The organism is Acinetobacter sp. NIPH 298, from assembly GCF_000369505.1.
In the GTDB taxonomy this organism is placed as follows: domain Bacteria; phylum Pseudomonadota; class Gammaproteobacteria; order Pseudomonadales; family Moraxellaceae; genus Acinetobacter.
Genome location: NZ_KB850055.1, coordinates 749,730 through 807,400, shown reverse-complemented (window position 1 = coordinate 807,400; position 57,671 = coordinate 749,730). Strand labels below are relative to the sequence as shown.

General features: G+C 36.7%; 52 protein-coding genes, 1 tRNA gene and 2 pseudogenes (1 of these 55 only partly in view). 18 read left to right on the top strand and 37 right to left on the bottom strand.

Annotated features, from left to right (window positions below; all coding sequences use genetic code 11):
• Positions 1 to 416, bottom strand: partial view of a hypothetical protein gene (locus F903_RS08895; RefSeq protein ID WP_005089484.1) — the beginning only. Its footprint begins 481 nt before the window's first position; only the first 416 of its 897 coding nucleotides appear in the window; its start codon is at positions 414 to 416; its stop codon lies beyond the left edge, outside the window.
• A 192-nt stretch (positions 417 to 608) separates the two neighbouring features.
• Here F903_RS08895 and F903_RS08890 point away from each other — a divergent pair, with 192 nt between their 5' ends.
• Positions 609 to 875 (top strand): helix-turn-helix transcriptional regulator, encoded by a 267-nt coding sequence (locus F903_RS08890; RefSeq protein ID WP_005089483.1) that lies wholly within the window; start codon positions 609 to 611, stop codon positions 873 to 875.
• Positions 876 to 937: 62 nt separating this feature from the next.
• On the opposite strand, the gene F903_RS08885 is transcribed toward F903_RS08890, so the two are convergent.
• Complete coding sequence (locus F903_RS08885; RefSeq protein WP_005089481.1) at positions 938 to 1,708, bottom strand: hypothetical protein; 771 nt, start codon at positions 1,706 to 1,708, stop codon at positions 938 to 940.
• Positions 1,709 to 1,717: 9 nt separating this feature from the next.
• Complete coding sequence (locus F903_RS08880; protein WP_005089480.1) at positions 1,718 to 2,929, bottom strand: tyrosine-type recombinase/integrase; 1,212 nt, start codon at positions 2,927 to 2,929, stop codon at positions 1,718 to 1,720.
• Positions 2,930 to 3,262: 333 nt separating this feature from the next.
• On the opposite strand from F903_RS08880, the gene F903_RS08875 reads away from it, so the two are divergent.
• Positions 3,263 to 4,531: a tyrosine-type recombinase/integrase gene (locus F903_RS08875; RefSeq protein WP_005196401.1), complete on the top strand. Its 1,269-nt coding sequence runs from the start codon at positions 3,263 to 3,265 to the stop codon at positions 4,529 to 4,531.
• A 90-nt stretch (positions 4,532 to 4,621) separates the two neighbouring features.
• On the opposite strand, the gene F903_RS08870 is transcribed toward F903_RS08875, so the two are convergent.
• From F903_RS08870 to F903_RS16410, 4 genes and pseudogenes are all read right to left on the bottom strand, one after another.
• A complete protein-coding gene (locus F903_RS08870; RefSeq protein WP_005196399.1) occupies positions 4,622 to 5,170 on the bottom strand; it encodes a TIR domain-containing protein in 549 nt (182 codons plus the stop codon).
• Between the two features lie 24 nt (positions 5,171 to 5,194).
• Positions 5,195 to 6,418, bottom strand: coding sequence for a tetratricopeptide repeat-containing protein (locus F903_RS08865; RefSeq protein WP_005196398.1), 1,224 nt, complete (start codon positions 6,416 to 6,418; stop codon positions 5,195 to 5,197).
• Positions 6,419 to 6,438: 20 nt separating this feature from the next.
• On the bottom strand, positions 6,439 to 6,837 hold the full coding sequence (locus tag F903_RS08860) for a TIR domain-containing protein (RefSeq protein ID WP_005196393.1): 399 nt from the start codon (positions 6,835 to 6,837) through the stop codon (positions 6,439 to 6,441).
• Between the two features lie 104 nt (positions 6,838 to 6,941).
• Positions 6,942 to 8,085: pseudogene (locus F903_RS16410) on the bottom strand (IS3 family transposase).
• A 47-nt stretch (positions 8,086 to 8,132) separates the two neighbouring features.
• Between F903_RS16410 and F903_RS16955 the strand changes: the two are divergent.
• Positions 8,133 to 8,300, top strand: coding sequence for a hypothetical protein (locus tag F903_RS16955; RefSeq protein ID WP_005196389.1), 168 nt, complete (start codon positions 8,133 to 8,135; stop codon positions 8,298 to 8,300).
• Positions 8,301 to 8,388: 88 nt separating this feature from the next.
• On the opposite strand, the gene F903_RS08845 is transcribed toward F903_RS16955, so the two are convergent.
• From F903_RS08845 to F903_RS08815, 7 genes and pseudogenes are all read right to left on the bottom strand, one after another.
• Entirely contained in the window at positions 8,389 to 10,947 is a 2,559-nt protein-coding gene (locus F903_RS08845; protein WP_005196388.1) for a TIR domain-containing protein, read from the bottom strand.
• 225 nt (positions 10,948 to 11,172) lie between these two features.
• Positions 11,173 to 12,092 (bottom strand): annotated as a pseudogene (locus F903_RS08840) (IS5 family transposase).
• A 91-nt stretch (positions 12,093 to 12,183) separates the two neighbouring features.
• Positions 12,184 to 16,473, bottom strand: coding sequence for an NACHT domain-containing protein (locus tag F903_RS08835; RefSeq protein ID WP_005196386.1), 4,290 nt, complete (start codon positions 16,471 to 16,473; stop codon positions 12,184 to 12,186).
• Positions 16,474 to 16,687: 214 nt separating this feature from the next.
• Positions 16,688 to 16,873 carry a helix-turn-helix transcriptional regulator gene (locus F903_RS08830; protein WP_005196385.1) on the bottom strand — a complete coding sequence of 62 codons (186 nt, stop codon included), beginning with the start codon at positions 16,871 to 16,873 and terminating at the stop codon, positions 16,688 to 16,690.
• Between the two features lie 76 nt (positions 16,874 to 16,949).
• A complete protein-coding gene (locus F903_RS08825) occupies positions 16,950 to 17,852 on the bottom strand; it encodes a recombination directionality factor (RefSeq protein ID WP_005196384.1) in 903 nt (300 codons plus the stop codon).
• Between the two features lie 171 nt (positions 17,853 to 18,023).
• A complete protein-coding gene (locus F903_RS08820; RefSeq protein WP_005196382.1) occupies positions 18,024 to 19,151 on the bottom strand; it encodes a YqaJ viral recombinase family nuclease in 1,128 nt (375 codons plus the stop codon).
• 122 nt (positions 19,152 to 19,273) lie between these two features.
• Positions 19,274 to 20,320, bottom strand: coding sequence for a DUF932 domain-containing protein (locus F903_RS08815; RefSeq protein ID WP_005196379.1), 1,047 nt, complete (start codon positions 20,318 to 20,320; stop codon positions 19,274 to 19,276).
• 646 nt (positions 20,321 to 20,966) lie between these two features.
• Between F903_RS08815 and F903_RS08810 the strand changes: the two genes are divergently transcribed.
• From F903_RS08810 to F903_RS08795, 4 genes are read left to right on the top strand one after another with little or no spacing between them, the layout of a single operon-like run.
• Complete coding sequence (locus F903_RS08810; protein ID WP_005196372.1) at positions 20,967 to 21,320, top strand: hypothetical protein; 354 nt, start codon at positions 20,967 to 20,969, stop codon at positions 21,318 to 21,320.
• Positions 21,321 to 21,357: 37 nt separating this feature from the next.
• Entirely contained in the window at positions 21,358 to 21,993 is a 636-nt protein-coding gene (locus F903_RS08805) for a DUF805 domain-containing protein (RefSeq protein ID WP_005196371.1), read from the top strand.
• Between the two features lie 60 nt (positions 21,994 to 22,053).
• Entirely contained in the window at positions 22,054 to 22,800 is a 747-nt protein-coding gene (locus tag F903_RS08800; RefSeq protein WP_005196370.1) for a hypothetical protein, read from the top strand.
• Between the two features lie 58 nt (positions 22,801 to 22,858).
• A complete protein-coding gene (locus F903_RS08795; RefSeq protein ID WP_005196369.1) occupies positions 22,859 to 23,602 on the top strand; it encodes a lipoprotein in 744 nt (247 codons plus the stop codon).
• A 67-nt stretch (positions 23,603 to 23,669) separates the two neighbouring features.
• Here the strand turns inward: F903_RS08795 and F903_RS08790 are convergent, their stop codons facing one another.
• The 7 genes from F903_RS08790 to F903_RS08760 form a co-directional block, all read right to left on the bottom strand.
• Positions 23,670 to 23,942: a hypothetical protein gene (locus F903_RS08790; protein WP_005196368.1), complete on the bottom strand. Its 273-nt coding sequence runs from the start codon at positions 23,940 to 23,942 to the stop codon at positions 23,670 to 23,672.
• 101 nt (positions 23,943 to 24,043) lie between these two features.
• The gene (locus tag F903_RS08785) at positions 24,044 to 24,958 is read right to left on the bottom strand and encodes a YagK/YfjJ domain-containing protein (protein WP_005196367.1); all 915 of its coding nucleotides are present in this window, start codon (positions 24,956 to 24,958) and stop codon (positions 24,044 to 24,046) included.
• 543 nt (positions 24,959 to 25,501) lie between these two features.
• On the bottom strand, positions 25,502 to 25,729 hold the full coding sequence (locus F903_RS08780) for a helix-turn-helix transcriptional regulator (protein WP_005196366.1): 228 nt from the start codon (positions 25,727 to 25,729) through the stop codon (positions 25,502 to 25,504).
• A 127-nt stretch (positions 25,730 to 25,856) separates the two neighbouring features.
• The gene (locus F903_RS08775; protein ID WP_034594995.1) at positions 25,857 to 28,616 is read right to left on the bottom strand and encodes a hypothetical protein; all 2,760 of its coding nucleotides are present in this window, start codon (positions 28,614 to 28,616) and stop codon (positions 25,857 to 25,859) included.
• A gap of 642 nt (positions 28,617 to 29,258) precedes the next feature.
• Positions 29,259 to 29,348: transfer RNA gene (locus F903_RS08770), tRNA-Ser, on the bottom strand.
• A gap of 86 nt (positions 29,349 to 29,434) precedes the next feature.
• Positions 29,435 to 31,465, bottom strand: a complete 2,031-nt coding sequence (locus F903_RS08765) for an NADPH-dependent 2,4-dienoyl-CoA reductase (protein WP_005196364.1) — start codon at positions 31,463 to 31,465, stop codon at positions 29,435 to 29,437.
• 359 nt (positions 31,466 to 31,824) lie between these two features.
• On the bottom strand, positions 31,825 to 32,724 hold the full coding sequence (locus F903_RS08760) for a DMT family transporter (RefSeq protein WP_005196363.1): 900 nt from the start codon (positions 32,722 to 32,724) through the stop codon (positions 31,825 to 31,827).
• Positions 32,725 to 32,985: 261 nt separating this feature from the next.
• Between F903_RS08760 and F903_RS08755 the strand changes: the two genes are divergently transcribed.
• The 4 genes from F903_RS08755 (at position 32,986) to F903_RS08740 (ending at position 36,730) form a co-directional block, all read left to right on the top strand.
• Complete coding sequence (locus F903_RS08755) at positions 32,986 to 33,837, top strand: LysR family transcriptional regulator (protein ID WP_005196361.1); 852 nt, start codon at positions 32,986 to 32,988, stop codon at positions 33,835 to 33,837.
• Between the two features lie 28 nt (positions 33,838 to 33,865).
• Entirely contained in the window at positions 33,866 to 34,255 is a 390-nt protein-coding gene (locus F903_RS08750) for a hypothetical protein (protein WP_005196360.1), read from the top strand.
• A 246-nt stretch (positions 34,256 to 34,501) separates the two neighbouring features.
• On the top strand, positions 34,502 to 35,851 hold the full coding sequence (argG, locus tag F903_RS08745; protein ID WP_005196359.1) for an argininosuccinate synthase: 1,350 nt from the start codon (positions 34,502 to 34,504) through the stop codon (positions 35,849 to 35,851).
• A 195-nt stretch (positions 35,852 to 36,046) separates the two neighbouring features.
• Entirely contained in the window at positions 36,047 to 36,730 is a 684-nt protein-coding gene (locus tag F903_RS08740; RefSeq protein WP_005196358.1) for a pirin family protein, read from the top strand.
• A 536-nt stretch (positions 36,731 to 37,266) separates the two neighbouring features.
• Here F903_RS08740 and F903_RS08735 read toward each other — a convergent pair.
• Positions 37,267 to 38,064 carry a BRO-N domain-containing protein gene (locus F903_RS08735; RefSeq protein ID WP_005196356.1) on the bottom strand — a complete coding sequence of 266 codons (798 nt, stop codon included), beginning with the start codon at positions 38,062 to 38,064 and terminating at the stop codon, positions 37,267 to 37,269.
• Positions 38,065 to 38,208: 144 nt separating this feature from the next.
• Here F903_RS08735 and F903_RS08730 point away from each other — a divergent pair, with 144 nt between their 5' ends.
• Positions 38,209 to 38,583 (top strand): hypothetical protein, encoded by a 375-nt coding sequence (locus F903_RS08730; RefSeq protein ID WP_005196355.1) that lies wholly within the window; start codon positions 38,209 to 38,211, stop codon positions 38,581 to 38,583.
• 281 nt (positions 38,584 to 38,864) lie between these two features.
• On the opposite strand, the gene F903_RS08725 is transcribed toward F903_RS08730, so the two are convergent.
• Together F903_RS08725 and F903_RS08720 are read right to left on the bottom strand one after the other, a co-directional pair.
• Entirely contained in the window at positions 38,865 to 39,443 is a 579-nt protein-coding gene (locus F903_RS08725) for a hypothetical protein (protein WP_005196352.1), read from the bottom strand.
• 6 nt (positions 39,444 to 39,449) lie between these two features.
• A complete protein-coding gene (locus F903_RS08720; RefSeq protein ID WP_005196351.1) occupies positions 39,450 to 40,358 on the bottom strand; it encodes a DUF4747 family protein in 909 nt (302 codons plus the stop codon).
• A gap of 113 nt (positions 40,359 to 40,471) precedes the next feature.
• On the opposite strand from F903_RS08720, the gene F903_RS16405 reads away from it, so the two are divergent.
• The 6 genes from F903_RS16405 (at position 40,472) to F903_RS16745 (ending at position 43,688) form a co-directional block, all read left to right on the top strand.
• Positions 40,472 to 40,630 (top strand): excalibur calcium-binding domain-containing protein, encoded by a 159-nt coding sequence (locus tag F903_RS16405; RefSeq protein WP_005196350.1) that lies wholly within the window; start codon positions 40,472 to 40,474, stop codon positions 40,628 to 40,630.
• Positions 40,627 to 41,259 (top strand): hypothetical protein, encoded by a 633-nt coding sequence (locus F903_RS08710; RefSeq protein ID WP_005196349.1) that lies wholly within the window; start codon positions 40,627 to 40,629, stop codon positions 41,257 to 41,259. The genes F903_RS16405 and F903_RS08710 overlap by 4 nt, the downstream gene beginning before the upstream one ends.
• A 19-nt stretch (positions 41,260 to 41,278) precedes the next feature.
• Positions 41,279 to 41,527 (top strand): CPCC family cysteine-rich protein, encoded by a 249-nt coding sequence (locus F903_RS08705; RefSeq protein ID WP_005196348.1) that lies wholly within the window; start codon positions 41,279 to 41,281, stop codon positions 41,525 to 41,527.
• A gap of 256 nt (positions 41,528 to 41,783) precedes the next feature.
• On the top strand, positions 41,784 to 42,662 hold the full coding sequence (locus F903_RS08700) for a lipocalin-like domain-containing protein (RefSeq protein ID WP_005196347.1): 879 nt from the start codon (positions 41,784 to 41,786) through the stop codon (positions 42,660 to 42,662).
• Positions 42,663 to 42,893: 231 nt separating this feature from the next.
• Positions 42,894 to 43,142 carry a CPCC family cysteine-rich protein gene (locus tag F903_RS08695; protein WP_005196346.1) on the top strand — a complete coding sequence of 83 codons (249 nt, stop codon included), beginning with the start codon at positions 42,894 to 42,896 and terminating at the stop codon, positions 43,140 to 43,142.
• A 312-nt stretch (positions 43,143 to 43,454) separates the two neighbouring features.
• Positions 43,455 to 43,688 (top strand): hypothetical protein, encoded by a 234-nt coding sequence (locus F903_RS16745; RefSeq protein WP_005196344.1) that lies wholly within the window; start codon positions 43,455 to 43,457, stop codon positions 43,686 to 43,688.
• Positions 43,689 to 43,848: 160 nt separating this feature from the next.
• Here F903_RS16745 and F903_RS08685 read toward each other — a convergent pair whose 3' ends face one another.
• From F903_RS08685 to F903_RS16240, 13 genes are all read right to left on the bottom strand, one after another.
• On the bottom strand, positions 43,849 to 44,391 hold the full coding sequence (locus tag F903_RS08685) for a glycoside hydrolase family 108 protein (protein ID WP_005196343.1): 543 nt from the start codon (positions 44,389 to 44,391) through the stop codon (positions 43,849 to 43,851).
• A gap of 59 nt (positions 44,392 to 44,450) precedes the next feature.
• Positions 44,451 to 44,600, bottom strand: a complete 150-nt coding sequence (locus F903_RS16665; protein WP_005196342.1) for a hypothetical protein — start codon at positions 44,598 to 44,600, stop codon at positions 44,451 to 44,453.
• Positions 44,601 to 45,051: 451 nt separating this feature from the next.
• A complete protein-coding gene (locus tag F903_RS08680; protein ID WP_005196341.1) occupies positions 45,052 to 45,447 on the bottom strand; it encodes a hypothetical protein in 396 nt (131 codons plus the stop codon).
• Between the two features lie 48 nt (positions 45,448 to 45,495).
• Entirely contained in the window at positions 45,496 to 48,282 is a 2,787-nt protein-coding gene (locus tag F903_RS08675) for a host specificity factor TipJ family phage tail protein (protein WP_005196340.1), read from the bottom strand.
• Positions 48,283 to 48,659: 377 nt separating this feature from the next.
• A complete protein-coding gene (locus F903_RS08665) occupies positions 48,660 to 48,866 on the bottom strand; it encodes a hypothetical protein (RefSeq protein ID WP_005196338.1) in 207 nt (68 codons plus the stop codon).
• 12 nt (positions 48,867 to 48,878) lie between these two features.
• Positions 48,879 to 49,370, bottom strand: a complete 492-nt coding sequence (locus F903_RS08660; protein WP_005196337.1) for a hypothetical protein — start codon at positions 49,368 to 49,370, stop codon at positions 48,879 to 48,881.
• Positions 49,357 to 50,373, bottom strand: coding sequence for a hypothetical protein (locus tag F903_RS16260; protein WP_005196329.1), 1,017 nt, complete (start codon positions 50,371 to 50,373; stop codon positions 49,357 to 49,359). Before F903_RS16260 ends, F903_RS08660 begins: the two co-directional genes overlap by 14 nt.
• The gene (locus F903_RS08650; RefSeq protein WP_005196327.1) at positions 50,370 to 51,308 is read right to left on the bottom strand and encodes a hypothetical protein; all 939 of its coding nucleotides are present in this window, start codon (positions 51,306 to 51,308) and stop codon (positions 50,370 to 50,372) included. Before F903_RS08650 ends, F903_RS16260 begins: the two co-directional genes overlap by 4 nt.
• A 1-nt stretch (position 51,309) precedes the next feature.
• The gene (locus F903_RS08645) at positions 51,310 to 52,065 is read right to left on the bottom strand and encodes a hypothetical protein (protein WP_005196326.1); all 756 of its coding nucleotides are present in this window, start codon (positions 52,063 to 52,065) and stop codon (positions 51,310 to 51,312) included.
• Positions 52,062 to 55,436 (bottom strand): tape measure protein, encoded by a 3,375-nt coding sequence (locus tag F903_RS16255; protein ID WP_005196325.1) that lies wholly within the window; start codon positions 55,434 to 55,436, stop codon positions 52,062 to 52,064. The genes F903_RS08645 and F903_RS16255 overlap by 4 nt, the downstream gene beginning before the upstream one ends.
• A gap of 59 nt (positions 55,437 to 55,495) precedes the next feature.
• A complete protein-coding gene (locus F903_RS16250) occupies positions 55,496 to 56,023 on the bottom strand; it encodes a hypothetical protein (protein WP_005196324.1) in 528 nt (175 codons plus the stop codon).
• Positions 56,023 to 56,703 carry a hypothetical protein gene (locus F903_RS16245; RefSeq protein ID WP_005196323.1) on the bottom strand — a complete coding sequence of 227 codons (681 nt, stop codon included), beginning with the start codon at positions 56,701 to 56,703 and terminating at the stop codon, positions 56,023 to 56,025. Before F903_RS16245 ends, F903_RS16250 begins: the two co-directional genes overlap by 1 nt.
• A gap of 106 nt (positions 56,704 to 56,809) precedes the next feature.
• Positions 56,810 to 57,583, bottom strand: a complete 774-nt coding sequence (locus F903_RS16240) for a phage antirepressor N-terminal domain-containing protein (RefSeq protein ID WP_005196322.1) — start codon at positions 57,581 to 57,583, stop codon at positions 56,810 to 56,812.
• Between the last annotated feature and the right edge of the window lie 88 nt (positions 57,584 to 57,671).

Below are 57,671 nucleotides of genomic sequence, written 5' to 3'. Positions count from 1 at the left end.
GCTCCACGCACTCCTCTTATTCTAGTATGAATTTTCTTGCTAAAAAGAATATCTACATCCATCTCAGCATACTGACTAATTATTTCTTTATACGCTTTTTTTATCTCTTTATCTGAGAGCTCATCAAACTGTTCTATCAGTTCTAAAATGAGCCTTAAAACTTCTAGGAAGTCGTGACTTGAATACATTTTACCATTTCTTTTGACAGAAATAGGCTGTTCCATAAGCTCAACAATTCGTTGTGATTCTTCTTCGTTAAAATTTCTCCGGATATCTTGCAAATAAGCTAGATTCAAATCATCTCTGTTAGGTGCTTCGACATCATGCTCATATGTAGATTTCGTACAGTAGTTAAGAAACCCTTGGTATACCTCAAAAACAAATACAAATAATTCATTTCTATTTACATAAGCCATAAAACCTCCATTTCAATTATTCTTTATTTATCATATATATTTTATATCACTATAGTACAGTAAATCTTTACTTAACTAGAATTATTAAAATCATGGACATGGATCGATATGATTGCGGCATAGCAAGTTAGAAAGGATCTAGCCAATTAGATTCATAACTTAAATGTCAATTTATTACTGGAATCATATACTATGCTAGAGCATCGTTATCGTGTTAGAGATTTGGTCAACTATCCTGAACGTCCAGCAAAGGACTATGTGGATCGTAGTGGTCGCAGACGTCGGCTGTCTCATAAGCCTGCAACCAAAGGCTTACTCAATGTTGCGGAATCGACTTTCTGGAAGATGATTCGTCGTGGTGATTTTCCTGAACCGACATACTTAACCGCCAGTATGCCAACGTGGACGGAAAACCAGATCAATGCTTGGCTTGAACAGAAAATATCTAAAGCTGCATAAATTGAAATAGCTTGTCTCATAACAGGCTATTTTTTATTCACAATAATACTTTTATAAGGCTCTTAATCATCCATTTTTTTTACAATAACTTTAAGATTCTGACCACTTCCTTCCATAGTTGAAACAAAGCCATTTTCATGTAATTTAATTTTCATATCTTTATCAACTTGAGGATAATTATGAAGCTGTTGATAATCTGCTAGATAAGCAATATATCTAATAATAGGATAAGTTAATGATTGATTTTTAACAATAAATTCAAATATTCCAATCAAGAATAAACTAGTAATTCCCCAAGCAAAAAAATGTAAAATAAGCTTATGATCTTTCTTTGCAATAAAATTAACTTCCTTCAAGCCAAATATTACTAAAAAAGGATGAATGAAGCTATTCAATAGCTCAATTAACATTTTAAACATTAGTAATATTGCAATTAAAAAGTAAACCAAGAAAAATGCTAGAATTGTAAAAACTATTGCTGATGGGATATAACAAATAAGCACTAATAAATGAAGTGTAAGAGTAAAATCCTCTGCTGGTAAGCCCAAGCTCTTTACAATCAACTCATGTGCATAAACATTTGAAAACCATAGAATAAAAAGATTTACAATACCAAAAGAAAAAGTATAAAAAGGCTTACCTTTTATTTTGTTTACATAAAACTGAACAGCCCATGAAACAAAACCGACCTCAATAACTAGAACCCCAAGTAAAAGAAGTATTTCCGAATAAATCAGCCTATGAAATAAGGCATATACAACCAATAATATAATCCCCACGACATAGGCCTTCGAATACATTTCTTCGTTTAATTTTTTTAAAGAAAAGCTCACATATACCTCTTATTTACAGTTGATTAAAGAATCTAAATAATCAGCCCATTCTTGCATCATCTCTTGGCGTTTATTCAAAAACTTGGTTCGGTTGTAAGCTGTACCATTATTGTCTTTTACCTTATGGGCTAACTGGTGTTCAATAAAGTCCACACGCTGCTCTAGAATCTCATCCAACATGGTACGTGCAGTTGCCCTAAAGCCATGTGCTGTTTGTTCACCACCATAACCCAAGCGTTTTAAAGCGGAGTTGATGGTATTGTCAGAAATAAAGGTTTTACCATCCCGCCCCACAAAGATGTATTCGCTGTATGGATGCAGATCAATAATTGACTCTATCAAGCCAAAGGCTTGATCTGACAATGGCACAATATGAAGTTGCTTAGTTTTACTGGCTGTAAATTTAAAGCATCTCTCATCACGATAGAAATACTCTTTTTTCAGCTTGCGGATCTCCCCAGGTCGCTGAAATGTCAGCACAGAGATTTTTAACGCCACCTGCGTGGTCAGCAAACAGCGTGTATAAAGTTTGGAGTAGTTCCAAATTTTATTTAACATTGGAGCTAGGTCTTGCTCTTCTGTCACGGCTGCAAAGTTTCCACCCTGTGGTTTTGGCAGTTCAATATCTTCAATGGGATTATACTGGATCAGCTTTTTCTTACGTGCTGATTTAAATATCTGATTGAGGTCCGACTTAAGGCGTTTGGCAACAGACAATGCACCACGCTCGATAATGCGCTTAAATACCTTAATCTCAAGAATTTCTAAGGTAAGCTGTGGAAAGGTTAAATCACCAATGTAGGGATAAGCATCATGCTTTAAACGACGGATCGTCTCTTCATCCTGTTTTTGCTCTAGCTCACGTTTATACAACCATGCTTCAGCGACGATACGAAAGGTGTTTTCTGCTTCTTTCTGTTTCTGAGACTTGGTTTCAATCCGCTCCATTGCTGGATCAATACCCTGCTTGATGAGTTTTTTATATTCATCACGAATCGTACGGGCATCATCCAAGGAAACTTCAGGGTAAGTACCTAAAGATAAATCATTACGCTTGCCTAGGAACGGACGTGTGTAATTGAATATCCAGTACTTGCTACCACTTTGATCAATACGTAGATAAAGATTTCCACCATCTGACAGCTTATACATCTTGTCAGGATCAGGTTTAGCTTTTTTAACTTGTAAAGCACTAAGCTTATTGATTCCACGAGTTGCCATAGTTCAGAAATAAAAAAATGCAGTAAGATATAATCTTACTGCATTTTTTACTACTTTATAACACCCGATTGGCGTAGTGCGTCACGGCTTGTCATATTGTAAATTTCCAACTTTAACCTTATAAATCATAAACTTATATCGTGTTAAACAGTGTCAGAAACTTGAATTTGGCGGAAGCGGTGTCCGTATAACAAGGGTCTCACGTCGTCTAATTCAATATTATAAAAATATATTTTTCAATAACTTAAAATAATAGCAGTCTAACCACGTCTTGTCTAATCTATCTATTTCCAGTATTTTAAGAGGGGTAGGTTGTGGGGTAAATAAAAGATCATGCCAAAGAAAGCTAAAGAACTATCTGCTCTCAGTGTAGCAAAAATCAAAGAGACTGGTCGCCATTCTGTAGGGGGTGTTGATGGCCTTTGCTTAAATATCGAAGGCAATTCACGTGTCTGGATTTTGCGTGCGGTAGTTGGTAAACGCCTTGATAAGGATGGTAAGCAAAAATCGCATCGCCGTGATATCGGCATTGGCCCCTATCCTGAAGTTTCTTTAGCTGAAGCTCGTGCCAAAGCCACCGAACTAAGGTTACAAATACGAAATGGTATTGATCCTATTGCATACAAACAAGAACAGCTTGAAAAGCTTCATGTTCAGCAACTACGGAATAAAACATTCCTTGAGTGTGCAAAAGTCGTTATTGCCAATAAAACCCGTGAACTCAAAAATGAAAAGCATATTGGTCAATGGTCATCAACACTAGAAACCTATATCTATCCAACGCTGGGTAATCTTAGTATTAGCAATATTACCAAAGTCGATATAGCTGCTGTACTAGAACCTATATGGATTGAAAAAAATGAAACGGCCAAACGAATTCGTGGTCGTATAGAGACCATTTTTGATTATGCCAAGGCTATGGGATATTTTGAGGGGGATAATCCTGCCGAATGGAAAGGTAATCTTGAACCTATATTAGGTAACTTAAAGCAGGAATCACGCCCACATCCATCATTACCTTATGAACAGGTTGCTGAGTTCATCTATCATCTAAGACAGAAAAAGGGAATTTCACCAAAAGCACTTGAATTCACAATTTTAACTGCATGTCGTTCTGGTGAGATTTTCGGGGCAAAATGGCAGGAAATTGATTTTAAGAATAAAGTTTGGATCATTCCTAAAGAACGAATGAAAGCGGAAAAGGAACATCGTGTTCCTCTATCCCAAGAATCGATTGCTTTGCTTGAATCAATCCGAGATCATACTCAAGTACAAGATTTCATCTTCCCTGCGCCACGAAGTGGTGAAATGCTTTCTGATATGTCATTAACCACATTAATCAAACGGCTGCATGAACAAAAGCTTAAAGAAAATGGCTTAGGCTATATTGATCCTAAACAAAATCGAGTGATTACCACACATGGTTTCCGCTCTACGTTCCGTGATTGGTCAGCCGATAAAACTGAATATCCAAGAGAAGTCTGTGAGCATGTACTTGCGCATAAATTACCAGATGAAGTTGAAGCTGCTTACCTACGTGGAGCTTATCTAGAAAAACGTAAAGGTCTAATGGCTGATTGGGCTGAATTTTGTGTTACATAAAGAATACATCGCATAAACTCCATGCTTCAGCCATCAAGACTGAAGCATTTCAAAGAGAATTACACAAAATAATTTACAGGTTCAATTTTTCTAGTCTTCCCACTTATCACTAGATCTATTATTCCCAAATAAAGTTCTAGAATTTACAGGAAGTACTTCATCTCTACGAAGAAATGCTTCATGAATGATTTTATGAATAAAATCAGGATTCGTACTCCAATTGTATATTTTAGCATAACCACATTTCTGATTATCATACAACCTTGGTGGAATCGTATTTCTTGTAAATCCTTCGGACTTAAAATCAGCGCGACTAGGTAAGAGTAAACCTATTAAACCCGATCTAGAGCTATACTTGGTTTTCCTTATACTTGAAGCTATTTCCCAGTCAACATGTTTTCTCTTCCATGTTTCTGTTCCAATTAGCACCACTGTAACAGTAGAATCTCTTAAATAATCATCTCTAATGATACGTTGTACATTGTCTGCTGGTTCATTCTCGGCAATATCACCATCTTGCACAGATTTTGATATAAGCAAATCGTAAGTATCATGAAAAAGTTTTTCAAACGTATCTCTGTACTCACGATCATTTTTATCATGATAACTAATGAATACATTATGGCGATTTTTATACAATTAAAATGACTCCTGAAAATTATTTTAGTTTTCTAAAAATTTAGAAAAGACGTCTTTAGACTCTAGATAACTACTTAATTCCCACTCATCAGCTAATTCTTCAAAACTTTTTTCATAAGCTAAATGGTCTTCTTTCAAGAAGAAAGAAAGCTTAGCTGTAGTTGCTAATATCCACTTATAATCACTTCGTTGGCTTGAAGAAGTTATTTCCAACATTCTTTTAACAGTCTGCAACACATCTTTTGCTACTTTATAAGCTTCAACTAGGTGATACGTTTCAATATTAGATCCTTTAACTTGCTGTTCACTCATTAATAAGTTACATAAAGTCAAATTTTCACCGTTATAGTAGTCTCGTTTAAGTATAAATCCTCTTTTATAAGCAACGATAGCTTCTTCCAAGAAATGAATACTCATTGTTTCATTCCAAAGCCTTTTATTAATAGCACCTGCTAAACCCGTTGTTTCTGGATCATTTGAGTTTTTAAAATCTAGCTTTGTAAGTATTTGCATAGCCTCCATCAATGCTCCAACTTTGTTGGGTTGTTCATCCTTATATGTTGCCAATGTAAGTCTTTGAGTCAAATAACTATCATTGGGATTTAATTTTAGAGCTTCTTCAAAATTTACTTTAGCTTTTCCAAATTCTGAATTTCTTATATAACGTTCAGCATCTCCAAGAAGTGTGCTCCATGTATTATCTATTGTTTGAGCTTCTTCAATAATTGCTTCTATTTCTTCGGAATCTAATACAGGCATCCTTAACTTTGGTAATAATGTATAAACTGGACTATCTGGATCCTGTCTAACAGTTGCATCTCGAATCACATGAGTTAGTCTAGTAATCATCCTTTGACTTTCAGTCGTAGTAATATCATCACCACTATGTTCATATTGAATTGTAGCAATGTGATTTAGATCAAAGTGAAGAGGTGTTTTATCCTCACTTAAAATAACTGTTGTCTTATTTTTTAATGCATGCCTAATGCCCAATTCATAAAGAGCATTCGCATTCGTAGTGGAAATATCAGCAATAACTAAATCAGCAATAAGTAACATTCGATACATATGCAAATCAATCATGCCACTATGATTGATATCATCCGCACGAATACATCTGTATCCTGCTTGTTCTACGGCTGGCTTAATAATATGCTCATATGTAGCATCTAGATTTAATACCCTCCCTGTAGCAAAATCAGTTTTTTTTCCAAATCCCATTACAACAAAACAAATTTTTTCTGACATGATTTTTACTACTCGTATTTTTATGCTTTATTTAGTGCTTCAATAATTTTATCTTTGGTAAAACTAGTTGCCCAAGATGTACCACAACCTAGTAAATTTGTAGGGCTTGAATAAGTGCTATTGATTTTTACAGCTGCTATTTTCAAACCTAATTCTTTAGCTTTATTAATTTCCCACTCAATCCAACTACTGGTATAGCTCTTTGCACCAACAATCACCAAAAGATGTGAGGCATTTTGCATCTTTTTAGTAATTGCTGTTTTAATTGCTGGAGCATATGTACTATTAATTGGTTGACGAACACTGTGATTTTCAAATTGAAAATCAAAATTACTATTAGCATCCCAAGCCTCGAGTAAACGTTTATAGTGAACATCTTCAGAATGATCATAACTAATAAAAACAGCATGATTTGCCATAAAAATTTTCTCTGTATAAAAAAAAATATATTGGTTTATTTTTCTATTTTTCAAGGTGTATTCAATAATTAGTTATTGATAAAAGCGTTTAATTCCCTATGATCCTAGACAGAATTGTGGACAGTAGATCCCTCTAAAGCTCTAAAATATTTCTGCTCAAAAGTTTCTGGACTTAACCAGCCATTTGCAGTGTGTCGCTTCATTCGATTGTAGTAAATCTCAATATACTCGAACAGTACCACTTTAGCCTCTTGCCGTGTAGCAAAGTTGCTGTCATGAATAACATGTCATTTTAACGTGTTAAAGAAGCTTATAGTATTATCCCAATAGTTTCCCCTGAGAGACATTCTCTGAATACACTCATTCGTCAATAGTATCGCTTTAAAATCACGACTACAGTACTGTGAGCCTTGATCCGAATGCACCATCACACTCTTTGGGTAACTGACGAGCCAATGCATAATTAAATGCATAACATACCAATTAACGGTCTATTCTATGGCTAGCTTTCCAACCCAAAATACGACGTCTAAATAGATACAACATCACACATAAATACAACATCCTTGCTTGGCACGGATATAGGTTATATCTGTTGTCCAAACTTTGTTAGGTTAAAGGACTGTAAACTGGCGATTCAACAAATTTGGAGCTGTAGGCAACGATGATTTGAATCGATCGTATGTTTATATTTACGTGAAATCTTACTGCGTAATCCGAAATGCTTGAGCATTCTTCCTACCGTACGTTCACTCATACTGTAGCCAAGGTCACGAATGTCATAAACCACTGACGGTGCCCCCAAACGAGCATGATGTTGCCAATACACCGTTTTGAGATCATGGTACTTCTGCTCGGTCTTTACTTGCCTGCCGCACCAAGCATGATAACCAGATCTACTTGCATCAAGACTTTTATAAGCAACAATACCACTTGTACCTTTCAAACTTAAGTCGCGTATTAACGTGTACTTCTTTTGACTTGTTCGGCTGGCAGAAAGTACATGGGCGCCTTTTTTAGAATGTCATTGGTTTGCTTGAGTTGTCTGTTTTCCTTATCAAGTTCAACAATACGTTGTTGTTCTGGCGTAAGTTGTCATTTGCTAGTTACACCCAGATTCGTTTTGCGTACCCATTTATCAATAACCCATACTCAATTTCTGGCTATGGCCGCTAATGGTTCATGTGAGTTTGCCAGTGCATACTCTATAGCTTGTTGTTTAAATTCAGGACTAAAGTGTTTAGCCATTTCTTGTATCTCCAAGGTTAATATTACGTTACCTTTAGAGGGACTATATGTCCATTATTTTGACTAGGATCATCTTAACATGTATGCAAGCAAAAAGATTTTCGGAGTTAGCTGCATCATATGCTTTAGCTGCTCACGAAATTAGTACCATAAAGAGCCAATCAAAGAATATTCTAACCGAAAATGATTTTTCATCATTTGTCAGTGATGCATAAAATGCCTTTTCTAGTGAACATACCCAATGGATCGCAAGAAAAGACATAAAAAAGATCCTGTTAAAAAATAACAAGATCTTTTTTATATTTAAGCTAAAGTTTTCTGTTTTTTCCCAATTAAGTTTTGTTTTTGTACTGGAAGTTTAAGCAACTCAGATAATTGCTGCTTTTCTTTATAGTCGGTAGGAAACATATATATATGCTGAACTATTAATTCCTTCAATATCCGAAAACAAACAGGATTTGATTTTAATTTTTCAGCTGTCCCTTCAACTTTCACAATATCAATTTTTTTATTAAAATGTAAATTAATACATTGAGTTAATAGAATTAATGCAGGTGTTTCATTTTCATTTTTAATAACTTCATAAACTTGCATAGCATCTCTAGAACCAATTGATGCTGCAATTTTCCTTATAACTCCTTGCATTACATTGTAAGTTAAATGTACATATGCATTTTCTGCCAACTTTTCTACTTCTCTATCTGTAAGAGAAGGATTTTCAGCTAACTGTAAAGCTATTACTTGTACTATTTCTTTCTTCGCAATATCCGTAATAGTAATAAAATATTGTAAAAATCTTAAACCTGATTTAATACTTTCAGTAGCCAATTCTTGTAAGGCTGATCGCTTCAATGATGCATGTCGGTTTCTAATAATCTGTCCTGAAATTTCCATTCCTTTAAAAGTTTTATTAATATTAGCAAGTATATCTTTTGATATCTCTTCACTTTCAAAATCTCTTGAGTTTTCGTTAGATCTCTCAACTAAATCTAATTTGTCATTATACTTATCCCGCTCAATTTGAACTCCTCTTTGTTCAATAATTAATTCAGGTATTTGTTTCATAAACTCATCCATAAAGACAAGTTGATTCTTTTCTAAAGAGGCCTCATCATTAGAGTTAAATAATGACTTCATAACCATATTAATTTTTTCCAACACCCATGCATCTTTTGTATGATGTGTAATGAATATTAAAATATTAGCAAAGTCCTCTCGATGCATATTTTCGATTAGAAAATCAACTTTAAGTTTTGAGTTGTCATCTTCAGAAAAGGACTCTGCAATCTTCTTCCCTACAAAGAAGTAAAATATATATGGATACTTAAAACCAGTAAGAAACCCATTTTTAACTAATATTGAATGTTTTTTTAATTTTTCTAAAATAGTATCATGATCTATGTTTAAAAATTCTACGGCATAATTTATAAAAAATTCATCTAATTGATGTTCATTTAAATCACTATCTTTTAAGAAAATTGTCCAAGCCAACTCAGTTAAAACATTTAAATACTTATCAAACTCTCTTTCATTAATTTTTGCATTTTCAAATGATTGATAGATTAATTGTTGATAACAATGTCCATGTGATGATAGCTCTAGATTAAGCTTAGAATGTGCCTCAAACATTTGTAATATCATTAATATATAAATAGGTTTAGGAGGGACAATATTCCTTTTTACAACTGTATTTACTCTTTCCTTAAGATCATCACATTTTTCGTATAACTCCTTATCACATATTGTCTCCTCTACACCTAAGGATATCCATTTTTGAATTAATTGCTCCCTTTTTTTATGACCTAAGCCAATAATTTCAGTTTTTCTAAATCCAAATAATGGTTCTATATCGTTAGCAACTAAAAGATAAGCAATAGGTCCTGTATAAATTTTCTTAGAAAACAATTCATTACATTCATTAAGAAATAAATCTCTAAATTTATTATTTAATCCAATTTGGTCAACATTATCTAAAAATAGTATAGTTTTTCCTGAATTAAAATAATCATCATATGTTAAATTAACATATTGTTTCTTAATTTCTTTTGAAACCACCTCTTTAAGATTAGCTTTTTTAACATCAGGACCGTTCAAGTATAGTGGCAAACAACCTTGTTTCAAAAGGCTTTTATAATAGTATTTTAGAAGTGAAGTTTTACCTTGTTGCTCCTCACCAACCATTAAAATTTCACTGTATTTTTCTAAAACTTCACTTGCATCATAATAGGTTTTAATTTCATCTTTCTTTTTTTCTTGTTTAACTTCAACATCTGGCGTAATAAAAATTTGCTCTAAATTTATTTTACTAACATTCCTATGTGTCAAAGTAATTTCAGTATCATTTAACCAATCTTTAATTTGTGTTGTTGGACCTATTTCGTTATCAATGTCACTATTTATTATTTTGTTCATAATTGTAACTGGCTTAAAATTAGTGATGGACCTATTCAAACCTTGTATTACATCTAGCCAAGCTTCATCTTCATTCTCCCATGTTGCTACAGCCTTAGCATCTTTAGGTAAAGCCTGTAATTTATAGAATTCAGAATGCTCCCAATAAATAGGGCGAATAACTATTGGAATCAATAAAGCTCTGCCTTCAGAATGCATTTCTAAGGCTGTTTTTGCTTCTATTTCTATACAATAATCTGAATCTAAGAAACTCGCACTAATTAAAAAGAGAATGATTGTTGCACTTTGTAAATTATCAGATATCTCATTTTTCCAGTTTTTCCCCGCTTCAATTTTTCTATCGTTCCATTCTTCGATCAATCCCGATCTTTTAAGTGAGGACATGTGCTCAATTAGAGAGTTTTTGAACTCTTCATCTTTATGAGCATAACTAATGAAAACCTTAGCCATGTACTGCACCCCCTTTTTATAAATTTGTTTTATCAAAGTCTGTTACTATACAATAATGTTACCGTTCAAAGTATAAATTTCTCTATTAAGCACAGTCACTTATAAATAATAAGTAAAAAATAATTTAGTTTTTACACTTATAGTTATTTTTAAACTTTAACGGCTTTGTTGCACAAACCTTTTAAAGGCTGATTTCACCAAGTCCTACCAAATTCAAGGCACAACTTAGGTGTTAGGTCTGCCTAATTCCGTAAATTTATTTAATACTGCCACACGTGCATGAATCTCATTCACTTGACTTTGAAAGTTCCTAGCATTGAGTTTATCGCCCAATAATTTGATGCAATGCATCTTAGTTTCAACCAAACTGCGCCGATGATAGCCAGACCACTTTTTCCAAAGTGACCTACCTAACCGTTTGACTGTTTTCAATAGTTCATTTCTTTCTAAAGATCCCCATTTCTTATCTTTCCATGGCCTTGCATTTTTCTTGGAGGAATTACGGCATGTGCATGACGATCTGAAATCACTTGTCTTCACAATTTCGTGTCATAGGCTCCATCGGTATAGACAGAGTCAATGAGTTCATCAGATGGGATTTGATTTAGCAGATCACCCAAGACTTGTGAATCACTGAAATTATTTGTTGTGAGCTGCACAGCTCGTATTTGCAAGGTTTTAGCATCTATACCAATATGCAGTTTACGCCATTGCCGACGATATTCAGGCTGATGTTTCTTGCGTTTCCATTCGCATTCGCCTAAAAACTTTAAGCCAGTTGAGTCTACCAATAGATGTAGTCCTTCACGACTTTTCTGATAGCTTATCGTAATATCAATATGCTTTTGTCGTCTACAGAGGGTGGAGTAATCTGGTGCTGTCCAATTCAAACCACAGAGTTTAATCAAGCTTTGAGCAAAGCCAGTGACCATACGTAAAGAAAGACGGAATAGAGATTTGATCATTAAACAGCATTGAATCGCTGTATCGGAATAAGTTTGATTTCGTCCATGCTTGCCTTGTGGCTGTGCATACCATTGGGTCTTGGGATCAAACCAGATTGAAATATTTCCTCGCTTGATTAAAGCTTGGTTATACGAGGACCAATTGGTTGTACGGTAGATTTTAGGTGCAGGCTTCTTCATCTGGAAATTATATTGCTGAAGAAACCTTCAAGAATAGCTTTGTGCAACAAAGCCGTTTGTAGATCAAATTTGAGCTAGTAGATTTGAAGAACTATGTAGTTGCAACTAATTTTCTTTTACTTAAATCAATGACGACAACTTTGATAGAATCTATTCCAATCCACTCATGAGCAATACTATACCAATACTCTTGAAGGACTGACTCTAACTCATTCAAGCCAACATTCTTACCACTAATTTCCCACGTCTTATCTGTGTCTTGGGCAACTAATAAAAATATTCCACAACCAGCAGTTGACTCACGTAAATAATCCCCCACTAATTGATTTCTCAGTCTTTCACATAGTTTTTGCCCACTCCAACCTTTATCTAGAATTTTCAATTCAATTGGTACTGGACTGTTTACTGTAGGGTTATCAAACCTAATATCAGTTCGTTGGCTATTTGCTAATTCATTCTCTTGAGAAATTGAATATTTAGATTGTGCTTTTTTTCTTAACTCTCCAGCAATTAGATTTCTCATCTCTGTTTCTTGCTCAACTCTTTGCCAAGTAAGCCAAGGGCTATCATCACCATTTTCGAGCCAATCTCGTAATTCAGTTATTCTGAGCAGAGCTAAAGCAAATAATTCTTTATGTGACTTTGGATTGATACTACCTGATGCTTCAAATTGTAATACTTGCTCAATATTCCAAGGTTCTAAATCACCACATGTCAAGGCAATATTGTGAGCAGTCTTTTCCAACCAAATGCGTCTATTTTCACTTGGATACTCTTTTAATAAATCTTTAATTGCATAATAACTTTCAGCACTAGGAACCTCTTTCAAATATGTAAAAATCAAATCTCTAGCATCTTGTGCATCATCCCTAAGACCAGGTGAATATACTCCTAAATTAGCTCTCTCTATATCATCATCTAGCTTTATATATTTATGCATTAAAGAATATAATTTCTTTAAATACTTAACCTCTTTAAACTTATTATTTCCTGCTTTTCCATTTATTGAATCTCTTTTACCCATCAACTGACAAATAAAAACTTGAGATGCCTGTATAGCATCTTCAATAGCTAATGATTCCAACCAAGTAGTTAAGGATAATATTCCCTCTTCTGGGTCGCAATCTACATAAAGTGCATACCACCATGCCTTATGCTCAGGTAAACTTAATTCGTTAATTTTTTGTTGAGCCAGTAAACTAAAATCTGACTCTTGAATGTCAGAATTTAATAAAATTTGTACTGCATATCTGTAAGTGTCTTTATGAAGTAATTTTGAATTTTCTTTTAACCATTCAAAAATTTTATGTGCTATATCCGTATGTATCCAAGGCGCATGATAAATAAGGTCATGCAAGACATGATTATAGTTTTGGTCAGCTTCAGGATCTGATGATCCTAGTTCCCATACTACCTCTTTGTTTATAGCTTCAACAACTTCATTTGGAAAAACTTTATAAAATTTTTCTAGCCATGACGGAAAACCATTTAACTCCCATGAAAAATACCTTAAGGCATTTGTGATTTCATCTGAATTTAATCTGTTATAAAATTCAGGATCCTTTTTATACTCAAGTTCCAACCCTATTAAACCAAATATTAGATCGCAAGGTGTACTGTGTTTTTTTAAAGCTTCTTCTGAATGCAATTTAGGTTTATAAACTCGCCAAAATTGTATAGCTGAATCACGATAGGCTTGTGCTACTTCTTGTCCAAACTCAGGAGTTAGGTCTTCCCAATTCTGATATCCATAGCGGTCTGTAGATATTCCACCATAATCAAGTTCACGCATCAACCAAAGATGATTGTTTGTTAATTCACCATTTAAAATATGAGGTGAATTCGTAAGTTGCTCAGGATTATTTTTTAATCTTTGAATCCAATCTAATTTTTCTTTTTTTTCTCTTAATTCTTTTTTCTTACGCTTAGCCTTTTGCTTTATTACATCTTCTTCGATTTTTTTTTGCATATCACTTTTTTGAACGGGTACAGGTATTAATAGACTTGTTAACTGATCTATAAGTTGAGAATGGCTTTTACATGCCTCTTGTATTTTGGTTAACATTTCAAATGGTTTATTCTGTTGAGAATACATTATAAATGCTCGATTTAAGCAGACTAACTTATCATCCACACAATCTTTAATATCAATATAACTTAACAATCTATCAAAACTATCATTATTAAACTCCCAAAAGTGCCATAGACATGAAACAACCCAATCATCAGTTAATCTATTCTTTTCTTCTTGGAGTAAATATTGGCGTGCTATTTCAATTGAATTCCAATATAACTTATCATTAAGCTCCGACCATGTAGGTATAATTTCTCTCAGTCTATTCTTTTCATTAAAATCATCAAAATCACCTTGATGCTCTAGAGCTGTAGCATTAATTAGTATTTCTATTATCCTATCCTCAAGTACTAAAGGATTACGCTCTCTAATTAATTTTTCAATAATTTGAAAAGCTATTTTTAAAATCCAAGCATATTCTTTCGATATTTTGTATTCTCTTGTATTAAAAAAAGGTTCTGAAGTTAACAGTTCAGCTATACCAATAAGCAACTCACATCCTAATATAGCGTCAAGATTCTGTACAAATTTCTCTAAGACCGCAGTTAACCCACTATGTTCAAATCTTTTATATAAAGTTGCATTTCTTAAAGACTCTATGAGTAAACTGATAAACTCTTGATCAGGATCAATTTCATCGACAAGTTCTACAATTAACTGTCTATCTAGTTTTTTCCCGCCTTGATTTAAATTAGTCCAAAGATTGACTTTTTGTTCTCGTTCCCCACATGCCATAATTGCGCGAATCGATACTCTCCTAGAGTACATATTTCTTTTAGCATCAAGCGCAATGGATGTAAGTAAAGAAAGACATTTAGTAAACTTTCCTTGCCAGACCATTCGTCCTAAGAAGAAAATAACATCTTCATTATCATAATAAATTTTTATTAGTGATAAAACTTCATCTTCTAAATCAAAATCAGTAATTTTTGCAATAGAGTCATTATCTCTAATTGTTCGATCATCTTGATTCTTTGCAATTCTTTCTACAAACTGTGAAAAAAGCTTTCTACGTACATGTAATGATAAATGTGCAGGGTCACCATTTTCAAAAGCAATTTCTGGTTGGAGTTTCATTACATCTTGACAAATTTTTTCATCCAACAATATTAGCCAAGGAAGTATTGATCGAAGTGAAGTTACTACAATTTTTTCACCAAATTGCTCTCTAAAAAAAAGTCTTTCTGTTGAAAGTCTATCATCCCCACTTAATAAATTTGAAAACCACTGAGCTGCAAGAAACTCTCGAATATCTCTATGTCTAAAACGAACTGCTTCGTATACGATATCATTAAAAATAGCGCAACTTAATAAAGCAAATATTTCTTCATCAGTCCAATCAGGAAGGACTTTAGTAGCATCTAAGTTTTTAGTATTGAGATTGGAGGAGCGTACATTAATACTAGCTTTACGGGTTAATATAACCGCAGCTGCTAGACGTTGGGCTCCTTGGGCAAGTTTATCTGGACTTATATTGATATTACGTCTATTAGAGTCATGTCTATCTGCTAATCTTTGATTAATATTATATTTAATAATTTCTAATCTAGAACCCAATGCCCCCTCATTTCTCCACTTATCAACAATACTTTCTAAATCAAAAGGCCGTTCAGCAAATTCTAGCAGATCATATCTTTCGATTTGATTAAGTAAAACTGGAATATTTTCTACCGATCTAGTTTCACAAAATTTTTTTATATCTTCGACAGTTAAAGGAGAAAGAGTAAAAATTTTAAGTCCACTTTTTAGTTTCTCATTCTTATCGGATTTATATTTTTCCTCCTTGATCCCATAAAACAGTTCCGTATTAAGAATTTCTTCATCACTTTCAAACCCCCAACTATAAGGGCGACTTGAAATATAAATATGACATCTTTGAGTAGCAATCTTTATCTTTTTTGCAAATTTTTTTATAGCTTTATGAAATTGTTTTGGATTTACTAAGCGGGCTTCATCTACTGAGTCTAAAAAGAACCATGCAGGATCTGTAGAGGCTAGCCATTCATTGAATTGATCTTCATCACCAACTTCAAACTCATCGACAAAATCAGTATCAATATCTTCTATTCGAATGAAAAAAGCGTATTTATTATCTGCTTGAATTCTTTTAGCGCACTCTTCAAATTCTTTAGTTTTTCCTGCACCAGCTTCAGCCAAAATCACACATCTATATTCAGTTAACAAATCGTCCCAACTATTTTTTTCTCCGTACTTCATATTTAGTGAATAATCTAAATTAGACACATCAAAATTTTGATCTGACAATACTGGTGAGAATCTACGATTTAATTGAATATAGTTACCCATAATCCATTGATAAAATTATTTAAAGTTCTTCTCAGTATAACCATAATTCCCAAAAAAATGTGAGCCTATCTATTCTGGAATTTATTTTCCAATCTTTGTGATTGAACTCTAATTTATATTTTTATCAAAAAAATAATTCAATTGAAAAAAATAGGGAGCAGAAGCTCTCCTACTCACGATTAGCTAACTTAGCTTCAATCCATTGATGAATTTCCTAAGCTGACCTAGCAATACGTTTTTGCGAGATCGTGATTTTCTTAGGAAACGTTGGATCATAGTAAGGCGAGTTTTCATCCATCATTTCATATATCGTCGAATGACTTACACCTGTAAACTCTATAACGTTTTTAATACTAATAAGTTGATTCCTCTGAAAAGTTTGACCTGTGAACGCATTCATGATGTTTTTCTCCTAATCAATGAAGCGAGCGCATTTCGCTCAAACAATAGGTCAATTCCGTAAGAAATTATTTTTACTAGTTCAAAGCCTGCACTGACTGCTGTAACCCTTTCTGGATATCCTGAACATGGCTCAGGTCATGCATTTGCTGATGTTGCTCTGGTTTTGGTTCATCTGCATAAAACTCTTCAACAATATCCAACCCCTCTTCACCTCCCACTTCAAAACTGGCATTGCCATAACCCTGCCGTGCCACATGATCTAACGCCTCCTGATAAAACCCTGCTGCCTTGCTTTGTTCATCCATCTGTTTAGCTGAAGCAATGGCTTCACTTAAGTTCACTCCATCACGTAAGGTCAAGTCCACGTAATAGATTGGGGTACGATAACTTTGTGTAGTGCTTTTACCTCTTAAAGTCAGTTGCAATGGCAAGCATGAAAGCAAATCACCTGAAGCTGCATGGTAATAACTTAGCCGTGCTACCAGTGTCCGAATACTGTTAAAGCCTGTGGTTCTAAAGATGAATGTGCCAAATTCATCCGATTCATCCAAATTCACATAGAGTCTGCCATAGGGTTTGCACAGCCCACCTTGTGCCAGTGGACATAAGTCAGGCGATGGACATGGATGTTGTTCAATGCCGTTTTGTCCCAATCGCTGACAAGTTTCTCCATTACCTGAGCAGATCAAGCGTCCAGTCTGACGATCAAATAGGCTGTACTCTGCCCGTAGATTTAGCTCAGGATCGTTAAAGATCATACGGACTGGAATGCTTCTCAATTTTTGGTTTTGATTCGGTGCTTTAGCACGTAGTTGTTCATCCAGTGGATGTTTGACCCAACCATCCTTATTTTGGATTTGGCTAGTAATAGTAAATTGGTCATCCTTTTCAGGCAGTCGTTTACCGTTCTTTTCTACGATCTTGCCGATACTGATACGACCTAACACAGGTGGGGTAATAGCTAAACCTTTAATCATAGGTATGTCCTCTCGTATTTTCTTACTGATTCACTGCTTTATGTGAAACATTGGAAATATTGAATAAATAGATGTGATCGATCAGCAAAAGCCCGTCCATATTGTTCTTCCCTCGGGAAGAACAGGGGCGGCTTTTGTCGTTTTTGAATTTGGAGGAACTCTTAGGTCACGTTATCCACCATTCAGATAAATTTGAAATCTTCGTGTTCCTACTTTGGTTTGTGGAAACTGCTGTAGATATTCAGGATGCTGTTTAAGAAGAGATTTGCTGTCTAGGCTGATTGAGTCTTGTGATTTCTTCCAAGTGACAGAACCACCTGTAAATACCGCTCGCTCTGCATCTTTCATCATCATTTGTAATTGATGTTTCAGTTCATCAAAATACTGTTGATGTTGTTCAACCTTATGCCGCTCCTCTAACAACTGGTTAAATAGATAGTTAGCTTGTTCATTTTGGCTGAGGTCTTCTACTGATAATGGAATTTGCTCAGGGTAGAGTTGCTGCAAGGCTTTGGCTGCTGAATCAGAAGCATCGACACTGGGTGGAATACCCGACTCAACACATTGCCAAAAGTGACGTTCGGCATTAATGATGTGCTGAATTACAGTTTCGTTGCGTGTGACCTTAAATATCTTGCTTTCATGTCCACAGATCAAGACACAAATATGTGCTGCTTGTTTGCCTGTCACGGCTAACTGATGTTGTACCTGACACAGCACATATAAAGGCACACCGTCTCGCCATAACTTTGCACCATATTCACCTACGGTTTTACACTCTAAAATCTGAACTTCGTCATTGCACACCACGGCATAATCCAAATTCGCCAACATAAAGTGTTTATCTACATCAGGATGTTGTAGCACAGCATTGACTCGACGCACCTTATTGTTGGTGTGCATGCTGTAATATTCAGCGACCAATGGTTCAAGTTGTTTGCCCCAGTACAAAGGTGCATAGCCTGCGCTTTCATCTTCGATGTTTTGTTGCATCCGTCCTGTTTTAATCATCCACAGTTCCAACATACTCATGTAAGGATTGAGCCCACAAGCGGTTGCTGCATCACTGCTGCCAATGCCCTGTTTTCTGACTTCTAACCATTGTTGGTAATTCAACTGTTTGGTGTTGGCTAGGCGTTTGGCTGTGGGCGATTTGGTTTTGCGTGGCTGTGTGTTCGGTCGCTCTCGCTTGGTTCTGGTTCCCACTTCAACCTGCTGATTGGGTTGATTGAGGTTAGGTAAATAATGTTGTAGCGGCGGATTGTTCAAAGTGTTTTGAATCTGGATATTCGAGTTCATGATTATTCCTGCATTAATATAAAAGTCGGGTAAAAATGGAATTGGCGGCATAAAAAAGCTGCATCCAAAGATGCAGCTCAGTAAAATTCAATTAGGGTTATGTTCTGCTTAGGCTAAATCATTTAAGCAGCAAGTCTAAGGGCTTGTTCTAAAGCTCTCTGCTTAATGGCTGCACCTGCGCCAAACCAAGCTGAATCCAAACGATGATCGGTACTCATGGCTCTTCGTTCGTGATCGACAAACTCCGTCATCGAGCAGAGCAATCCATAAGCCGTATCCTTAGCAGAACTGAGTTCGGCCCCTCGCCCATGTCCGTTAAACATGGTCATGACTTTAGACATAGCTCGTCCGTTTGGTTCAGTTTTATTGTCGGCTTTGGCAGAGTTATTTTGTGAAATTGCAGCATTACGGTAGAACTGAATAATACTTTCATCCTGTTCAGCCATACTCAAGTTGGTGTTGTTAAATACTGCATCGAAGTAGGCAGCAGCGTCCTGTTGAGTGACTTTACGCTGACTGAGTTGCTTCATTTCATACATGTGTTCATCCCATGCACGGACTGAAATACCAAGTTGATGTTTGACTTTATCTGCATCGAACTTGGTACTGTGAGGCACTTTCACTACTCCTGAATTGCTTTGTTGACCACGTAGAGCGATTGCCAAGGTGTTGTTACAGACCACGCGAATACTGGTAAATTGTGCAGTAGTGGCAAGTGTTCCATCACAAGCGGTTGCCAATAAAATGTAGCCATTGCTGACATCCTTGCCTTTTAAACTAGAACTTTGTCCAGTTTTAGCCAAAGCCCAGAATTTCTTTCCACCTTTAAGTACCCCTGCCGTTTCCAGTTCAAAGCCTGATTGTTCAGTCAGGTCACGATAGAAATGTAAAATCTCCATCGGCTGAACCTCTTGAAAGCGTTGACTCACCACGGATAAAGGTGCATGAGTATCAGAACGGTATAGAACGCGCTGTTCTTCAAAAGGCATGATGATGCTTTGTCCACGTTCATTCTGTGCCATGTAACTTACATTGGAGGATTCGATCCGCCAATCCATGCCTGCCTGTTGTGCCCAAACCTCAATCGGTTGGTTCTGTGCGAGTGAATTACCTAAGCCATGCCACGGGGTTTCGCCAACATACGCCATTTGTTCAAGTTGATGTGCCATAAAGTTTTCCTTATTAAAGTCGATGCTGAATTACTTCAAATTCAGATTTTGTGCATAAAAAAAGCCTGCTGGGGCAGCAGGCCAAAATGAGAAGTCATTAAAATGCGTGTGAATGCATTGATTCACTTAGATGGTATATATCTGAAATTTATTTAAATACTTTTGACTCATCATTTAATTTTTCTGAATCAGTAAATTGACGTGACCTTATTCACAGATTATCATTCACGTGCTGGCCTAAATTGCCAGTCGGTTTTAGCAGACCGTTCTACAAAAGGCGCACAACAAACGCTATATTGGTTTTTGTGCGTTCTCTTAAGTCACGCCTTTATGGTGAGGCTAGGAGGGGCACGCTTGCGTGCGCTGGTTCCCTTTTGTACCAGTCTGCTAACCCTTTTAGTCTTGCCACCATTATTTAGCAGTAAGTTGGTAGGACTCTTTCTAAATCAAAAGGAGTCAATCATGACTAATCTGCATTCTTATTCTTGGGCATCTGCCCGATCCTTCGTCGATAAAATTCAAATTACTAAATCATTGAGCTATAAAGTTTTTAGCATTAAACCCCTCAATTTATAACAAGGCTTTTGTACATAACAATTTCAGCTTTTTAAAACTGCCTGTTCCATCAGGTGGGAGTCATTACGCCATGAAAAAAATATTCGGCATCCTGTGCATGCTTTGGGGTTTGTCTGCCTGTGGTTTGAATGAATCTACCCCGATTAGCGTCAACATCAACCTAGAAGAAAACCCAGCCTATCAATATCAGGGTGAATATGCCGCTCTCTATTACAACTATATCCACATTCAGTCCACCGTGGATCAGGTCCGTATTAACAGGGTTTCAATCAATCGTGGCAATTGCCCTATTTCTTTTGGGGTCTATCAGAATCCTAACCTTAAGTTTGGGCAAGTAATGAAAGCTGTCTTAGGTTGTGACATGGAGCAAGTTCGAGAAGTCACGGTAGATACCGATCAGGGTGAATTCACTTTTAACTTCTAGATATTTCTTCAAGACTAAGCAGAATAAGGAAACAACAATGAAAGGCAAAATTTTAGATTTTACGATCCAAACCAATACAGGAATTATCATTGGCGAAGATCAGAAACGTTACAACTTTGCAGGCAGTGAGTGGAAAGAACAACAAGCACCTGTCCGTGGTAATGAGGTTGATTTTGAAGTAAATACAGAAGGACAAGCCATAGGTGTCTATCTTGAGTTCATGACAACGCCTGCAATCATTCCACAAACAAAAACACCTGTACCCTCTCCGACTTTTGCAAATGGCAATCAACATGATTCAGTAAAAGAAACAACCAATAAGGTTGAAATTATTCTTACAAACTATCAACAGGCCATTTTCACCTGCTTTAAGAAATTTGCAGATTTTAAAGGTCGAGCAAGACGTAGTGAGTTTTGGTACTTCGAGCTGTTTTGTGTGGTAATGAGTCTGGCCTTTAGCTTTATAAGTGAAGATGCGGCAACCATCGCTATGCTGGTCACATTAATTCCTAACATAGCCGTTAGCGTGAGACGACTACATGATATTGATCGTTCAGGCTGGTGGATGTTAATCGCCCTTGTACCAATCGTAGGAATTCTTTTGCTTCTGTTCTGGGCCACACAAGAAGGGAATCCATCAACAAACATGTATGGTGAATCACCCAAAGCCTAATCAATAAAATCTTTTCACGACATATTAATAACAATCAGCACATCCTTACCTGAGAAACAGATGGATGTGCAAGTTTTAGGTATCAACATGAATAAAAAAATCATCGTCACCCTACTTGTGGGTTGTTTAATGCAAGCATGTTCTAAAAATGAATCTTCAGATACAACTAAAACCGAAGCGGTTAATGCCAATACATCTGATTCACAACAGTTCATTGATCAGGGCAAAAGTGACATTGCAACCTATGGTAAAGGAACCCTACAATATCTGCTTGATCAAAAATATCCTGATCGCTATACCGCGTTTACAGTCGATAATGTCAGATTTCTGCGTCAGCAATCTGAAGACCTTTTTCTTTACACATGGAATATACGCTTCTTAGACAATCACGTAGATGATGTGTATGGCTGTGATAACCAACAACTCTCATGGAATAAGCAAAGCTCCAATATTGAATCCACACTAAATGAAGTTTGCTTTAATATCATTGAGCGTGACAATAATTCAGAAAACCCAAACAATACCCCTTCTACAATACCAACAACTGCTCCAGTCAAAATTGCCTTAGAGCAAAATCCGCTTCACTCATTCATATCAATGATCAAGGTTCAATCACTTGTTGATGACGTATCCATTTCAAATGTTACAGTCAATCGTGGCAACTGCCCTTTAATACAAAAAATAAATACTCCGATACGGCTTGGTTTTGGACAAATGATGTCAGTGGATACAAGCAACTGTGGTAGAAACAAAATTATTGAAGTGGTTGTATCTACCAATCAAGGAGACTGGAAGTTTGGATCATAACGATTAGGTCTAAAAAACTTAAATGTCCCTGACATCTCCATATCCATAGAGAAAAATCATGAAGAAATTCACTTACACCATTTCCCTAGCCATATTGTTGGCTGGCTGCAATGAAGTCAACCATGCCAAATTAAGTTATCAGGCAAAAGAATGCTTTGCAGATAACTCTGTCAGTTGTAACGATATCCGTGTTCAAAAGGCTATTGTGGCAACAAAACTTTTTAGAAAACAATTAATTGAAGAGAAACAAAGGGCTGTAACTGAAATCGGAAAGGAAGGATACCAAGAACTTCTGCTTCTGGTTGATCAGAAAATTGAATATCTTAAAAAGCAGCGCCCTAACCTTTATTTACGGTGGTTTCAGAGAGATTCCAGATATTATAAAGATGTCGATTTTGGGGACCACATTGATGTTGAAATTGAAAAACTGATTGATGCCAAAGATACAACGCGATTACCAATACCTAATCCAGCAGAACTAATTCAGGATGGTGAACCCATTCGCGTAGCATCGGAACAAAACCAGACAGAACATTTTTCTGAGGAGTATCGACATAGTTATACTTTCACGGTAGTGGAACCAGTTTTGACAGGAGATTATGATTTACTTTTGAATACCCAAACAGGCCCTGTCAAGTTCGATCTACATTACACTTCTGTTGCACAGAACTTCATCCTTGAAAAATTAAAAAAAGGAGACTGTATTCATTTTAGTGCCAAAGAAACGCCTGTGATGAATGTCGAACATCAATTGTATTTTGAAACATACATTACTGACCCACAAATTGTACAATGTAATTAGTCCCATTAAGACCATAGCCTTGATTAAAGGCGTAGGGAGGTATTACCTCCCTATTGTTTATTCTTCCTCAATAAAAAGAATATCCGCAATGCTGGCATTGAAAGCAAGATGGTACAGTTTGAGTTGGAGCTGAACCAAATACTGAACCTAAAAAACCACCGACTACGGCTCCTGCAATTCCTCCAATGAGAGGAGACACAGGCAAAGTTTTAGATAATGCCGCCCCCATCGTGGCAAATGATGCTGACGATACCAGACTCTGGTTGCCAGCCTGTGAACCGCTATTTTGTACAACACGAATCACATGCTCTGAATGGCAATATGGACAATTGATTTGCATAAGGTATACCTCTGGAATAAGAAAAGGCCTAACGCTACGCTAAGCCAATAAAGAGAAGATGTTTCTCATCTAGATGGTATGTATTTAAGATTATTTCTAAACTAAGCACGCTCTCGATAGCGACGGTCACTACGATGATATCTACTCATGCCAAAGGTACGCATTCTAAGCGGCTTAACCCGTAAGTACTGATTGTCCTTTTCAGGATTCACCAAGTAGGAAGATACATTCTTCGCATTCTCAACCTCTTTCTGGTCATTTCGATGAATCATCCCAACACCCAGTTTACCGAACTTTTTGAATTGCTCTTTATGCTCCGTGCTATTGCAATTAAAGCCATAGCCATCTTGATTCGTTATCTGTTTCCAGCGCTCGATTGCCTCATTGCCATAGTAGTAATCTTGTTTTTTCAACGCACCGTTGTAAATCAACAAGAGATGGCAATGGTAGCCCTTTTCCTCCCCTTGCTCTAATGCCCAAGCATAGCCCTCTAGATCACTAAAACACCTGTCACCATCCTGAATATATCTAATCAGTTTTTGAACATCGTCTCTAAATAGGCGAATATCGATGTCAGCATGCTTTTCTTTCACATAGGCCAAATCAACCCTTACGAATAAGAGCTTGCTATAGTGGCGGGTTAAATTATCAATCTGCTTGAGTAACTGTTCACGGTTTCGTTCTTCAGCGTGATAGAAATCTTTTCTTTCAATCTCTCGCTGTCTTATGAACGTACAGAAAATATTCTGAATGTCATTAAACTCCATCTCATAGAGCTGTTTATAATCAACTTTTCCATTAATGGTGTTTTGCTTCTTTAGCTCAAGAATGGCTTGAAAATAGGCTGAGTACCAAAGGTTATCGTCGTATGCAAAATCTATTTCATGAATAAGGAATTCTAGCTCTTGCCTAAAGCGTTCCCATCCTATATTGCCAGAGTAATCAATGGTTTGTTCAACAAAAGCTTCTATGTCAATTAATAGTTTTGAGTGATTGCAAGTTGGGTAGTTTGCCATGGTTAAATCTCCTATGTGGTATGACGCTACATAAGAGAGGTGAAATATGTTTTGTATTACGGGTAAATCATTTTTAGCTAAGTGTGTTTGACGTTGTTAGTATCTTTAGGTAATTATGTTTCTTCAGAATGCTTATATGCTATGTAATACAATTATTTAAGATACTAGCTAGTGGTATTGGTAGAAGGTTTACTATTACTCCATAAGTGCAGAATAGAACTGTTCATGTTATAAACTTAATAAAGCATACATGTATGAACTCTATTAATTGAATATGTTATAAAGATCATTAAGTGAATGAACTATAAACATAATAATATTAATAACCTACTAAGCAAACACACATGAACCAAATATAAGAATAGGCTTTTAATCAGCATCTCATATCTTCAACTATAATATATTCCCATAGGCACAGCGAAGTATTTGCTGCAAATCATGTTATCAAACTATCCCCCTTAGCAAGATTGAAGCGGAAGTTATCTCCAATCCCAAAAACATATAAATAGCATCAAGGGAGCCAAAGCTCCCATATACACGCATTCAACGGTTATTCAACTTGCTCTCAATCCACTGATGCACTTCTAAAGCTGACCAACCAACCCGACCTGTGGTTAAATGCACTGGCTTTGGAAACGTAGGGTCATAACACTTCATTTTAGCGTTTATGAGCTTGTATATTGTGGCACGGCTAATACCTGTAAAGAACACCACTTGCTTTAGACTGATAATCTGATGCATGGTAAAAGTTTCACCAACAAATGTATTCATTCTGAACTCTCCTCAATGATTAGACTGAGCTGATTTCGCTCGAATAATCAGGGAGTTCTGTAAATTAATATCAAAATTGCATTTTCAGGCCCGATACTACTTTTCTTCTTCATTTATTACCATAAAGTTACAATTCAAAATCTCTTATCCCATCAATAATCTTTTGAATGTGTTTAGATCTCACTTCCTCCATGGAAACTACTTCCAACTCGTTATTAACATGATCATCGTCGATTCTCTCAGCTTCCTCGATTTTTGGCTGGGCTGAAATATCTGCCTGTTTAGGTTTTGATTGTTTGGATTTATCTGAAACTATATGCCCTTTCAAAAACTGATCCATATTTTTACTACGATCGCTTTCTTCGCTCGGGTTAAGATTTTCTAGCATGTCAAATTTCCATTTACACAATAGTCCATGTCCCGAATAGAAATCAGCAAGCTCAGATTTGAAAGATCGTAATTTTTTACTGTCATGATGCTTAATGTGTATCAAATTTGATGATTTAGGTAGTGATGAAATAATAGCACTTTGACTAATTCTGAGATTTTCATTTCTAAAAAGGTTTAAGTAGTCTGGTCTAGTTTCTGTTGATGCCTTTTTATTTTTAGAAATCTTTCGCTCTTTTATAGAAATGTAGTCCCTCCAGTACCCGATTACTTTTGCACTAGATTGCTCAATACATTCTTTATTTTTCTGTTCATCATAATCGGACAAGGTCTGGGCACTAAAAATCAATGTAATATCAGCAGTCAAAGTACTGCCTATAAACATGCGTGTACCAACATAAGCAACTAGACTCTCACCACTTATTTTTCTGGTACGCTTCAGATTTTTTAAAAAGTCCGTGAGCAAAGCATTAAATGCAGTAATGTTGTCCTCTGTAGTAAACGCTATATTCGGTTGATAGGAAAACTCCAATCGAAAAGCGAACACATCTTGCGTGATTACTTTATTTAAATAGTCCTTTGCTTTAGCTTGATTGCGTTTGACACTGACAGCTTCCTGTTTTTCAATATCAAATAAGGATGGTCCTCCTTTTAAATCACCAACTTGGTAATTCTCCAAATTTTTAAAACGGCCTAGGCAAGATTTTAAATCAACTATTCCATGCCTATCGATTTGAAAACCCGATGGATTCTCTTTAAACAGTTGTAGAAAAAGTCTTACTCGCCATCCAACAAAAGCTAGGTCTACTATTTGTTCTTTTAAGCTAAGATCAAATTGCGATAACTGTTGACCAATCACCAAATACTGCTTTGATTGCTGTGATAAACATTTCAAGGGCGATTTTTCAATCTGACTTTGTGGCAAATATTCTTCAATCAATGCCTGAACTGGGTTGTGCTGGATCAACCGCATGAAATGCTCGATAGACACTAATAACTTTAGAACATTATCTTTCTCCCTATAATCTACTGGTAACCTATCTTTGTATTGTAAATAAAGTAATGCCAACAACTTTAAGTCGTCTTTGGCCTGTTTAGGTAAGTTATTGTTTTTCCATATCTGCTTACTTTCAGCACTGAAGTCCAAATCAATAAAATCATGAATCCATTTAATGTCCGTTTTGGTCTGATGTCGCCGATGACTGTTACTCTGATTATTAACAGAAGGTCTTTCATTTACGTTAAGTAAAACAGAATGTTCACGATGCCAATCCACATAAAGACTATCAGCTAACTGTTCTAGATTAGGTTTAAGGACAGAATCAACACGATACAAGTAGCCAAGCATCCAATATTCAAATGCCTGTCTTTCTGACTTAGAACGTGCCTTAATGACATCTTTGTATCTAGTATCCAATGAATGAAACAAACATCCCAAATCTTGTATACCAACTTTAAATGACTGAGTTCTCAAATCAGAATCACCAGCCATCTGTGATTCTAATTCTCGTTGGATACTAGCTCGCACCCTTCCTATATCCAAAGGATCATGGCCTTTAAACAAGAGTACCCATTGCAAAACAAGGCTTGAATTGGTTCCCATCTCAATACGGGAATACTCAGCAAGTAACCCATACCTTTCTACCAATAGGCGAAAACAACCTAGTAATTCGATTCGCTTTCTATTCAAAGCATACCTCTTCTCCTTAATTGTAGTCTCTTGTGGCGTCAAGGTGATCTCGAAACACATCACACGTAAAGACTCATGTCTTGCTAGAAGCTCGTTAAATTGTCTTAGACCTTCATCAAATTGCTTATAAACAGCCTGACTTTGTCCTCCGGTAAGAGGTGCTACTGCTACGGGATCAGTCTTTTTAATATTTTCCGATTCAGCAAGTTTTTGTTGTTGGTTTATTTCATCTAACTCTGACTGATTTTCCACCGCAGATTCCACAGTCAAAGTAGTTGGTTCAGTCTGCCCTACATGTAATCCACCCAAATACGTCTCGAAGAAATCAAAAATAGCTTCGTGGGGAAATGTTTCAATTTGCCACTCACCTCCCTTTTTCCAAAAAGGGGAATCAGGGTAACGCTTCAGGTAAGTGATATAGGCTTGTACATTCTTACTAAAAAAGTACGTTGACTGTCCATATTCAATTAGGTGACGTTCAGCACGTAACTCTTCATAAAACTTTATAACCTGACTTAATGTTTTCTGATCAGCATTTTTTTGGGCAACCAAAAATTCATCCCGCGTAGGATAGGCTCTGTTATAAACCAAACCAAGCTGACGTTCTAGATTTTCCAATAAACATATTGTTTCGTAAAAGATGCCCTCAGAAACCTCTTTGCCAAGATCTTTATAGCTTGACCATCTAGGGTCGTATCTTTTTTTCAAGAGACGGAAAAGATCTTCGTTGCGAATCAAATTCACACCTGAATCGTAACTCACAGGTTGATTATCAGCATGTTTTGGCCTGTCAGTATGCACATCATTCACCTATTCATTCAATACAATTAACTCATCTGTAAAATAAAACATGCTAGTCTTTAACAAGACTATGCATAAAGACCTACTATAATCCTAAAAGCATCGTATTTAAAAGCCTTTAGGCTTATGGCTACTATAAATAAAGATTAAAATTCCAATAAATTAACAAATCAAGTCCAATATATGAAAGATATTATTCCAACTATAGAATTGTGGTTTCACGGAAATAAATTTTAATGACAGGCCTGCTGCACTAACACAGCTTCTAGCAAGTATGAGATGCAACAATGCCTTTTATAGATTGTGTAAGTAATAGGTCAAGATGAGTAGAAAAATGAAAGTGTGAATCAACGACGTGACTTTTTGAAATTCGCTCAGCACTAGAGGAATTTAGATCTGCAATACAAATTTTATCCAAACATGGATTTAAAGATGTTACCTAACCCACTTAAGAAAAGGGCAATAAGAAGAGAGTTTGACATAGGAACAAGAGTTTAAGATCACGCTCTGAATAGCGTGCCCATTTCTATATTAGTCTAATAAGGTATCAAGAAGGGTTAATGCATCTACATTTTGATGTGGGGTATATTGAGGGGTAAGAGCATAGACAAAAAATAAGCCCTTGTAAAAACAAGGGCTTATTTAGATATTTGGCGGAAGCGGTGAGATTCGAACTCACGGAGGACTCACACCCTCGTCGGTTTTCAAGACCGGTGCATTAAACCGCTCTGCCACGCTTCCATGTGCGTAAGAATACAAAGCTTGTTTGCTTTATTCAAGGAATATTTAACTGCAATGTATTCAAATGCATATTGTTTCATCAATTGTTAAAGTCGAGCAGCCAACTCTGCGCCATCACGAATCGCACGCTTGGCATCAAGTTCAGCAGCTAACTTAGCGCCACCGATGATATGATAGTTTGCAAAAGTCTGTTCACCCTCTTTAGGCATTAAATCTTTTACCGACTCTTGCCCAGCACAAACCACAATCGTATCAACACGTAATAGCTGATCATGTCCGTTATGCTCAACCCATAAACCTTCATCCGTTACCGCTTTATATTGCACGCCACGAAGCATGCGCACAGCATGTTTTTTCAATTGTGCACGGTGTACCCAACCTGAGGTTTTGCCTAAGCCAATACCAAGGGGGGTCGTCTTACGTTGCAATAAAAAGATTTGACGTACAGGCATCTCAACTTCTGGACGCTGCATTCCCCCTTCAGAAATATAATTCGGGTTTGGATCAACACCCCATTCACGCTGCCAATCAGCAAGTGGTTGTGGCTGAGGTTGATGTGCTGGTTTTAATAAAAACTCCGATACGTCAAAACCGATCCCCCCCGCACCAATCACTGCGACTTTATGACCAACTTCTGCCCCTCTTAATACTTCCGCATAAGATAAAACTTGTGGAGCGCTACTACCTTGGATTTTTAAAGCGCGAGGAACAACACCCGTTGCCACAATCACTTCATCAAAACCTTCACGCTCAAGTTGTTCACGACTGACTTGGCTATTCAAACGTAAATCAACACCTGTTTGTTTGAGCTGTACTTTAAAATAACGAATGGTTTCGTGAAACTCTTCCTTACCCGGAACAACTTTGGCCAAATTAAACTGACCACCGACATCGTTACTTGCTTCAAACAAAGTCACAGCATGTCCACGACTTGCCGCAACAGTTGCCGCTGACATCCCCGCAACACCACCGCCAACAACTGCGATACGTTTTGGTTTTTGCGTTTTGATATAGACCAACTCTGTTTCAAAAGCGGCACGAGGATTAACTAAACAAGTTGCACGTTGATTTTTAAAAGTATGATCTAAACATGCTTGGTTGCATGCAATACAGGTATTAATTTCATCAACACGATTGGTCGCGGTTTTATTGACCCAATACGCATCCGCTAAAAATGGACGTGCCATTTGTACCATATCGGCTTTACCAGAAGCGATAATATCTTCTGCGACATCAGGCATATTAATACGGTTTGATGCAATCACAGGAATAGAAACATGCTGTTTAACAAATGCGGTATAGTCCACAAATGCGGCACGAGGAACTGAAGTCACAATGGTCGGAATACGTGCTTCATGCCAACCAATCCCCGTATTTAATAACGTAACGCCAGCTTTCTCTAATGCTTTCGCAACCAGAATAACCTCTTGCATAGTATTACCGTCATGCACTAAATCCAGTAGAGAAAGACGGAAAGCAATAATGAATTTTTCGCCAACTTTTGCACGAATTGATTTAACAATTTCCACTGCAAAACGCATGCGATTTTCAATATCACCACCCCAACGATCAGTACGTTGGTTGACATGACGACTTAAAAATTGATTCAGTAAATATCCTTCCGAACCCATAATTTCAACGCCATCATAGCCTGCTTTCTTCGCTAAACTGGCACAACGCGCATAATCATCAATGGTATCTAAAATATTTTTATTGCTCATTCCACGCGGTTTAAACGGTGAAATGGGTGATTTCACAGAACTTGAAGACACCACAAATGGCTGATAACCATAACGACCCGAATGCAAAATTTGCATTAAAATTTTAGCACCATGCTTATGTACGGCATGCGTGACCAGACGATGATGCGGAATATCAACCAAACTGTTCATCGTACCACCAGCAGGTAACAACCAACCTTGACGGTTTGGAGAAATACCACCTGTGATGATTAAGCCAACACCACCCTTCGCTCTTTCTTCAAAATAAGCAGCAAGTTTAGGGTAATTAAAGAAACGATCTTCCAAACCTGTGTGCATAGAGCCCATCACCACACGGTTCTTAATGGTGGTAAAGCCTAAATGTAATGGTTTTAAAATATTTGCATAGCTAGTCATGGTATTCCTTCTCTATTTTTTGGCTTTGCAACTTGTTGCATAGTACTTTAATACTTTTTTGGCATTTTGGGATGACTCTTTTTCATATTTTCGGTGTTGAAAGTGTCAATTTTGCACGAGGATCTCAACAATTTTTATTTAAATAACAAAACAGAATAATGACTTACAAATAGACTTCTTTCATAAATACCTTTTTGATTATCGCTATGGGAGAAACATAAAGAGATGTAAGTCATTATGAATGGGATCTCATGCATACAATCCTTATCCAATCCTTTGAATAAATTAAAATAAAAATCAGCCATGTACAACACAACTGATTTTCTTATAAAAAAGTGAAATGACCATATGCAGGTCAATTAAGTAATGGCACGATTTTTCGGTATTTTCATTTTCAAAGCACTGATAAAAATTCCTAAGCAAATAAACGCCGCGCCAATTAAAATATTGACTGTTAATGGTTCATGCCAAACTAAATAGCCAAACAACAGACTTAAAAGTGGAATACACATAATTGAAATTGAAGCAATAAAGGTATCCACCTGACTCACAATCCAATTCCATAACACAAAGGCAAAACCTGTCCCAATCACTGCGATATAGAAAAGCATCGACTCATTCAAAGGATTCAGCCAAACTTTAAAATCAATCGGTTCAAAGATTAAAGCGCCTATCAAAATAACGCTACCTCCCATCAACAATTGCCAAATTGTGAGTTTTACTTTGTCATAAGTAGCAAAATTCTTTTTGATATAGACTGTTGCCATAGCCCAAAAGAAGCCCGAGCCAATTAAAAGCACTTGCCCCATCAAGGATACGTTCATGTGTAAATGATGAAGTTGTGGCCAAAGTATCGCGATCAGCCCCAAACTACCGAACACTAATCCCAAAATTTTCTGAGCATTTAAACGTTCATTTAAAAAATAATGCGCTAAAACCCCAATAAAAATTGGCATGGTAAAAACCAGAACAGCAGATAAACCAGAGTCAACAAATTGCATCGCGAACGTCTGTGTGGCATAGAATCCGAAACAAATCAGCAAACTTGAAATGATCAATGACCTCCATTCCCCCTGTTTCGGCAAAATCGATTTTCTGAGAATGAATTGCAACACCATTAATGTCAAAGCAGCAAGAATCAATCGCGTAGAAATAAATAAGAATGGCGGAAAGACCAATAAGCTATATTTAACCAGTCCCCACAACGATCCCCAAACCAGACACAGCAAGGAGATTGCACTGATGACTCTAATATTCACACGTTTTACTCAACAGATGGAAAGTATGGCTAGTTTAAAAAATAAATGACATCATGAATAATGCTATGTTTTAATGTATACATCATTTTTTTTAATGTTAGTTTGAAAAATGATTTTCTCCATTTTTGGAAATAGAGTTCTTTCATAAGCATTCAACCCCTCTGTGTATTTCTCGCATCTTGAGAATGAGCAACGATTGAAGTTCCGCAAGGGATTTATGCAAGCGCTCTAATGAATGAGTTGTCATATTGAGGATAGAGCGTGAATATTGACATTAACGATATCAGATCATTTGTCACCGTTGCTGAACTAAAAAGCATTACGGCTGCGGCAAATAAGCTTAATTATTTACAATCCAATATGACCGCTAAAATTAAAAAAATTGAAAATCATTATAAACGGCAGCTGTTTATTCGTAAGCCCAAAGGTGTTGAGCTGACTGAGTCAGGAATGAATTTATATACTCAATATAAAAAAATGATTTTCACATGGGAAGAAACCGAAAATAAACTGTATCAACAAGAAAACTACTTACGTTTCGGCACCAATACCAGCTTAGGTGGTATGCGTTTTTATCCTTCTTTTAGCAAGTTGTACGAAGCCTACCCTGATCTTTCGATTACGATGAAAACAGGAGCAACAGGGTTTATTGAAGATGAAATTTTACAAGGAAATCTTGATATTGCTTATGTACTCGGTCACCCCACACAAAAAAGCCTTCAATACATTCAAAAAGCCAATGATCAACTGGTGATCATTGGTAAAAATGTCATCAATCACGATAATCTTGAGGATTCCCTCAATCATCAGAATATTCTGCTTGCTTCAGAGGAATGTTGTTATGCCACCACACTGAATAACATTTATGCAGACTATCAACTGAGCAAAGGTGAATTAACCCATATTTATGATCATGAAGCTTTAGTTCATTTTAGCCAACTGGGTATGGGTGTCTCGATGATTGCCAAATCTCTAATTAAAAAGTTTAATATTCAATACTATATGGAAACACCTGAACCCTATCGGAATATTGGTTTATATTTGATCGCTCGTCATGATCATGTATTTACCCCGATTGAAAAACAATTGATCGGCTTAAATGATTCGCTTTAAGTTAGGTTGATGATTTCGAGAAATCTATATGCATATTAAACCTAAACTTTTATTCCACGGTTCATCCCAACATCTTGAACGACTGCAACCCACTCAAGCAGTGGGCGATGGACTAAAAGATAATGCTTTTGGCATATATGCAATTGAAAATAAGTTGATCGCTCAGTTATTTGCAATTCAATATATCAGCCTAGCTAAAGATGCTAGATTCGCGATTAAGTTTGAAAATGATCAAGTGTTCGTGGAATTAGATCGGTGTACTGTCGATTGGGAGCGTGTTGGTTATGTCTATACCCTGTCCTCAAATGACTTTGTTAAAATTGATGATCTGCAATGGCTATCGACAAAAAGTGTGGTGCCACTGAAGATTGAACAAATTAATCCTTCCGATTTTAAAAAATACATACGCCAGTTATAAAAACGAAAATATCCGTCCTCACAACCATTGGATGTCGCATTTTTTAGCGTTCTGATTTGCTTGGCATGGGTTACTTGAAAATTGCGATTAAGATTAAAGCAATGTAACCTCTAAAAAGGTTTAAATTTTCCTTAAGATCAACTCGATTTTACAAAACCATGACGCACGAAAAGTGTTACAATAGTTCCGATTTTTGATTATCCAAGACCACCTGTTCGGGGTCTTATTATAACGTTAGGACAAGCAATGACTGATAATGCAACTATCTTGCAGCACGTACCTGTAGGCAAAAAAGTTGGGATTGCCTTCTCTGGTGGTCTCGATACTTCAGCGGCTTTATTGTGGATGAAACAGAAAGGCTCAGAGCCTTATGCTTATACCGCAAACTTAGGTCAACCTGATGAAGATGACTATGATGCGATTCCAAAAAAAGCAGAAGCTTATGGTGCAGTCAAAGCTCGATTAATCGATTGTCGTTTACAACTTGCCTTGGAAGGTATTGCTGCGATTCAATGTGGTGCATTCCACATTAGCACTGGCGGTGTTCCTTATTTCAATACCACGCCGTTAGGTCGTGCAGTGACAGGTACAATGCTTGTAACTGCAATGAAAGAAGATGACGTCAATATTTGGGGTGATGGCTCTACTTATAAAGGTAACGATATTGAACGTTTCTATCGTTATGGCTTGTTGACCAACCCAGATTTAAAAATTTATAAGCCTTGGTTAGACCAAAACTTTATTGATGAGTTAGGTGGCCGTGCCGAAATGTCGCAATTCTTAATCGACAACGGCTTTGACTATAAAATGTCGAAAGAAAAAGCTTACTCAACTGATTCAAACATGTTGGGCGCGACGCACGAAGCTAAAGATTTAGAATATCTTGATGCTGGTATTAAAATCGTTGATCCAATCATGGGCGTTGCATTCTGGAAAGATGATGTCGAAGTTCTGCCAGAACAAGTGAGCGTGACTTTTGAAGCGGGTACTCCTGTTGCTTTGAATGGCAAACGTATTGATGATCCTGTTGAGCTTATTTTAGAAGCCAACCGTATCGGTGGTCGTCATGGTCTAGGTATGTCTGACCAAATTGAAAACCGTATCATCGAAGCAAAATCTCGTGGCATCTATGAAGCACCGGGCATGGCATTATTACACATCGCTTACGAGCGTTTAGTGACGGGCATTCATAACGAAGATACCATCGAACAATACCGTATTAACGGTTTACGTTTGGGTCGTTTATTGTACCAAGGTCGTTGGTTTGACTCACAAGCACTGATGTTACGTGAAACTGCTCAACGTTGGGTTGCAAAAGTAATTACAGGTACTGTGACTTTAGAATTGCGTCGTGGTAATGACTACACCATTATGAACACTGAATCTCCTAACCTCACTTATGAAGCTGAGCGTTTAACCATGGAGAAAGGTGATTCTATGTTTACGCCGATGGATCGTATTGGTCAGTTAACGATGCGTAACCTAGATATTACCGATACTCGCGCTAAACTCGGTCTCTATACAGAATCTGGTTTACTTGCTGTGGCGCAAGGTTCAGGTTCTGCGATTCCTCAACTTGAGAACAAATCAAAATAAGTGATTGATAAATAAAATTATCTCACTTAAAAAGGCTGAATAATTCATTCAGCCTTTTTTATTCACCAGAAGAAATATACACAAAACAAAATCATTCCATTTATAGAACAATATGTCGCACTAAAACACTATTAAGCATCATTATGAACCGATAATATTATGCTTAAGCAAAACATAATAATTTGGAGATGCAAGATGAATGCTTATCTACATCGTAGTGAAAACCGTGGCCATGTCAAAGCAGGCTGGTTAGATACTTATCATAGTTTTTCATTTGGTAGCTGGTATGACCCTAAATATATGGGTGTTAGTGCGCTACGGGTGATTAATGACGATACGGTTGCCGCACATAATGGTTTTGGTACTCATCCCCATGACAATATGGAAATCTTAACCTGTGTACTCGATGGTACGATTTCGCATAAAGACAGCATGGGGAATGAGGGACAAATCAATGCGGGTGAATGGCAGTTGATGAGTGCAGGTACGGGTGTGACCCATAGTGAAATGAATAAGCATGATAAAGCCGTGCATTTATTACAGATTTGGATTCAACCGAATGTGCAAGATGCTGAGCCAACTTATCAGCAAATTCTGCTCAATCCTAAAGATCATCCAAACCAATGGCATTTAATTGCTGGCGATGAATCTGCACCTATGTTGATTCGTCAAGATGCTGAAGTGAAAACTGCTGTGATTGAGAAAGATCAACATTTGGAGATTGCAGCACAGAAAAAAGTAAACTATGTGCATGTGATTTCGGGTGAAGTGATGATTGCTGATCATTTGGTTAAAGCAGGTGATGCTTTGCTATTTGATGAAACCGCAACGATTACAGCACTGCAAGACAGCCAAATGATTTGGTTTGATTTACCGTAACCTATTGTTCTAAGTTGTAGACATTAAAAAAGCCCGATTTACGGGCTTTTCTACAACCTTGAACATTTTTAAAAACGATCAGAACCGTTTCGTTCGTTGTTAGCTGTTGTATACGGGTTTGTCATATCTTTGTTCATTTAGGCAAGATCGCTCTTGAATCCCAAATAGTATATGACTTCCGTATTGTTTAAATTATCACCATTTTCAATTCGGGTCAAGGGGTTTGGGTATCTCTGAAATTCTAAAATGCTAAGCAATAAAAAGACTGATAAGATTTAACTTATCAGTCTTTTTTAAATCTTGGTAGGTATATCCAGACTCGAACTGGAGACCTCTACGATGTCAAGATTGCGTCAAAAGCGATCTAATCAATTGAATAATAATAAAATAGTATGCTTTTTTTGCCTAAAATTCAGGTCAAAAACTGCTTACCTAACTTCAATAAAATCAGTCATTTAGAAATTCATTCCCCGAAAGTTTTTCGAGCGTTTTTTAATCAAATACGAAAGTTTTCACTATAAAATTCGGGGATAAAATTACAGTAATCTTAACCTTTCATTTATGGTTAAATTCCATTGATGAGCATCCAACTTTCTGCGTAATGCTGCTTTCTCAGATTCATCTACAAAGCCCCAAGCGACGAATGAACCATCTATGAAATAGTCGTGTACGGATGAGGCAATATTCGGGTTAATTTTACGGATAGCATCACCGTACTCTTTCCACCACTGGCGACACCAAATCATGCAATGAGCTAAAGCAATCGTATTCATGTCTGCCGTTCTATGTTCTCTATGGCTAAATAAAGCGATCAGATGATGGACGTATTCAACCGCTACAGGGATCTGATCAAGTGAGATCTCATCTATGCCTTTCACACTAAAACGTTGGTGTATGAGTTTATAAGCATCGGAAAAGTTAAGGTGTTTTGATTTCGCCACAAGCATATTTACTGCATCGTTCAGAACTACACGTTCAGTTTTATGATTCTTGGTTTTAGGCCGTACTTCCCTATCTAAAATGTCTAAAACCCATTTGCGGAATTCTTTTGCAACTGGTGTACGGGCAAAGAATGTGATGAGGTGACAACCCCTTAAGGAAAAAATACGGGTTTCCTTTTCACGCAAACTTTCATTAATTCCATTGACCGTCAATTTGACGGTCAATGTCATTTGGCTATTAAACTCGTCCGAATTACGATCATAAATTCGTGAAACAGAATCTTCGCGTGCATATCCTAAAGCATGAGCAAGCTCTGATGAAGTAATCCAAATTTGCTCATCATCACGTTGGATTGGATGAAATTTTATTGCATTAAATGTTAAACTCTTCATATCAATTTTTCTCGTAAAAGATTGGTAACTCGCCCCGTGTTCCGCCAAGAATGTTCGGGGCGTTTTTATGACACCACTTTTAGTGTCTGTTGACATTACTTTAGTATGACACTACTATTGGTGTCAATAGATAAGGGGCGAGAAATGTCTTCTAAAGAATTGATACGTCTTCAAGCGCGTTTGCCACAAACTACACATGAAAATTTAACAAAGTATGCTGAACAGCAGGGTCTATCTTTGAATTCTGCGATGGTACAGCTTTTAGATTTTTCTTTGGAGTTAGGACTTCAAGGCGAAGGTAATTTACTTGACAGCACGCTAACAGACTTCAAAAGTAATTTAATAAAAGCTAAATACATCATTGGAGAATACATACAGCAAGAAATCGTTGATGAATTTGAAAATCTTAATAGTGAATTATATCTAGAATTTATTGGTAAAAAGTTTGAGAGTCTTGACGTACAAGAACGAAAGTTATTAGCTGATCTCACAACAGCTTTAGCAAATAAAAAAAAGTGATGAAATCTAAGTTTAGTTAGTTTTTTGAGGTAAAATTAAGTTAGATAAATAATCAAATATTTTAGGAGAAAAACTTAAAATGTATCTTACAGAGTTCATTATTTTCAGAATTTCAATATATCCAATATTTGCAACGTACAACATTGAATACAATATTCTAAATATTTCAGATCACTCAAACTTTTTTCTAACAGCTCTAATTTTAAGTGTATTTCAGCTTTTTTTAGTCATGCGAAAATATTCTTTAAATAATTTTTAATAAAAAAGTACCGTATGCATTTTTACTTATTTTCTGGTACACGATTTAACATATCACTCCATCTTGCTATTTTGAAAACAGCAAAAGTTGCTGCCAACATTGATAAAATTGAATATGTGAATAAAAAGAAACCTAGACCATAAAACATTATGGATAAAAACTTAATAAATTGAATAAGACAATCAGAAAAAACATAGAACTGTTTGAAAAATAAAATAATCTCAGAAAATGAATTTGCCTTTAAGAATATTAGATAAACCAAGCTTATTATTTGCAAAATAATAAAATGTACAAAAGTTGCATTTACTTTCATAAAATCGGATGGAGTATCTGCTGATTGTTTTTGAGTATGCTCACTCAGCATTTTTTTTAGGCGTTGGTCACCAATAGCTAGCCATACAGCATAACCGCCTAATGAAAAACCAAGTAAACTAGGTAAAGCAGATAGAGCTAAAATTAGAAAATCTTCTTTCGTCCAGAAAGAATAACAAAAGAAAGTACCCAGAAATGCACACCATAAATAAGGTGAAGACAATAAAGCCCTCCAACCACCATAGGCTGTCCAATATTGTTTTAAAGCACTTTCTTTCTTAACGTTCATAGCAGATCAATTATCACCCTTAAACTTTCCTTTTGATGGGGTAAAACGAGCATAGATTTCTAGAGCTTTACGCTTTAAAAAATCTAATTTATCTGTAGTTTTTGGATCATATTTATCTTGCTCGACAAATGGGATGTTTTCTGTACTATGTGGTTTCACTAAGCCTTGTTCATCAATAGCTTTGGCATATACTTTACCATTTTTTGCTGCAACTCTCATTTTATTCTTTGTTTCCTCATCTAATGTAAGAAAACCTTTTCGTTGGGTTTCATATTTTTCTTCAAGTTTTTCTGCATTCAAGCGTTCCAGCTTTTCTAAAAAGCTTGTTTCGACCTCTTCTACATCATCGGCATTGGGCCTGTAAATTTCTAGCTCTAACGTCACTAAAGTTCCCATTCTTATGATTTCTTCTACCTTTCCCATATCAGGTAAAACATGAACTGTTGCAGTTGTAAATTTTTCTCTAATATCTTGTCTGTAAAATAATTTTTCAAAAAATTTAGCTAACGTCCCAATACTTACAGTACCTTTATTATCATAAATTTCTGAGATTAGAATATGTTTTTTGGGAAAAAATATAAAATTAAAAAATTTAGCATTTGGAAATAAATGAGAAGGAATATTTACATTTTCAACAATATCCTGTTCAGCTAATTTGTCTGTGGTGGTATCAAACCATTCCGAAACTTCAATTCCTGTAAGTTTAGTGAATGTACCTTGTAATCCCTCTAAAGGTTTATCATCATTTAATGGCTTTAATGCAGATAAATAAATATAATCATTCCCTCTGACCTGCAAAGGTTCTCTAACTTTATACAAATAGTTAAATAAATCTAAATATATTTGCCCATCCTTATCATGTGGATGTACTGTTATATTTAATGCTCCAAACTTCACACTTAACATTTTTGCCATTTTTCTAATAATTCCATAAGTTACATATTACAACAATGTAAATAACAAAACTTACAAAATCAATAGTTCTGCTTTATTATGTAAATTTATATTTAAAAATTATGAGCCTCTGAATGCAACAAGAAGCAAAATCATGTTATGAACAACGCAAAAAGTCTGGTCAAACTGGATGGAAAAGCTTAGATCGTGACGGCGATGGTCAAGCTTGTGATTGCTTGCTGGGTGGTAATGGCAAGAAATGCCCGAAGAAAAAAAATAAGGAAAGAAAATGAAGTTTAATTTTTCGTTGGATGTAGCGATCATTATTTCCTTACTTACAGTTTTTTTTTACGCATGTGGCCAAAACTATTTAGCAGCTTACATGGCTGTTTTTCTAATAGATCCTGTTGTCCTTAATTTTTCTGCAGCAGACAAGATTAACTGGGGCTTTCTAAACTGTGCTAATTGGTTGACATATATATTGCTGGGAGCATTAATACTAAGTTTTTTTTCGTATATCTTTGCACTACTCAATATAAAATATCCAAGTAATCTGAGAAATCCATTTAAGGCGAAAAAGCATCAACGACCTCAAATTCATAATCAAACTCTAACTGATGAACAACGAGTAAATCGTATACGCTTATTTTTCTGGACATTCTTCATCTGCTTTCTTGCTTTATCAGCGTTTTTTACCTTTGCTACAATTGATATTAAAACAGCTAAATCCGCTAGGAAAGCATTAGCACACCCTACTCACCTGCCAGCAGTCAAGTCGAATGGTCAAGAGTTATTTCTTATAAAATGCGGCTCTGCCCTTTGTGCGGTCATCGATGAACAGAAGAATGTCTCTTTGGTTGAACCCAAAAATGTTGTGTATTTGAGTTCTAATTTTGCTGAAAAGCCTGAAAAAAATAGTTAAGAAAGATTGGAGAAATAAAATGCTCTACCCATGTTTATGCTGCGGCTACCTAACCAGAGGTGAACCATCTAACGGCGACTACGACATTTGCTCTGTATGCTTTTGGGAGGATGATCCTGTGCAAGCAGAACATCATGATTCGGCTGGAGGTGCAAACGTCCCTTCACTTAATCAAGCTCGTGAAAACTTTAAAAAGTATGGTGCAATGGAAGAACGGTTTGTTAAGAATGTGAGAAAGCCGAGGGATGAGGAGATACCGAAGGGTTAAAGTATGTACCTCAAAGATTCAGGATTGGCACTTGCTTTGTTTCTGGGCAGAATTAGTCTATGAGTTGGTATAAGTTAAGAAAAAGCCCTTTACATGCAGTGATTTGCTTAGTTTGAATTAACACCACTCATCGGAAAACAACAATAATCTTTAATCTTTTTATTTTTTATAGTTTTAAAATAACTACTTAACGACTATATGGCGACGTACTAAAAGTAAAAAAATCATTTAAGTTATATAAAAAGGGATATTTGAAATGAAAATAATTTTAACTCTAACATTAGTGCTCTGCGCTATGCCATGTTTTGCAGAAGAGAAAATACTCTACGATTATAATGGAGTCATTTTTGGATATAATTATGAAAAAATAGGAACTGCTACTGATATTGATTGTCCTGATATTAAATTTGATGAATATCAAATAATTGTTAAGGTTAAAAATACGAATAGTAAAGCAATTGACTTAATTGAGCCGAGTGGTCGCTTACATTTTAAAAGTGACTATTGTACAAAAGCAGGAAATTTGCAATCCAATAGTGCGGCATATCAAATTGGCTTATTTTCACCACATCGTCATTATGCTACAGGTACACCGAATACAAATTTTGGTGTAGTTAATTCCTACTTTTTGGATGCAAAGGATGAGTATTCAACTCTACCTAACAAACTAAAAGTACGCAGTGGGGATCGTTTTCCCGAGCCTGATTGGATTTTTCCTAAATGGAAATTTATTGATTTACCAAATAAACAGAACGTTGTTAATACAGGTAAAATTATTCCGAAAGCGACTAATCTTAGTACAGACTATGCAAAGCTTATAGTCGGGAAATGGAGATTTTCCCAATCTTCGGATCTTAAGAATGGAAAAGAAGTCGACATTTACGACGAAGAAGAACCTTGTTTTGATATTTATGAAACTAACAAACGAATAGTACAAAATATAGGAGATTGTGAAATTAGCAAAGAAGATGGAAACTGGACAATAGTTGATAATATACTTACAAAAGTTATAGATGGAGATGTTACGAAATATGAAATATTGCGACTGGACAAATCAACTCTAAAATTAAAGTTTATGAAAGAATATGATGATGGAAGTTATTTCCTAGCAACATTTGAGAGAGTGACAAAATAAAAGCCAGTATGAAACTCACTAAAATAAAACGCTCACTATCAATGAAAATAATGAGCGTTTTCATTTAAATATTAGGTCTTTAAAATTTAGCTTTACTGTGGGGAACTATTCGGGCGTTTATATACATAGAGAAAAATGTCTCTTTGGTTGAGCCCAAAAATGTTGTGTATTTGAGTTCTAATTTTGCTGAAAAGCCTGAGAAAAATAGTTAAGAAAGATTGGAGAAACAGTATGCTCTACCCATGTTTATGCTGCGGCTACCTAACCAGAGGTAAACCATCTAACGGCGACTATGACATCTGCTCTGTATGCTTTTGGGAGGATGATCCTGTACAAGCAGAACATCATGATTCGGCTGGAGGTGCAAACGTGCCTTCACTCAACCAAGCACGTGAAAACTTTAAAAAGTATGGCGCGATTGAAGAATGCTTTGTTAAGAATGTGAGAAAGCCCAGGGATGAGGAGATTCCAAAGAGCTAATCATTTGTGATTAGTTTTGATTTTACCTTTACCACAATTTCAAATAGTAGATAAACCATGATTTTTTGGATTATTTATTTTATTGTTATCAAGCCATGCTTTCTCTAGCCAATTGCAATGTCAGCAATCTGAGTACAAAAATCCTTTATAAAATTAAGCGTTTTTTAGATCACAGTTCAATGAATAAAATTCATCATGAAATATTACAGTTTTATGACAGGTAGTCCTTATAAAAATGTTTAAATTCATATAGATATTTTACTTAATTTACACTATTCTTCAATGAACTCTTAAAAGTGAAGCATTTTTGAAATGAGTGATACAAGTCTTCTAAATGAATTAAATTCAACTATTGAATACTATGTAAATAGAAATGGATACCAACCCACGCGGATTATTTTAGGATATAAAGCGTATTCAAGCCTCATGAAAGACAAGACTTTTGCAGATGAAGTAAACAATTCCGCAGTCAATCCAAACAAACGCAAATATAAAAAATTAAAAATAAAAGTGACCAAAGATGACTATCAACTAGAACTTGAATGATCATATATACAAATAAAGCCCTCATCAGAGGGCTTTTACACATATCCCAACGTGTACATTGCTATTGATCGTATGCGCTGAACATCCTGACAGTAAGCACAAAACTAAAACGCTCACAATCAATGATGACCATGAGCGTTTGCAATGATGAACTACTTTGTTATGCGATTCGATTGTTGATCCAGCCATAAAAGAACTGCTCCTGTGTAGGGTTACGTTCGCATATTTCGATATAGCGCTGCCCTTGCATAATGTTGAGCACTCGGATTAAGACCTCTTCACCCTCTTTACCGCGCTTTGTGAGATAGGTTGTAAATGCATTCATCGTTTCTGAACCATAGATTCCATCAATTACTAAATCTGGCCATCCTCCTTTACCTTGATTGTTCAAAAGATTTAAAGCACGTTGCAGTAATGGCTTTGCAAAGCCCGTCCCACAGTTCACACCTGTATCGAGTAGTTCTTCAGCCACGGCGGCACTGATCGTATTTACTTGATCAAATCGTGGCGAGATCCAATACTGTTTTCTATAAATGCCCTTGGCCACATCCAATGGCAGATCTCGCATGTGACCTTTAAATCCACTCGCACGTGCGACCGCTTCAGTGATACCAAACTTGGTCGCTCCTCCTCGATCGGCAGGATTATTTACATACCCACCTTCACGTTTAATCAATTCATTAAGATATTGTTCAATGTTCATTTTGCTTTCCTTTAGGTAATAAAAAACCGCCTTTAGGCGGCATGGGTGGTACTCGTAGCTCATTTCAAAGCTAAAATTATGGCGATAACAACAATACCGATTACCAACCCCAAATTTGTGATTGCTTGCATTAGCCCCGCACGATCTGCGCCTTTTTCGCTCATTTTTCCATCTACCTTTAATTCAGATTTTGATGTATGCTTATGCATAGAGACATTTCCCCTTTGCTTTGTGGGTTAAGTGGATTTGAAAACCCTAGTGTTGGCGCACTGGGGTTTTTGCTTTTTAGTGCATATATCCTCATTGATCTCCTCGTTTGTTTATTGATAAAGCAACTATAAGAAAAAAAGTCTTTCCGTATTAGGCGGAAAGACTTCCGTTTACTTTTCAGCTTGTATGCAAAATTTAAGCGTTCCAGCAACTACAAATCTTTTAAACTATTTTAAGAATTTACTTTCCTCGCGAATTAACTCCTGAAAATGTAGATTTAGCGGGAACTCACTCCAGTGATTTTCAATAAATCAAGAGGAAATCTTTCCACTTATTATTTTCCGATGCTTCAACCCAACGCTCAATCAGCTGCATCCTGATTAAGCGTTAATCAGGAATTGCATCAAATACAAAAAAACCGCCAAACGGCGGTATTGGTTAAACAACTAATTAAAAATTATCTTTGTAGTCTTTCATTTCTTTCGCTACGTCGAAGATGGTTGCATCCTCTCTTGCATTCACATAGTTGAATGACCAACGGATGATGGCCCAAAATGGCAAACCTGCAGCAAAGAAAATGCCCCCTATTGCACATAGACCCGACCAAGTTAAAAGATAATCATGCAGCTCAAAGTGCTGAATTAAGAATCCACCACCTGCGATACTCCCCACCACCGTAGTGATTAAACTCACGACCCATTCACTGCGTGTACGAGGCATTCGAGTCATAATGACTACCAAATAACCCAAAACCACCGCTATAGCCGCAATGGCCATCAAAAACCACATACCATAAACTTTAATTACAGTTGCGACCCCGACACCGCTACTCATTGGCTCTGCCATTTTTCATTTCTCCAGATGTAAAAAAACCGCCTTTTGGCGGCTATTGATTCAGACATAATCTTTATCGTTTAAGTAATATTGATCAGTGTAGTTTATTGCAGTGATTGAAGACTCAGCACCTCCACCAGACTTTTCAGTAATCAAAAATAGATCTCGCTTGCTGTGCGTGTCGGTCGTAACCAGATAGGTTGAACAACTGATATTCCCCTCGTACTCAATAACAAGCTGCGAAGTTGGTGCACGTGCTAATAAGACTTCTCGCTCTCTGTCTCCTTGTGTCACCTGAACAACGTCCACTTGGCCATTTGGCAATTGAAGATGAATGACATAACTTTCACCTTGTTCTAGTACACACGGCTGTGACAACGTTAAATACAGTCCATCTTGATCAATAACGGATCCTGAACTAATCAGCATCGGACGCGTATCATCAGCAACAAGAATTAAGTCATTCCGAGTGACGAGATCCGCTTCACTATAAGCAGAAAATTCGACAGTTTTCTTTTGATAAAGCAACTTATTCAAAGCTCGATGCGCTAAAAGCATCGCTTGCTGAAGATTGGTAATGCCTTTAATTTCCAATTCTCGCGCATTGACCACATTATCATTAGGTAACTTGATTTCTGATTCAGACCAGGAATCAGTCGGATCGACCCATTTGAGTTTTACCCCGTCATAGTCTTTGTTTACACCAAAGTTGACAGAACGCTTCTCGCTTTCAGGTTTTTTATTCCTGTGATTAAACAATATAGTCGGTACTTGTTGCGGTTTCTCAAATACAAAGAAAACTTTGTTTGATTCACGGCGTGCATCACAAAACACTGCATTCGCAATCGTTGTAAGTGTCTCTTCATAAGACATCTTGGCATCATCAAATGTGTAGTTAAACTGAATCGGTACACCAAAATAAGCATCGACTTCATCTGCCACAGCAAAGAGATTAGCGACATCAAGCGTGCTTATATCTCTACGCCCAATCAATTCATCGGTCGTAATCGCACAAACAATATCAGCAAAATTACTTGTCGGGATTCTCGCTACTGACTTAAAGCCGGTTCGATATGTAAAAAGCTTACGTGTGGCGATACAGTTCAACATACGGTTTTTAACGCTTGTTGCTTCATTGGTACCGATGGTTTTAGTGCGTACGATCGTTACATCGTTATAAATGAGCTTGTTTGATACTGAGCATGCGTAAACTGATTTGAGTTTCAAATCACGAAGTCGCTGCTGTACTTCATTTCGCCATTGTTCAGGTGCTTTCTTAACTCTAAACCGCACACCATCCGCAAATGTTGATGCAAGCGGAATACGACTCGATACACCAAAGCCCACTGTAGTATTGTCTTGTACTCTATGCGTATGCGTGAATACTGGGCCAGTTGGCAAGCCATTTGATATTTCTTGGTATTCGATTGTGTAATCAACAATATCAGTGTGTCGTTGGCCTTTTTTCCGAATGACTTGCAAACCTTGTGGCAGATAGAAGTTAAAAATCAACTCTTTAATATCGTTGTAATCAATATAAAACCAACCAAGCCAGCTCGACACGATCTTTTTAATATCCATGTCCACTTGACCTAGCGTAATGCTTTGCAACTTATCCCATTCAAGTTGTAAGGCCGTTGGAACTTCTAGATCGATGTAGTTAATCCCGACATCTAAAATAGATGGATATTCACCACCCAAGTCGATTGAATCAGCATTGTTTTGCAAAATCCCAGAAAAGAAAGCAGACTTTTCATCTAGATCTACAATCAATGACCAATTTGAGTTTACGTTCTCGGGATTAACCAGGTTACAGATATACCCATCTACAACCTGGGCAATACTCGATACTTGGTAATTCCCTGCTAAGTTCAACCCATCAAGCATCAATGAGGTAATCTGCAGGGATTTGTAATTCAAGTTATGTAGGACATCAGTCGTTTGAATATACAATTCGCCGATACTTTTGGGTACACAATTCGCTGATACACTCAGATCTGCAACACCGACTGTATCCATACTCAATAAAATCGAATTACCAATTTGAAAATGATCGCGCATATCAACGGATGAATTGAATGATTGCAGCCGATTGGGATAGAACGCTGTAAGTTGGAAATCGACATCACTATTCGTAATATCTTCAGTACCTTCATTGACAGTCTGGCCATTGATCGCTGTACATGATTTAGCGACTAGTGGATTATCTGTAAAATCTTCACCAATCTTGATTTGTGGTGTACCGATAAGACTGGTATTTGGTTCATAGATTGAACATGCTGATCCTGCAATTGTAGATAAAGTGGTGTCACCATCTTTGATGTCTTGAATGTGATAATAACCACGACCTAAACACATCAATGATTCTTCAACTTCTTGCTTATTTACATAATAAACAAAGCTTGGCGCAATCAAATCAGGAATAGATTTTATCTTTCCAAATGGATCCGCAACACGTTGGCCAATACGCTGTTTATTTTCACGACTGGTTAAATCATTATTGCTTGAACCTTTATCTTGAGCACCGCTACTTAAAGTCGGCACAGTCACTAAAGCATTAACAATAGAACCAAATATTTTAACGACAACATAGTTCACTGCTGAAATGATGTCACCAGCATGACAAACAATATGAAATTGATCCTCTGGTCCTGCATCTAACAATTTTAATGCAGTGACTTTATCAATTGGGGTAACTTCATTTTCAGGACAAGGCGTATTTTTATAAATTCGTGCTTGTGTAAATTTCGCTTTAATTTCTAAGAATCGACGCAAAACATTATCAGTCTGCTCAATCGTGATCGTGCTTGCATCAAGCGGATCTTCATAAATCTGTAAGTGGCTCATAGTATCTAAACCTTGTGTAGAAGCATTTCATGCTGTTTAGTGATAGATATTGAGTGCCCGATTCATTCAAGTGCAAAACCTTGCCGCAATAAAAAAGCCCCACATGGTTGTTACCAGTGAGGCTTGTCATAAGGACAATGCATCCTTGTCGCGGTTCTTTCAGTCGCTTGTTTTGAATGACTGTCTGTCTTGATGTTTGAATGGAATCATTTAGCGATGCAGTCAAACCAATAAAGCTTTTTGAATAATCTTGACCTATCAACTGTCTTGCAGCATCAATCACGAAATGAACACAATGATAATTCTTAACGTTGTATTGCATTTCAAATAATGAAAGCAATTGCAGATTAAAATCTCTCATTCGCTGTACTCACTATTTATGTATTTTCCACAGCACTTGAAAGCCGAGTTACATCGGCATCACTCAAAGTCAATTCGATAACTTTTCCGCTTTTAAACGTGAAAATAACATCATAGTTTGACTCAGATCCACGGCTACTACGGAAACGACGCTCAATATTTGAGATATCTTTTAGATCAATCATGTAGTCAACTGAGTGAATGCTATCGTGAAATTCAATCATTTCTTTACCTCTTTAGTAAAAGCCAACCAAGGTCGGAAAATTCTCTTTGGTGAACAACAATCCAGTACCAACTTCATTAAGCTGCTCTGCTTCAGCTTCAAATGTTGTTCCTTGATAATCGTTGTTCTGACTTGTGACTTCCAAGTGATCGATCTGCAAAATTGGATTTGTTAAATCAATGCTTGAATACGCTCGATAAGTCACTTGCGGTCGCTCAAGTGATACTTGCTCAATAATTTGATCAACAAGACCAGGAATGACTTTGCCCAAATCCCCGACCGTTATCGCTAACTTCTGATCAAGATCATCACTGACGCTGCCCCGATCAATCTTCAATACTGCATATTCATAGAAAGTGGGCTGACTGTCTTGAATAACAGTCACTCCCTCAGAGACGTTGGTCACATAGCGCAAAGGCTTTGGCCACAAACTATGTTTAATCTCGATACACTCAATCAAATAAGCGTTATCTGGACCATATAAAAAATTCTCAAGCTCTGACATTCCGTGACTCCGCTATTGTTTTAATTGCAGACTTATCAAGATCATTATTCAAGATAAATAATTGGGCGCTGACTTTAAACACTGCACCACTTTTCGTCATCGAAACGCTGTCATGTACAAAGTGTGCTAGATACTGGGTGCGTGGACGTTGATCTAAAACGAGATCTATATAAAACGGCTTGCGTTTATGCTGCCAGACTCTAAAAAATGACATGAAGTAATCGAAATCTTTTTCTTTCAGATTGAAAGCGATCGACACCACATTTTCTATATTTTCAAACTGGGTTCTCAAAGCATATTCATTCAGCCCTTCAGCTTTGATGACGCTATTCCCAAATTGAACACTGTAAGATGATTGCAATGGACATAGATCAAGATAATCAAAACGTAATACCTTGTTACGAGCATCGACATACATTTGATCTAAAAACAGATCAAAACCGTTGATAATCTTTGTGGCAAAACCAAATCGGTTATTCTTCATCATTCCGATTTGAATGAGTACCTGTCCACTCCCAAGCTCATACTCAATTTGATAACGGTCTCGTTGCAATCGAATACAAAGTTGCTCTGCTTTGATATATGCAAAAATCACATCTGCATTAGCACTGAATTCTGATCGACGTTCATCGAGTGATAATTGTGGCGTTATTAAATTATTTCCAAAACTCGTTGCAACTTGCTGCCCAATAGATGTGTCATACCACCACAAAAACACTTCATCATTGACGACATAAGTCACAACAGGACGCATATTTAAATCAAATGCAAAACTCAATGCTGTTACATCAGCAACAGTGATTAGGTCGTGTATCACTTGATCAGCTTTTGCTTTAATAACCCCACTTTCGTAGAAACAGGTCCATAACTTGGCTTGCAAACCTTGTGATGAATCATATAAATCTATACCACCCCACTCGTAATCAATTAAATCATCGATACGATTTGGTACAAAAAAAGCAGCATAAACGCTGCTTGTTGATAGTGCATTATTCGGAATCATGACGTATACCTATCCCATGTCAATTCAAACATATATCTAAGTGTTTGCTGATTGCTCTTTGGAATTGGCGGATCAATATCCCATTTGTAACCGATCAGCGCAGACGAATCTCCTTTAGACAACAAGTTTGCAATCGGAATCAGGATGCCCTTGTGATCCCAATCATTTCCCTCATTCAGACCCAATGTAAATAAACCAATTAAAGCTCTGTTATTTGGTCTTGATTGGGACATGAGTTTGGTTACAGCACCTGTGGTATTTGGATATGATGTATTTAATGGATTTACTGAATTTGCCATCACTCTTGCTGCTAGTAATGGCAAATCTACACGAACAGACCCTACTGACCATGCTATACCATTATTGTGAAGTACAGCATTGCCAGCATAGTCATGCACACTAACTACCTCGTCAAATTTGTTGAGTAACTGAAATTGACCTGAGAAATTTGTGGATGGATAAACACGTAGCTCAACGAGAACATCTAGTATCTCATCTGCTAGAACCGTGATTGACGTAGGGTTGCCTGAACTATCTCGAATCAAAGCTCTGTTAAACAAAGAACCTGCACCATTACCAAGCCCTATCTCAGACAAGTTTCCAGCCGAAGCTCCAAGAGGAAAACGGAATGTTCTTTTGCAAAAATAATAATAAGGTAAAGCGGATACCTGCAATCCCGATTGATCGCTACCTTGTGTTGTACTTGTTCCAGAAATAGCATTATCTAAACTAACTTGAGACGGAACTGGTGCAGAATTCCCCGATCCAACCCATACATGAGAGATTAATGCACTACCAACTCCAGCCATCGCGTCAAGTCCTGCATCAAGAACCAAATTATCACTCCACGCACTTTCGCGAGTGCTTTGTTCATCAGACTTTCTAACAATAAGCTTAAATCTCGCGCCAACTTTTATATTCGTTTTAAATAACATATTAAATCTCCTCAATATACTTGGCACTTAACACAATGAATTCCGATTGCATCAGATCAGCATTTGTCTCATGCGTAATTAACACATCTTTGATCACTGCATTTTTGACTGAAAAAGCAGACTTAATTTGATCGATAGGTTCATAAGGCAAAGTTGTATAAGTGATTTCAGACAGATACTTTGCATTTCTGACTGAAAAATCTGATTTAACTTGATCAACAGGTTCGTAAGGCAAAGTTGTATAAGTGATTTCAGATAAATACTTTGCATTTTTGACTGAAAAATTCGTTAAAAGATTCTCATTGTTCAAAACTGGATCGAATGTTCTTGGATTTACTGGAAGAGCACTTGATTTAATAGAATCATAAAAAAATACGGGATACGGCTTTGAAGTCAGAATCAGCACTTCAGAAGTCACAACAACAAACTGCGCCGAGACTTTAAAAATTTTTCCGCTTAACTCATTAAATGAGAAAGAATCAGGCATAAACTGAGTGATATATTCTCTAAATCCGCTGTCTTCAATAATTAAAGACATTAAAAAAGGCAGCGGGTTAAGCTGCCAATTTAGATAAAATGCTCTGAAATATATGAAGTCATCTTCTCGAAGCGTAAAAGCCACATCTACAAGATGTTTTTTTGCATTTTTAGTTTGAACATATCGACCAAACCCACCGCTTAATACTATTCGTTCAACTGATGTGCCGTACTTGACCGAATAGCTTGATTGAAGTGGGCAAAGATCGAGTTTGTTCATCGTATACGCCCCACATTAAAGTTATTCCGGATCTGCTTAGATTCAAATGAGTTCGCTTGATTTAAATTGCTAAACGCTTGTTTAACAAATTTCTCCACCACATCAATTGTCACATTGCCATTTCCATCACGACTTTCATTAGCAGTGTAGCCAGATGGCACATTGATAATGACGTTTACACCATCACCACGCCGATCACTTTGGCTTGATGTTGATAAGAAACGTTCTTTACCAATTAATCCGCCTGTGGCAAATCGGGGCGGCAACATACCAGTACGGTTGATGTAGTCAAGATTAGCCAATCCTAATTTTTCAACAGCGGCCGCACGAAGCATATATTCGCCATTGGATGCCCAAATCGGAATATCATCACTTGTACCAGTTCCCTTCCCAGTAATATGGCCACCAGTGGCAAAGCCCTGTAAATTCATTGATCTGATTTGTGCGGCCTGACCAAGTTGAACAGCTAAAGCACCACCAGCAACAACTGGTGCAATATATGGACCTATCATTGGAATTGCTGAAACAGAGTTATACACATTCGAGAACGTTTCAGGTGCATTCAAAATTACCTTGGAAAGTGCAAACATCTTGGATGCAATAAACATGGCTTTATAACCAGCGGATTGTTTACCAAGTAAGCTTCCCATTAGATCAGCCATTCCAGCAGTTGTATTCGCTGCATCTTGCAAACCTAACGCTGCTTTAGCTCGATAATACTGACTTTCACTTTCAATCATTTTTTGCTGATACTCTTCTTGAGTAATCAACTGCCAGTCCAATGCTGCCTGAAAAGCTTCAGCACGTTGGGCCGCTGCTTCCTCTTGTGTCGTATCAATACCCGAAGCATTCAACATCCCATACAATGCTGCATCCCGCCCTTGGGCTTGATCCATGCTTTCTGTTATACGAGATGCATCAATTAATGCTTGACGCTCATCTTTGCTAAATTGACTGTTTAAGATGATTTGCTGACGCTCAAACTCGTGCTTAGCTGCAATATTCTGCATGTCAGTTTGAAATACTTGTGATGCATCGTTTAGACGCATGTTCTGCTCAAGCCTCAACCAAGCCATTGCTCGAGTATGTTTTTCTTGCAGTGCATTCAAATACTGTTTTTTCTCATCAGTATTGATGTCAGTTCGGTTTGCGATGATTTGCTGGTCAATAATAAATGTCGCTTTGGCTTTTGCTTCTTCATTTAACTTATGTTCTTGAAGTTCAAAAGCCTGCTTCATCTTATAAAGAAATTGCTCGTCCTCAAATCTAGCTTTTGCAGCAGATAAAAACTGATTATGTAAAGCTGGCGAAAAGTTAGCTTCACCTATATCTTTAACTAAATCTTCATAATCAATTTTCATCTTTTGAAGGTCAGTTGAGAAATCATACACTAAAGACTTTCTTAACATATTTTGCTGATCTGCAAGACGCTCAGCTTCTTGTGAATCCTTTTTCATCTGTGAAGCTGCATCTTTTGACGCTGCTGCTGATTTACGTCTAGATTCAGCAATCGCATCAATAGTGCCTTGTAGCTTCGCATTTGCTGCAATATTGGCATCAATCAACCTCACATCTTCAGAAGTAATAGTGCCGTCATTTTTGAAGTATGCTTCAGCTAAAGCTTTGGCACGATCTACGCTATAACCCTTATCAATTAATTTATTAATTGTTTGAGTTTGAATAAGTGACTTCTGCAAACTCTCCATATATTGCGACTGTGTTACCGCCGCACCTCGTGCAGCTGTCTCATTACGACTAAGAGCAGCTGTATTTGCATCAATTCCAGCAACAGAGTTTTGAGCTTTATTTCCGACTAATTGAACTTCTATGCCGAATATCTTTAATGCTTTCGCTGACTTCTCAGCAGCAATCACATTCTTATCATATTGCTCAACCTGATCTTTTAACGCATTATACAAATCAGTAGGAATATTTAGAGCATTCAACCGCTCCACTGCTTCTGTATAGCTGATTGTACCTAATCGCGCCTGATTCGATATTCTTGTGACTTCTACATTACCTTTTGCGTAATTCTGGACAGAAATTAATGCAGAACCAACAGCAAACTCAGAATTTTTCAATTCTTTGTTTTGAGCTTCAAAAGCTGCTGTTAAATCCTCAATTGCAGATTTACGCTCAGTTCCTGTTAGTTTAGACAATTCACTTGCCGCTTTTTCTGCAACTAAGGCTTGTTCTGCCAATTTTGCATTCAAATCAGCAGCACGATTGGTCATAAATGCATAGCCAGCTGCAACTGAAGCAGCAGCAATTACAAGGCCTGCTGGTCCCGTCAAAAATACCAATGCTCCTCGCGCTGCCGCACTTAAAACCGTCAAAGAAACTGTAGTTCCAGCTGCTTGTGCCGACATACGAGCTAAAGCCAACTGATACGCAATTGCCTGTCCAGTGGATGCTGTAAACGCAACACCAGAAGCAATGATTGCAGGTGTCATTTTCAACGCCATTCCGCCAGCTGCTACACCAGCCGCTACCGCAAGGACATCCATATTTTTTGCAGCATAAGACAATCCATCACCAACCAGCCCAAGCCCTGCGGCCATGTTATTGGTTACACCCAACGTTTCATTTATTCTACCCGCCAAGAAGGTAAAGCCATTTCTAGCAGTGTTTAAGCCATCATTTAATGAGTTACTCATATTGTTAGCAAGTTGCTCGCTCTTTTCACGGCTTGAATCTAACGCCTCATTTAACTGAGTTGATGATAGCTTTCCTGCATTACCAAGCCTGAGAACTTCTTCTTGTGAGATTCCAAGAGAATCAGATAGATCGCTAACAACTGAGGGGATTGCAGAGAGAATACTAATCCATTGCTCGCTACCGACTTTGCCACTATAGACACTTTTCATAAAAGCATCTGTTGCTGATTTTGCTTTATCTACAGCCGTTGCATTATGTGTGAAGCTAAATGAAAGACTATCAGTGATTCTTAAAGCTTGCTCAGTTGTAGCACCATATGCTTTTAATGCACCACCAACATCAAGATAAACTTGCTGGGCTTCTTTTAATGAACGATAGGTTGTATTTGCAGTCGAAAGTAAATGTTTTTGAACTAAGTCATACTCAGCAGTATCTTTAGTTGCATTACGAATCTGTGCGGCCATTTGTGTATATTCGTCGGCCGCCGAAATAATGATTCCAACTGTGATTCCTGCTAAAGCAGTTTTAAAAATTGCGCCCATTGCACCAGCAGCACGCTCAGCACCCGTCATACTTGCTGTCAATCTATCAAGCTCAGCACGACTATTACCACCGAACTTTCGCGTCGCATCATCAGCAGTACGCAAACCCTGAGTATATGATCCTGTATTTGCCAATAAATTTAAGGTCAAAGTACCAAGATTTGTCGCCATGACTTTTCTCCAGACATAAAAAAACCGTCTTTATAAGACGGTACTTAAAAGCTTCAAAATTATCGAATTGATGCATATTCCTTTAACATCTGCTCATATGCATCCTTGAAACCAGTCAAATCAACTTCGTTATCTCTCGGACTCAAGTAAGGCCATTTGATTGCACGAGTGTAAGCTATCTGTCCCTTAGACAATTGTGTAACAATCTGACTTGTTTCGTTAAATACCCCCTCTCTCCCATAAAATGTTTTATTGGAATCTATTTTTAAAGCAGCATTTCTATTGGGATAGTCCGAACCAACAACAAAAACTAAAATCCTTCCATTCTGTTTAATCACTGTAAGGTTATTGTTTCTAATTTCGCAAATTTTAACACCTGTAAACTTGTCTTTACCACATTGACCTAATTCCCATTCATTTTCGCTAGGGGCCAATTCAATACTTGTTTTAGATAAAACAATTTCCCCATAATCTTTTATTGGATCACCACTCAATGTTTTAGCAATCTGCTCAAGTCTCCCCTCGCTATTCGCATTACTCAGGCCTGAAATAAAAGAAAATAACCCAAACAAAATAATTCTTTTCATTAATTAACATCCTTAAAATATTTAGCTGTATTAGCAATCCTTGACGGTATATTTAATCTCACACCAAACTTAGAACCATCTTTACCGCCAGTTATTACCGCATCAGCATATATTTCAGCAGTATCCCCAATATTTAACTTACTAAGCAACCTAACCCAACTTTCAGCATGGTTTCTAGCAAAGTACCCGACAGTTAATCCATTAATATCAACTCTACAAGCATTTTTATCAAAACTATTACAAGGTTCTCTAACTATTTTAGCTTCAACTTCCGTAAAGCTACCTTTCCCACGTCTCAGAACAGCAAATTTTTGTATATTGTTTTGATATGATGCTTCCCCAACAATATCAAATGGGTAACTATCAAAATCATAGCTACAGTCATATTCAATTCTAAATTTTTTTTGACTTAAAATACGCTCTTCGATATTGATTGATGCCTTTGTTCTCGTTTTTTCGGGTTTTGTATAATCATAAAAACCAGTATTATTCACTTTTTTGGTAGGATAAAATTCATCCTGTTTCTTATACCAATTTGGATTTTGCTCTTTAGTAGGCGGCACTGGAACAGAGTATTTAACTGGTTCAACACCCTCTTTTTTTTCATTTAGACTCTGTAGAACTCCAAAAACAACAATCGCAATTACTGCAACTATCATCAAAGACACTAAAATAAACATCTTGTTATTCCCAAATTTTTATAAAGAAAATAACAACCCTCATGCAAAAAAGCCACTCAACAATGAGTGGCTTAAATTAAGCATTTAAATTATAAAGGTTTATTAATCAAACCCGACCATTGAGATACGCCATGCCATCTTCATTGATCATGATAACTTCCTCAACACCATTTGCACCAATTTCGTTTTGAATAAAAACCATATCAAATGACTTTCCACGATCTGTCAATTTCAATATCGGCTTATTGCTCTCAACATAAGTACAACGCTCTTCAATGATGAATTCATCCTGAAAAACTTTTTTAATTTTGGCTACAGTAACTTTTAAAACATTGGCTGCTTCTTCTATGCTGATAGCACTACGCAACATTTTAAAATCATATCTACGACATTTACGTTCCATCGCTTCAACTTGCGCCCGCATGGTGTCAATCATGTCATCGTACTGTCTAAACATACGGTGATATTTTAGTGATAGTTTATTGTGAACATCTTTGCTGACATACATAGACATATCAATTTGCTTTGGTGGCTTAGGCATAAAGTGCTTGTAGAGCACATCATAACATTCAAGTTGATATTTGATGAGAGTGTCTTTAATTTCGAGCCGAACCTTATTGGCATCAACCCCCATTAGCCAACCATTCAACATACCCAAAGGCAAAGCAACTGAATCTTGATCACCTTTTATTGAAGGTGTGGTCATCATAACCACACCTTGATTAAGAACTTGATTTCTTTTAATTCTTTTAAGCTGAGAACGCCAATCCAAACCAATATTTTCACAAATTGGTTTCATTACCACATATGGTTTTTCATTATGAAAAAATACTGGAACTTGCTGATTATTGAATTTAACAATTTTTGGTTTTGTATCCATGATGAATACTCCTTTCGATTTTAGGAATAATCACCACCAAATAAATGCGAAATATTGGGTGGCGAGTTAAGCAGGATTCGCATTACCA

Coding starts and splice junctions, on each gene's coding strand:
- F903_RS16665 (WP_005196342.1), bottom strand. CDS start 44,600: ATGCATAAGCATACATCAAAATCTGAATTAAAGGTAGATGGAAAAATG.
- F903_RS08765 (WP_005196364.1), bottom strand. CDS start 31,465: ATGACTAGCTATGCAAATATTTTAAAACCATTACATTTAGGCTTTACC.
- F903_RS08680 (WP_005196341.1), bottom strand. CDS start 45,447: ATGGCAGAGCCAATGAGTAGCGGTGTCGGGGTCGCAACTGTAATTAAA.
- F903_RS08750 (WP_005196360.1), top strand. CDS start 33,866: ATGCATATTAAACCTAAACTTTTATTCCACGGTTCATCCCAACATCTT.
- F903_RS08685 (WP_005196343.1), bottom strand. CDS start 44,391: ATGAACATTGAACAATATCTTAATGAATTGATTAAACGTGAAGGTGGG.
- F903_RS08800 (WP_005196370.1), top strand. CDS start 22,054: ATGGATGTGCAAGTTTTAGGTATCAACATGAATAAAAAAATCATCGTC.
- F903_RS16745 (WP_005196344.1), top strand. CDS start 43,455: ATGAGTGATACAAGTCTTCTAAATGAATTAAATTCAACTATTGAATAC.
- F903_RS08825 (WP_005196384.1), bottom strand. CDS start 17,852: ATGATTAAAGGTTTAGCTATTACCCCACCTGTGTTAGGTCGTATCAGT.
- F903_RS08830 (WP_005196385.1), bottom strand. CDS start 16,873: ATGAATGCGTTCACAGGTCAAACTTTTCAGAGGAATCAACTTATTAGT.
- F903_RS08780 (WP_005196366.1), bottom strand. CDS start 25,729: ATGAATACATTTGTTGGTGAAACTTTTACCATGCATCAGATTATCAGT.
- F903_RS08835 (WP_005196386.1), bottom strand. CDS start 16,473: ATGGGTAACTATATTCAATTAAATCGTAGATTCTCACCAGTATTGTCA.
- F903_RS16250 (WP_005196324.1), bottom strand. CDS start 56,023: ATGAAAAGAATTATTTTGTTTGGGTTATTTTCTTTTATTTCAGGCCTG.
- F903_RS08845 (WP_005196388.1), bottom strand. CDS start 10,947: ATGGCTAAGGTTTTCATTAGTTATGCTCATAAAGATGAAGAGTTCAAA.
- F903_RS08705 (WP_005196348.1), top strand. CDS start 41,279: ATGCTCTACCCATGTTTATGCTGCGGCTACCTAACCAGAGGTGAACCA.
- F903_RS08805 (WP_005196371.1), top strand. CDS start 21,358: ATGAAAGGCAAAATTTTAGATTTTACGATCCAAACCAATACAGGAATT.
- F903_RS08735 (WP_005196356.1), bottom strand. CDS start 38,064: ATGAAGAGTTTAACATTTAATGCAATAAAATTTCATCCAATCCAACGT.
- F903_RS16405 (WP_005196350.1), top strand. CDS start 40,472: ATGCAACAAGAAGCAAAATCATGTTATGAACAACGCAAAAAGTCTGGT.
- F903_RS08820 (WP_005196382.1), bottom strand. CDS start 19,151: ATGAACTCGAATATCCAGATTCAAAACACTTTGAACAATCCGCCGCTA.
- F903_RS08660 (WP_005196337.1), bottom strand. CDS start 49,370: ATGTCAGAGCTTGAGAATTTTTTATATGGTCCAGATAACGCTTATTTG.
- F903_RS16955 (WP_005196389.1), top strand. CDS start 8,133: ATGTCCATTATTTTGACTAGGATCATCTTAACATGTATGCAAGCAAAA.
- F903_RS16260 (WP_005196329.1), bottom strand. CDS start 50,373: ATGATTCCGAATAATGCACTATCAACAAGCAGCGTTTATGCTGCTTTT.
- F903_RS08875 (WP_005196401.1), top strand. CDS start 3,263: ATGCCAAAGAAAGCTAAAGAACTATCTGCTCTCAGTGTAGCAAAAATC.
- F903_RS08665 (WP_005196338.1), bottom strand. CDS start 48,866: ATGATTGAATTTCACGATAGCATTCACTCAGTTGACTACATGATTGAT.
- F903_RS08890 (WP_005089483.1), top strand. CDS start 609: ATGCTAGAGCATCGTTATCGTGTTAGAGATTTGGTCAACTATCCTGAA.
- F903_RS08795 (WP_005196369.1), top strand. CDS start 22,859: ATGAAGAAATTCACTTACACCATTTCCCTAGCCATATTGTTGGCTGGC.
- F903_RS08880 (WP_005089480.1), bottom strand. CDS start 2,929: ATGGCAACTCGTGGAATCAATAAGCTTAGTGCTTTACAAGTTAAAAAA.
- F903_RS16255 (WP_005196325.1), bottom strand. CDS start 55,436: ATGGCGACAAATCTTGGTACTTTGACCTTAAATTTATTGGCAAATACA.
- F903_RS08720 (WP_005196351.1), bottom strand. CDS start 40,358: ATGGCAAAAATGTTAAGTGTGAAGTTTGGAGCATTAAATATAACAGTA.
- F903_RS08645 (WP_005196326.1), bottom strand. CDS start 52,065: ATGAACAAACTCGATCTTTGCCCACTTCAATCAAGCTATTCGGTCAAG.
- F903_RS08815 (WP_005196379.1), bottom strand. CDS start 20,320: ATGGCACATCAACTTGAACAAATGGCGTATGTTGGCGAAACCCCGTGG.
- argG (WP_005196359.1), top strand. CDS start 34,502: ATGACTGATAATGCAACTATCTTGCAGCACGTACCTGTAGGCAAAAAA.
- F903_RS08785 (WP_005196367.1), bottom strand. CDS start 24,958: ATGGCAAACTACCCAACTTGCAATCACTCAAAACTATTAATTGACATA.
- F903_RS16245 (WP_005196323.1), bottom strand. CDS start 56,703: ATGTTTATTTTAGTGTCTTTGATGATAGTTGCAGTAATTGCGATTGTT.
- F903_RS08700 (WP_005196347.1), top strand. CDS start 41,784: ATGAAAATAATTTTAACTCTAACATTAGTGCTCTGCGCTATGCCATGT.
- F903_RS08710 (WP_005196349.1), top strand. CDS start 40,627: ATGAAGTTTAATTTTTCGTTGGATGTAGCGATCATTATTTCCTTACTT.
- F903_RS08730 (WP_005196355.1), top strand. CDS start 38,209: ATGTCTTCTAAAGAATTGATACGTCTTCAAGCGCGTTTGCCACAAACT.
- F903_RS16240 (WP_005196322.1), bottom strand. CDS start 57,583: ATGGATACAAAACCAAAAATTGTTAAATTCAATAATCAGCAAGTTCCA.
- F903_RS08650 (WP_005196327.1), bottom strand. CDS start 51,308: ATGTTATTTAAAACGAATATAAAAGTTGGCGCGAGATTTAAGCTTATT.
- F903_RS08810 (WP_005196372.1), top strand. CDS start 20,967: ATGAAAAAAATATTCGGCATCCTGTGCATGCTTTGGGGTTTGTCTGCC.
- F903_RS08860 (WP_005196393.1), bottom strand. CDS start 6,837: ATGGCAAATCATGCTGTTTTTATTAGTTATGATCATTCTGAAGATGTT.
- F903_RS08865 (WP_005196398.1), bottom strand. CDS start 6,418: ATGTCAGAAAAAATTTGTTTTGTTGTAATGGGATTTGGAAAAAAAACT.
- F903_RS08740 (WP_005196358.1), top strand. CDS start 36,047: ATGAATGCTTATCTACATCGTAGTGAAAACCGTGGCCATGTCAAAGCA.
- F903_RS08725 (WP_005196352.1), bottom strand. CDS start 39,443: ATGAACGTTAAGAAAGAAAGTGCTTTAAAACAATATTGGACAGCCTAT.
- F903_RS08675 (WP_005196340.1), bottom strand. CDS start 48,282: ATGAGCCACTTACAGATTTATGAAGATCCGCTTGATGCAAGCACGATC.
- F903_RS08790 (WP_005196368.1), bottom strand. CDS start 23,942: ATGCAAATCAATTGTCCATATTGCCATTCAGAGCATGTGATTCGTGTT.
- F903_RS08695 (WP_005196346.1), top strand. CDS start 42,894: ATGCTCTACCCATGTTTATGCTGCGGCTACCTAACCAGAGGTAAACCA.